Raw genomic sequence first — 53408 nt, forward strand, 5'->3', positions numbered from 1 at the left:
GACAGAGAGCTTCTAAACGCCCTCATGATCAAGTGCGCGGTCGAGGCTGAAGCCATCCTCTACAGACTGGACGACCTACGAGATAAGAACAGCGACTTGGTATTTGATCTGGAATGCAGCCATGACGATCTGGTCGACGCCAACTCAGCCATTCAGGAACGAGACCGCAAGATTGCCGAACTACAAAACATCATTACCCAACTTCAGAAGGACTTAGAGCAATGAAATACATGGACTACATGGAAAGACAAGAGATCAAAGAGCGCATTCTGGAGAGCACTGCTAAGTCTATCGCCGAGGATCTACTGGAAGGCAGGCGCGTCCATGTGAACGGCCAGAAGTGGGGCTTTCAAGATGTGCTAGACGAAGTAAAGCAAGGCGACGATATCGACTCCGTGTTGTCCCTGATCTACCAGACCCGCGACGACAAACAAGGCCGCCGCGCCGCGGTTAACTCCTGTAAGCAGATGATCGACAGCGCTGCCTACAGTATCGGGAAATACCTCGCTGATGCGGCATACAAACAAGAGCAGGAAGACATAGCGATTGATCGCTACGAGGAGCACCAAACGTATGCCCACCACTAACCAGCAACTATGGGAGGCGGTCGATAAGACCGCTCCCGAATACACCGAAGCCTACACCCTGCCCTCTGGCTTTGTTGGGACCAGCGTGAATGCCTCTTACCTGATCAAGCGAGCCACTGAACAATTCGGCCCGCTTGGGACTGGCTGGGGTTATGAAATATTAGAGGAGCGCATCGATGAAGGCGCGCCGCTTAACCTGGACGCAGACGGTCAGCCGATGATTATGGGGAAGACGCACACCATCAAGCTCCGCTTCTGGTATGCATACGAAAACGAGATCGCCGAGTTTATCCACTACGGACACACACCCTACGTCTACAAGGACGCCTTCGGCATTCAGTACGACGCAGACGCGCCCAAAAAGACGCTGACGGACGCCATCAAAAAGTGCCTGTACATGCTTGGCTTTGCCGGTGACGTTACAACGGGAATGCACAAACGCCTGCCGCCTGACCCTGGCCCCAACCACAGCGCAGAGCGGAAACGCCAAGAAGCCGCCGACAAAGCATGGCTGGACGATCAAGCGAGACTGATAGAGGAAGCGGAAACACTCAGCGACCTGGAAGCGCTTTATAAGGGTGCCGCTATTCGCCTGAAATCCAGATGGGACGACGCCGGATTACGCCGCCTGACCATCCTGTACGCCGCCAAGAAAAACACCCTGGAGCACGCGGAGCCAGCATAAGTGCCGAAGTTATACGAGATCACCGGCAAGCTTGCCGAACTACACAACATTGACGCCGAAGACGACAAAACCCTGCAGCAAGCCATCGCCGACACACTGGAAGCCGTAGAGGGAGAGTTTAAGGACAAGGCCGCGCAGATCGCCCGGCTACTTCAAAACCTTGAGGCCGATCGCTCCGCCATCAAGTCCGAAGTGGACCGACTAAACAAGCGCGAGAAAAGCATAGAGCGCAAAGAAGAATCCATAAGCGAATACCTGCGGAACCATATGGAGCTGACACGCATTAAAACCGTCAGCACCCCGCTACACACAATCTCATGCGTAGCAGGTCGAGAGGTGGCTCATATCGAAGACGAAGCCGCCCTCCCACAGGATTACGTCGCCGTAGACGTGACGATAAAACCCAACAAGCAGGCCATCACCCAGGACCTGAAAGCCGGTAAAGAAGTACCCGGAGCCCGCCTGGAGCTTGGCAAGAGTTACATCCGCATTAAGTAAGGAGACACATGTTTATCAAACTCTGCGCCCTCGGGCGTGACGCCGAACTGAGATACACCCCAAGCGGACAGGCAGTGGCTACGCTCGCCCTCGCCTACAGCATCGGACACGGCGACAACAGACGAACCCAGTGGATCGACGGCGCGCTCTGGGGGGACCGTGCGATCTCGCTGGAGCCACACCTGACCAAAGGCACAAAGCTGGTCGTGACAGCAGATGATTTGGAACTGGAGCAGTTCACCAAAGGCGACGGCACACCCAGCGCGAAGATTCGCTGCCGGATAGTAAAGGTCGACTTTGCAAGCCCGAAACAGACCCAGCCTGCACCACAATCATACAGGCCGGCGCCAATGGCGGCTCCACAACCTAAACAAATGCAGCCGCTAAACGCAGGCGAAGCATTTGACGATTTTGACGATATCCCATTTTAACCAGCCAGTTAATCAAGGATGTTAAATGAGCACACTATTTTTAAACAAAGACGAAATAAAACAGTTAACCGGCGCGCACAAGCCATCAATTCAAGCAAAACGCTTGCAAGCCATGGACATCCCCTACATCGAAAACAAAATCAGGGAAGTACTCGTAAGCCGCACTTACGTCGAGTCCAGGCTGGGCAATAAAACCAAAGAAGAGCCGCAAGTTAAAAGGCCGAATTTTGAGGCAATAATGTGAGCAGGAATTACAAAAAGAAAGACAGGGATATGCCCATGTATTGCCACTGGAAAAATGGCGCTTGGCGTTTCAAAACACCGAATCACTTGCTGGATTTTGTTCCAGGTCGCAAGACCTGGATCAAGCTCGGCATAGAGAAGCAGGAAGCCCGCTTAGCCTATAACAAGCTGTGGGCAAACTTGAGCAATGAATCGGGAATGAGCCAACTACTCAACCGCTATGCCGCCGAAATAATCCCTCAGAAAGCGGAGAGAACCCAAAGAGATCAACTTTATCAGATAGAAAGAATAAGAAAGGTATTTGGTGACTGCCACCCAACAAGCCTAATGACAGTAGATATTCAAAAGTATGTTGATATCAGATCAGGCAGCTCTCCAACTCAAGCAAGACAGGAAGCAAGCCTGCTATCAAGCATATTCAAATACGCCAAGCGTTGGGGAATCATTCAACACAACCCAGCAGATGGGATCATGCTGCCCAAGCTCAAACCAAGGGATAGGTATATCTCTGATCAGGAGCTTGACGCATTTTTAAAAACCGCCCCGCCCTTTATATGCGCCTATGTCGCAGTGAAGCTAGCGACAGGGCTCAGGCAGGGAGACATGCTAAATATGCGCCTGGATGATCTTACTGAAGAGGGAATATTGGTCACAACCAGAAAGACGGGAACAAAAGGAATTGTTGAATGGACGCCAGAGCTGCGCAAAGCCATCGACAACTTGATTGAAAGCAACCCGGCAAAGTCTGACACCTATGTAATTTGCAACCTTAAGGGGCAGAAGCTATCCAGCAATACATTCCAGCATCAATGGGGAGACGCAATGAAAGCAGCTCTAATTGCTGGTGAAAATGATCCTGATGGACTCAAATTGAAGTTTACAGAACATGACTTGAGAGCCAAGCACGCGACAGACATTGAGACTCTGGGGGGCAATGCAACAAACAACCTGCTGCATGAAAATCGAGCGACAACCAAGAGCTATTTACGGAACCGAAAAGCGATCAAAATTACGCCACTAACCCACCATTTAAAAGGGAAATAAGAGGGTTTTTGTGTATATTTTAGCTTTTTTCACCCTATATAAATCAATGGGTTAGATGCGCACCGGCTGAGATATAAATATACCCGACAAACAATAAACAACTGATTTATATAATTTTTTTAAGAAAACAACAACGGTCTGCTCCTCCGCCGCCTGAGAAATCTGATGACTCATATCCACAATGCTGGCGATAGCCGCCACAATGTGATCCAGAGCCGCCGCGACATCCTGGGACTGCGCCACAGTCGCGTCCGTCACTGAGCGGCTGCTTTGCATTGAGTTCACCGCCTCCTTAACGCCAGCCTGCAACTGCGAGACCATCGCCTCAATTTCCTCGGTGGACTTCTGCGTACGTTGCGACAACGTGCGCACCTCGTCCGCCACCACCGCGAAACCGCGCCCCTGCTCGCCGGCCCGCGCCGCTTCAATGGCCGCATTCAGAGCCAGCAGATTGGTTTGCTCCGCAATCGCCTTAATCTCCACCAGCATCTGGGAAATATTCTGCGAATCCCGCGCCACGCGATTAATGGTCTCTACCGACGCCGCGATTTCCCCCGATAAACGACTGATAGTCTGCAATGTCGCGTCCACCACCTGCTTGCCTTTGGTCGCTTCGGTGTCCGCCTGATGCGCCGCATCTTCAACGCTTTGCGAACTGCCCGCCACTTCCGCCACCGTATCCACCATCTGATGCATCGATTCGGATATCTGCCGGGTTTCCTGCATTTGCTTTTCCGAGGCTTCGCTGCTCGACACCGCCACCGCATTCACCCGGCGCGCCTGCTGATCCACGCTGCCCGCCGTCGCCACCAGATTGGTCATAAGAGTGTGCACTTTCTCCGTCATATGATTGAAAGCACGAGTCAGATCGCCCATTTCATCCCGGTTATCCAGCTTTAAACGCGCGGTCAGATCTCCATCGGATACTTTTCTGGCGCCAATGGAAAAACGCTCGATGGTGGATTTCACCGACACAAAAAAGCCCATGTACAAGTAAACGATGATCAGCAACAGAACGCCCAGCACCAGGAATATCCATAGCATGGCGGTCTCGCGTTCCTGTAAACGCTGATCCAGGATGGTTTCCGTCAGATTGTATATGCGGTCATTGAATTGCAGCAGCGCATCAATCTTCGCAGTCAGCGCCCTATCGAAGACAGGCCACTCAATTTCAGGCGCCACAGGCGTGACGATGTTCTGATCCAGATAATCCCGGGTCTCAATAATCACATTGCGGACGCTGTCCGCATCCGCCGCAAGCTCCTCACGGATCATCGGGCTGGCGTTGAGCGTGACCTCCAATTGATTGGTGAAGCTGTCGCCAAGGGCGGTTAAGTTATCGAAAATTTTGTTCAGGACGTCGCCTACGTCAAAGCCCACCTGCCCTTCCAGGGCGGCGTAAACGCCGCTGGCGCGAGCGCGCCCCATGACATTACTCGCGCGAATGATTTGTCCGTCTGACAACTTCATCAGAAACTGCACTTCACGAGACAGGTCCTGCGCCACGCCGGAAACCTGCGTTGCGCTGCTGAGAAAGCTCTCGACTTTGCTGACAAAAGCACTGAAGTAGGTTATCTGCGGATCAAGCGACATCTGGTTTTCATCCCCCTGAGTCAGGCTGCGCCAGGAGGCGGTGAGATCTTCCAGTTGCTTGCGCAAATCATGATTGACGTCGAAGTTTAGCTCTGCGGCGTCCAACTTGGCCAAAACGCCATCAATGGAGGAACGAATTTCCATAGTGCGCTGCTCCAGCTCAGGCGCCTGTCGCAGCTTCGCCACGCTGCGATAGTCCCTGTACTGTTGCGCCAACTTCAACAGCTCAGCAGACTGCTCAATGACCGCCATGCCTTCGACTTCATTTTCGATTTGTCTGACGTCATCGTAGAGCTGACTGACCAGGCTATAACCCAACGCGATTATCGGAAGTAAAAACAGAACGCTGATCAGCAAAAATTTGTAGACCAGTTTCAACTGGTTCATGAGCCTGATAGCAGGCCAGAGAATCTGCCTCACTCGATCACCTCTCCGCCTTCTTCTGCAAGGAAGGACTTATTATTGAACGCATTTCGACGCCCACTGCGCGCCGCTTAGTTATATCCGTATTTTTATCGTTGCTTCCTTTCTGCAAAGTTTAGCTTAAATATTGGGAGGAACTTGCAGGATCCCGGCTAGTCCTGCATTCTTTCGCAAGTTTTTTGTAATCTAACGCATCTTTAGAAAGGTTATATGGGCCAACATGAAGTTACTGCGCGCCTTGGCGAGCTGACCAATACGTTTATCGAGCGCCACCACTCTTCGTCGCGACAACGTCCCTGCATTCCACTCAATGAGGAGACTCGCTACATGCTGGACTCTCCCTGCGTGGAGCAAGTCGATGAAGAAGCCGGCGTATTCTACTGGACGCCCAAGCCGCACATGGACTTCACCCTTTTCGATGGGTTGGAGCAAGGCCTGGAAGTCGCCATTCACCCCTCCATCACGGCGTTTTACGGCAGCTATTGGAGCGATGGCCTTTGGTGCTCAAGTCCGTTTGGAGAAGTCAGTCTGATTCAACTGTGGAATGAAGAAGACATGGAAACTCTGCGAGAAAATCTATTAGGCCACGCCTTTCAAAAAAGCAAACGCCGTCAGGGATTAACCCTTTTCATCGGGCTGACGGCTGACGATCGCATCGTCACGGTGGACAATCATTCTGGAGAGGTCTATCTGGAAGAAGCCGGCCGGCCGCCGCAACGCACGCTAGCCGCGAGCCTCGGCGAATTGCTCAGAGAACTGGAGCCGACGCTTACGCCCTACACGGCGTAAGCCATTCACCTCGGCGGAACATCTAACCCATATGTCCGGCCACTGTCAGCAACGCGATGAGAATAAACCAGATAATCATGGCGCGATTGAGCAAATCTCTAATTGCGCACATTTGCTTCACTTCCAGATCGACGTCCTGAGTTCCGCCTGCGCTGGGCGCCGCCAGCGGATAGATCTCCACCGCGCCGCCCGCCGCCTTGCGCAAGACGGTAAATGCATCGGAATGGGGATCGATCATATCGTTGGCGGACTGTTTAATCGCTCCGCCAAAGTTGCCCGCCAGCGCAAAACTCAGCGCCAACAACCGGGAAGGTATCCATTCTAAAGCCTTGTACACGGTCGTCATCTGCTGCGGCACATAAACGGAGGGATCACGTCCGGCGACATGAGCCAGCCTTGCGAGCAGCGCCCCAACAGGTCCAATCGCCATATACCAGAAAATCACCATGAAATAGCGCACAAAGGTTTGATAGAGATACTGCGAGCAGGCGGCGTAATGGAGCTGCGCGGGACTCATATTCTGGGCCTCGTCAATGTGAATCTCCGCCTCTTCCAGAGTTCGAAAAGCCGACTGAAAACGCCCCTCTCGCCATTGCTGCAGGTAGATATCCACCGACTGTTTGAGAAAGCCGCATCCCAGACAAAGAAACAGCATGACAATGTGTACGAACAAAGTCAGAAAGCCGAAGAAGACGTCATCGGTCAGGCGCAGAACGATAAACAACGCCAGCGCCGGCGCCGCCAGTGCGATCAGCAGATAGAAAGGCGCACTGTTGCGGATCACCGGCAGGCGCAATTCGAAAAAGGTCAGGAAACTTTTCGCCCACTGGTCGTGCCGCCGGCTCAGAGTCAGGTTCAGCCTCTTCTGCATGATGTACGTCAGCAGCAAAACCAGAAATTTCATTTGATTATCCTTCTTCGTTCGACATCAGTTTTCTAAGTTTAGGCCAATCAAACGCAGGTCCGGGATCGGTTTTACGGTCCGGCGCGATATCGCTGTGGCCAACCACCCTATCCTCCGTTATCAGGGGAAAGGCCTTGCGTATGCTCTTCGCAATGCGGGCTAGTCGCCGATATTGGATCGCCTCATAGGGAATATCGTCCGCGCCTTCCAGCTCAACGCCAATGGAGTAGTCGTTACAGTTATCTCGCCCAAGCCAGGACGAGCGCCCCGCATGCCAGGCCCGGTCATGCAGAGACACAAACTGGATAACCTCGCCGTCCCGACGGATGAACAAGTGCGAGGAAACCTGCAAATGGCCAATCTCTCTGAAATAAGGATGAGCCTCACAATCCAGACGATTCAGGAAGAAATCACAGACATACTCGCCACGAAACTGAGCGGGCGGCAAACTGATATTGTGAACCACCAACAGGCTGATCTCCGCATCTGTCGGTCGTTGATTGAAATTAGGCGAAGGCATTCGCTTCACCAGACTCAACCATCCCTGAGCGTCTATTGTAAATTCAGAATTTTCCACAGGATTTGGCCCAGCTTAGGAAGCGCAGCGAAATCAGAACTTTAGATAGAGTTTAGGCGTGGATCAAGCCTGTCGAAAGAATTAGGCTGGGGAGAGTGAGTATGAGAGGGAATACAATGAGGGTAAATTGTCACTTTTATGCCGACACCGATCCCTTTTATGGGACCGGTGGGCGAATCAGGATTTCTTGGGGGTTTCCTTGCGCAGGGTGCCGATAACGGATTCCAGCGCACGGTCAAACAGCAGGCCGTCATCCAGCAGCGACATGCCTCCGCTCTTCAGGGCGATCGCCAAACCCATGCGGCTCTTCTCCGCCACTTTGACGCCCATGCGGTTTACGAAGATGTACTTGCCAGTTGTCTGAATAATCGCCACCAGCTTGCAGCGATACTTCTTGTCATCGCCTTCATTGATCTCAACCCAGGTGCCGATATTCAGGCGATCAACCAGCTTCAGACTGTCTTCATCCGCCTCAACTTCCACCGCCGGCTCTTCATTGTCCTCTTCAATCAGGACAATACGGGCGGGCGCTTGCGCCACTGGCTCAACCTGCTCAACGTCAGCAACTTCCGCTACCTGTTCAGGCGCCGCCTCTGGCTTCAGCTCCTGCTCTTTGCGCAACGCCACTGGCGGCTCTGGCGTTTTCAACACTCGCATGGCCGCCTGGATGTAGGCGTCTTCGTTCTTAACGGCGGGCGCGGACGCCACTTCCAGCGTCTCAACCTCTACCATGTCTTCGTCATCCAGCGTCATCTCTTTAGCCAGACGCTGCTGCGTGGTTTCCGACAATACCTTCTGCAACAGGCGCAGGGTCTTATCCAGCTCAAATGGCTTGTAAGCGGTTTGCTGCAGACCTGCGCGCAGCTCTTCCATCAATTTATCCACCGCCGCGACTTCCGGCGCTTCCGCGCTGGTGTCATCAGGATCGCATCCCTGAATCAATCTGGCCGCCACAGACTGAGCCTGCAGCCAATCGGGATGCTCTCTGCCGCTTTTCAGCTGCAGCAACACCATATAATTGCTCCAGCCTTCCTTTAATACTTCCATGACCAGAGCAGGAATATTCTTGCCAGCCAGCATATCGTTCAGGACATCCTGCACCACTTTCTTGGCGGCGTCGGATTTGGCGCGCCCGACTTCCGCGTCGCGCGTGCGCTGCTCCAACAGGTGGCGACGCTTTTTATCGCTCTCACGGAAACGAATGAAGTCTTCCAGCACTTCGTCAAAGATGGTGATGTCGTTGTCGAACTCCGTCACCAGACGCTGCACTACTTCCTCCAGCTTGGCGAGGAATGGGTCAGATTCACCTGGCGCTTTTTCCGTCCAGCCAATAGAGGCGGTGGCCATTTCATTCAGCAATCTACGCGCTGAGTGACCGCCCTGATTAAAGAAGGTGCGATCCAGCAACGCTACTTTCAGAATGGGAATCTGCAAGCGAGCAATCACTGCGCGAATCGCCGCAGGTATTTGACGGTCATCCAAAATAAATTCGAACAACATGGTGACCAGGTTCATCACATCCTGGTCCAAACGCCCCACGGAAGCGCGGGGCTGTCCTTCCTTACCAAGGACGGCGCGCTCCATCAGGCCCATGAAGTTGATCAGACCGTTTTCAGACAACGCGGCTGTCGGCGCCTTGTTGGTTGTTTGCAGGCGAGACAGTAAATTTAATAACGCAGTTTGCTGCACAACAGGTAAATTTACCGCCGCCCCCGCTGCGCTCGCCATCTGAGCGTCAGAAAATTGACGCATGTATTGCAGCGGATCAATTTGCGGGTCCCACCCGCCTTCATTGTATTCACCGACGGCGCCCGTGTTCTGATCAATCACAGAACCGCTGGCGTGGGGCAAATTAACCCCTGTGCGGCGCACGCTGCGACTGGCGCTGAGATCAGGCATTACGCCCTGCTCCGCCAGAAACTTGTTGGCGGCTTCCAGCACGGCTTTATTCTGCGTCAGCACGTGTTTTTCAAATAGTTTGAAGAACACCAGCTTGGCGCGAATCCCCATATCCAGTTCGGCGCAGGCAGTAACGAAATTGGTGACCATGCGCTGGGGGCCAAGCGGGTTGTTTTCCTCTTCCACGCTGACGTCAAACAACAGCGAGTCCAAACGAATGGTCAGGTGCTCAAGGTCACGGCCAATTTCGCTTTTAAAGCGGTTCACCATATTGTCGATGGCGACCTGCTCTTCCAGCTTATCTTCCTGCACCAGCGTCAGATTTTGAGGATCGAAGTTGGCTTTCAGCATCCCTGGCTTATGCGCGTCAGAAAACTGAAAGTCGCGGTTGTAATACTGCATGAAAAGCGCAGCGATGCGCTCTTTTTTCAGGCGGATTTCACGCATGGCGTCAAAGAACAACGCCTGCTCAGAGTTGGTCGCGGACTTATCCGCCAAGTCAAAAAACGAGTCGTCAACTTGCTCGAATAACCTGTCCAGGAGTTTACGGTTGTGCTCGCCACAACGGTCGCGTAACTTGATTAACAGTGCCGGTAACTTCACACCCTTGACAGCCTCTTGCTGACTCCTTGAAACGTCAAGACGGACAACTTTTGAACTCGTTGACATACTTTCTCCCAACTCGCACTTCCTGACAACAGCTAACCACATGCATTGCTTGACAAAATACGTCACAAAGCGACGTAATATTGTCCACGGTGCAAGTATATACCGTCACCATACCGTCTTTTGTCACAATTTGTTGCCGGGTGACGCTGATCACACATTAACCTATACCGCTTTGAAACCCTTGAATTAATTGCCTCTTGTGAGACTCCGTTTATAGGTTATTATGACCTGCCTTGAAGAATTATCCGGTATCCAAATCAAGCCCGCAGTTATGAGTCAAAATAATCCCTCACAGGTCCGCGGAATCGGAAAAGGAATGTTCATCGCCGCCTGGATCATCGGCATTCTCCTGCTCACCCAGTTTTTCGATTTTTGGGAAAAGAAGAGGCAGAATCCCAACCAATCTCCCGTGATCATCCAGTCCGCCAACGGAGCGCAGGAATTGGTCTTACAATCCAATTATCAGGGCCACTATCTGACCACCGGACTCATCAACGGAGAAGAAGTGGACTTTCTCCTGGATACCGGCGCCACTACCGTGGCGGTGCCCGCCGAACTGGCGGAGCGTCTGCAATTGCCAAAATTGAGCCGGGGCTACGTACAGACCGCCAATGGCGCCGTCGAGGCCACTCGCACTTATTTAAAAACGCTGACTATCGGCCCGTTTGAACTGCATAACGTCGAGGCCAGCATTCTCTCTTCCATGACGGAGGGGGATGAAATCCTGCTTGGCATGAGCGCATTGCAGAGACTGTCGTTCACCCAACGTAACGGCACGCTGATTTTATCGCCGAATACACACACTACACTTTGAGCCTTTATATATGTTGGAACAACTCATTCAACCCGCCATTCAAGAAGACGTAGAGAAAGCCCTTGCGGAAGACATCGGTTCCGGCGACATCACCGCCATGCTGATTCCTGCGGAACAGCGCGCCGAAGCAAGGGTCATTACTCGCGAGGACGCTATCGTCTGCGGCGTCGAGTGGGTTAACGCAGTTTTCGCCAAAGTCGATCCAGACTGCAAAGTGGACTGGAAATTCAAGGACGGCGATCAGGCCCGCGCCAATGACGTATTATTCACCGTTAGCGGACGCGCCCGATCGCTGTTGACAGCGGAACGCACTGCGCTGAACTTCCTCCAGACTCTGTCTGGCGTAGCGACCCAGGCGCGCCAGTACGCCGATATGGTCAGCCACACCAAAGCCCAAGTGCTGGACACGCGCAAAACACTGCCAGGCCTGCGGGTCGCGCAAAAATACGCTGTCTCCTGCGGCGGCTGCCGCAATCACCGTATCGGTCTGTGGGACGCCTTCCTGATTAAGGAAAACCACATTATGGCCTGCGGCTCCATCCAGAACGCCATAGAGGAAGCTCACCGCATCGCCCCCGGCAAGCCGGTGGAAGTGGAAGTGGAAACCATGGAACAGCTGCAGGAAGCCCTGAGCGCCGGCGCCGATATCGTCATGCTGGACAACTTCAGCATCGAACAGATGGCGCATGCTGTCGTCGTTAATCAGGGGCGCGCAAAACTTGAAGCGTCCGGCGGCGTCACCTCGGAAACCCTGGCCGCGATCGCTGAAACCGGCGTGGACTTCATCTCCATTGGCGGCGTCACCAAACACTGCCGCGCCATCGATCTTTCCATGCGCCTGATCTGAAGAGACAGCGCCAGCAAGCTTCCGACTGCGCACTGCAAATCCCTTTACGTTCAGTTACATGAGGATACATATCGTTGCAGTCGTGATATCGTCGGAAGCAGTCTGATTACACTATAGTTTCATTATACGGTCGCAAATTCGCGCTCAAACTGACTCAGGGACACAAGGAACAGCGGCTCCGGTTCCTAACAAAACATGCCAGAAGACAACGGCCTGATAAGCAACGACTCCCCTTCACCGTCGGGACGCGGCGAATGGCGAACTTTGCTTATTATTGGCGTTGCCGCTGTCGTCTGCGCACTTTCCGCCAGTTTATTCACCTCCGTTGAATCTCTTCCCTGGATCTGGCCTAGCGCCGCGGTTTGCGCCATCGCCTATTTCCGTTACGGGCTACGCGCTCTGCCGGTTATCATTATCGCCACATTCACCGGTGTGCTGGCGTTGTGGCGCCAGGAAACGTCTCACCCGCTGATTACAGCACTCCCCCTTACCGTCGCCATCAGCGCCCTGCTTTGCGCGCAACCCATTTTACTGAAGCGCCTGTATCTGCTGTTGCAGACGAACGTCGCTCCGCCCCACTCAGAAACCCGCTTATGGAATCTGCTGGCCAGTCTGTTTCTGAGCGCCTTGGCCGCGGGTCTGCCTATCGCACTACTGGTGAGGGGCGCTATGCCCGGAGAAGTGTTGCTGCAAACAACGCTTTATATTTTATACAGCATCGGCATGCCCATTCTGCTGACTGTCCCGGTCTACACCCAATGGCGTCGCAGGAACGAGTTCTACACACTCGCCGTCGCCCGGGTCTGGGAAGTGCTGGTCTGGATTGCCTTGCTCCTCATGACGGGAGGCCTGCTGATCAAAAACGGCGGCATGGCTTTGTTTTTACTTCTACCGCTGTTCGCCTGGTCGAGCTTGCGCTTTGGCCGTTTCGGCGGCGTGCTCGCAATCTGCCTGTCAGGACTGGCTGCGCTGCTGGCTTATGGCTACGGCGATACCGGATATGGCTCCCTCGCCCACTTCAATCTGTTCCACAGCGAAGTGGCGGTGATGACCATATTCAGTCTTTATCTGTCTGCGCTCGCCGCCGACCGCGCCCGAGTGGAAGACGCCATTGAGCAGCTGGTGCAGCGACGCACCCGCGAGCTTGAGGCCATCAATCAGGAGTTGCAGGACGAGGTGCATATTCGCAAGCAGGCGGAACGCTCATTTCGCACCTCAACCCGTCGCTACCGCGCCATTATTGAAACAGCGGGCAGCCCTATCATTGTCATGGATAAGAACTTCCGCATCGTTCAATGGAACGGCGCCGCCAGTCGATTGTTCGGCTATCACCGGGAAGATATTTACGGCAAGAATTACATCACCTGCTTCGTGCCGAAGGCGTTTCAGGATGAAACCGCCTGGAAAATCACCAAAGTGCTGGAAACCGGCGTCCCGGTGGAAAACCTGGAGAGCGAAATGACCGCAGCGGACGGCGGCTCCCACGTCATGCTCTGGAACATTAACCGCGTAGTGGACATAGATGAAGAGCTAACCCAGGCGATCATTATCGGCCAGGACATCTCCACCATCCGCGAAACCCAGAACCAACTGCACTTTCTCGCCCACTACGATGTGCTGACAGGCGCCGCCAATCGCCGCCTGTTCGAGGATCGCTGCCGCCAGGCTTTGAAGCAGGCCTCCCGTCGACAACATGACGTTGGCCTGATCAGCCTGGATATAGACCACTTCAAACGCATCAACGACACCCTGGGCCATGACGCCGGGGATGCGCTACTGCAGGAAATCTGCCGTCGCCTGGCGTCCTGCGTGCGAGAGGAAGACACTATCGCGCGGCTTGGCGGCGATGAATTCGCCATCCTTCTGAACCGGGTAAACGGAGCGGAAGACTGCGAGCTGGTAGGCCGCAATCTCTTGGAAGCCATTACCAAACCGGTCGAACTGCCGGGGCAGCAGCTGGTGATCACCACCAGTATCGGCGTCACCGTATCGCCCCGGGATGGCGTGGAATATTCAGTGTTGCTGAAAAACGCCGACATGGCCATGTACCGGGCCAAGAAAGCCGGCCGCAACAATATTCAGATGTATCAAAAGGAGATGAACGACGAGCTGACGCACCAGATCAACACGGAACAGGAGCTGCGCGCCGCCATCTCCGGTCACCAGTTCGATATCTACTATCAACCGCAGATCGACCTGGAAAACCAGCATATCGTCGGGCTGGAAGCTTTGCTGCGCTGGCGCCATCCCAAGCGGGGCGTGCTCGCGCCCCATGAATTCATCACCGTGGCCGAGCAAACCGGATTACTGCCGGCTCTGGGCGAGTGGATCTTCTACAACGCCTGCCTGCAATGCCGGGCGATACAGGCGATGAGCCGCTCCCATGTGCAAGTGGCGATCAATATTTCCGCACGCCAGCTGCATCATCCTCAGATGGTGGATACGCTGAAACGAGTCATCGCCGAGATACGCGTCAATCCCGCCTTCCTCAACCTGGAGATTGGCGAGCAGGTGTTGGTGAGCAACCCCGCTGAGGCGGCGGAAATCCTGGGCAGACTGAAGGAGATCGGCGTTAATATCACTATCGACAGCTTCGGCTCAGGCCTCTCTTCGCTATCCAACCTGGCCCGGCTACCAGTGGATGCAGTAAAAATCGATCGCGCCCTTACACGCAATGTGCCAGGGGACGACTACGACGCCGCTATTCTTGAGACCCTGCTCAGCATCGCCAGCCGCATGCATATGCGTGTCATCGTGGAAGGCATAGAAAGAACCGAACAGGAAACCTTTTTCCGCAATCACAACGTTCGTTACGTGCAGGGACATCTGTACTCCCTTCCCATGCCTTCCGATCAATTGCCCGAATTCTTTAACGCCCTCAAACAGGGCGTACTCAACCCGGAAGGTGGCCAAATCGGCCTCCCGCTGAATTAAGACGGACCGCCAAAGCGAGTCGCTTATGCCCAAACGCTGGCCCCCATCATCACCTCCGCAAGATTGGTGGAGCGGTGCGAGCAAAGCGCCCAGTCAAACCGACGCCAACGGCGAGCCCGCCAACCCTTGCGTCCGCAACTGCTGCCTGGACGAGAACGACGTCTGTTGCGGCTGTAAACGCACACTGCAGGAAATACTGGCTTGGAGCAGCTATTCTTCAGCGCAGAAGCGAGATCTGTTGAAGCAACTTAAACAACGCCAATGACCCTGCCAACACGATGAGATGCTTTTTCACCCTGGTTCCTCCCCCCTGCGTCAAAGAACGCCTGCTCATGGATATCGAGCGCCTGCGAACGCAGCATCCAGAGTTGTCGCGCCAGTATCGCTGGCAAACAAGGGAGCAACTGCATATCACTCTGCATTTCTTTGCCGACCTTCACCCGGAGGTCGCGCAGCGCCTTGTGGCAGACCTTCGTGAAAGTCTGCTGCATTTCCCATCATTTTCTGTCGCGTTCGAGGCCATTACCCCCTTTCCCAGCGTCCAGCGCGCGGGATACCTGACTGCGCAGATTACAGCCCACGATCGCTTGCTGGCGCTGCATGAACATATTAAGTCCCGCATAGCGCAGGCAGGGGAAGCTGTCGACGAACGTGTTTTTCGCCCTCACCTCACCCTGGCCAGAGGGCGCTCCCGACGTCAGCGCCTGGATTTTCGAGCCAACCTGATCGCTCCGCTCCATTTTGACGTAAAAGCCGTTGAGCTCTACCAGAGCACACAGGGAGAAAACGGCTCCATTTATCACAGTCTGGCGACCATGGACTTAAGTACCCGCTCCGGCGGTTGTGAGTTACAATAGCGGGCTGAAACCCTAAAAGTGGCTTCGATCCACACCATTTTTACCCGGAAATAACAGCGATGTTGTACCTGCTTTCAAAACTTCTTTTCAAATTCAGCGGCTGGACTTACGACGAGAAACCAGAGCTGTGGGAAGACAAGCAAGTGGTGATCGGCTTTCCTCATACCACAAACATGGATGGGGTGCGCATTCTGGCGTTGTTTTGCATCTACCGCCGCAAGCTGCACACACTGGTTAAAAAAGATTTGTTTGTGTGGCCTTTCTCCTGGTTCCTGTCCAAATTCGGCTGCATCCCCGTAGACAGAAGCTCCAAAACCAATCTTGTCGATCAGATGCACCAGGAGTTCGCCAAGCGCGCCACCTTTACACTGGCCATCGCGCCAGAGGCCACCCGCAACAAAATGAAGGAAGAACGCAAACCCATACGCACCGGATTCTGGCATATCGCCAAAGCAGCCGGCGCGCCAATCATCCTGATGATGTCGGACAGCAAACGTAAGCGCGGCCGCATTCTGGGCAAAATCTTCCCATCAGAATCTCTGGGGGACGACCTGCTGAAGATCAAGCAGATATACGCTGATCAAGGAGTGGAAGTTCTAATAGGATCAAGCTGAGTCTCCCAACGAGCCAATACGCGCGCCCTCCCAGGAAAAATCTTCGTTTTATGGATGAGTCGGGTTCGCTAACAACGAAGCCATATTTACCACAAGAAGATGACGCAAAGACGGGATGACTCAAAGAAGGATAGACACAACGGATAATGACAGCGAATTAAACCGACTGTTGCAGGAAGTTCGCGCATGCCGCCTGTGTGAGCGGCATTTGGAGCCCAACCCGGTAGTGAAAGCAGGCTCCAGCGCCCGCCTGATGATCATCGGCCAGGCGCCCGGGACGCGCGTGCACGCCACAGGCATTCCTTGGAACGACCCCAGCGGCGACAGATTGCGGACATGGCTGGGCCTGGACAAAGAGACTTTTTACGATACAAACCAAATCGCCATCATGCCGATGGGTTTTTGCTATCCCGGCAAAGGCCGCAGCGGCGATCTCCCTCCGCGAAAAGAGTGTTACGAGCACTGGCACCACAAAATTCTGGCGCGACTGCCTCGTCTGGAAATGTTTCTAATGGTGGGGCTATATGCGCAACAAGCTTACCTGCCAAACGCCTACAAGAGCCTGTCTGAAAACGTTAAGCACTGGCGCGACTGGTATCCCCGACTGATCCCGCTGCCGCATCCCTCGCCTCGTAATACCCTGTGGTTGAAGCAGCGCCCCTGGTTCGAAGAAGAGGTGATTCCACAAGTGCGGAATCACGTGCACGACTTGCTTAGTTTCGACTGAACCCCTGACCGCCCGCTAATGCGTCCCGCGCATTGTTGATGGCTTCGTCCACCTTGCGCAATGAAGCTAAAAGGCCAGTCACTTTACCCAGCTGCCCTTGATACGCCATTTCCGCCGCCGGCTCAATGCCACTGCGCATAGGCGGCATGGGCGCCCGGAACTCTACAATCACCTTCATGCGCTCAATGAATATAAATTGCAGCCACTCATGGAACTCCAGCGTGTCTGCGCAAAATGGCGTCACACTGGCGAGAGCGTCCTGATGAGGCGGGTCTGCCCGCCACAGGCCTAAATTTCGAAGCTCCATTTCCAGTCCCAACAGGACATCCGCCAACTCTACGTATACTTGATCTGTCACTACTGCTTACTCTTACAACGATTACGTACTCAAAAAATGAATGCCCTGAAACGCGCCGATCAGGCCTCGGACAATACAGACGCTCCCTGAAGCATCGTATGCAATTCCTGAAACTGCTGCGTCAGCGGATGCTTGGGCGCGAAATGTATCAGGGGCTCATGCGCCTGATGAGACTCTTTCATCTTCACGGAGGCGTTCAGGCGCACCGGTAGTACAGGCAAACCTTCTTCCTTCATGGACTCAATAATCTGCGTCGGCAGATTCGCTCGCGGTTGAAACTGATTCGCGACAATCCCTTCCACTTTCAGGTCTTTGTTGTGGTCCTCCTGCAAATCTTGGATCTCTCCAAGAATGGAGTACAGGGCCTGCCGGGAGAAGTCGTCGCAATCAAAGGGAATCAAGCACCGCTGGGCGGCGATTAACGCCGATCGGGTGTAAAAATTCAAGGCTGGAGCGGTATCAATATAAATTCGGTCGAAGACATCGCCCAACTTCACCAGCGCATCACGCAGCTTATAGATCTTGTGCCGCGCTTCCAGTTTACGCTCCAGAAACTCCAGCTCGGGACTGGCGGGCATGACGAATAGATTGGGATAACGGGTGGCGTGAATGAAATCGTCCACCTTCTTATTGAATAAGTTGAAGGCCATGGTCTGCTCAAAGAAGTCCGCCACCGTATCCTTCAATTCCATGACGTTGCGGCTCAGCAGATAAAGGCTCGAATTGCCTTGCGGGTCCAGATCCACGACCAAGGTCTTGGAGCCCTGCGCGGCGCTGATGGCGGCCAGATTACAGACAATGCTGGATTTACCCACTCCGCCTTTTTGATTAAAGACCACTCTGCGCATAATCCCCCCGCTTATTTTTATATCCTGAAAATTCTTACTGATCAGGGGGGATTTTGCCAGCCAAACAGGCAAAAAGTTAGACCTAAAGGATTAGAAGGGTCACCAATTCATCACAGATTTGACGAAAGGCACGGTTATGGGGCGCTTTTCCACCAGGGAGGCCTTGTCCAGACGCTCCAGAATCAGGGAAAGAGAACTTAAATCCCGTGGGGCGCGACGCATAATGTATTGCTTAACTTCATCTGAAAGACGAAAACCAATATTGGCCGCCTTGATATCCAGAACATTGATGCGCTGCACCTCGTCCAGCTCAGGAAGGCGCACGCACTCTCCCCAGGCCAGACGGGTCTTTAGGTCTGGCAGCAAAAATGGGGTCTGGGAAGGCGCTTCCGCCGACGTAATCAGCCACTTGCAACCGCGATCGCGACAACGATTGAACAAGTGGAACAGTGCCTCTTCCCACTCCGGCTGCCCGGCGATAGCGTCAATGTCATCGAAACACAGCACATCGAAAGACTCCAACCCGGCCAGCACATCCACGCCAAAGTCCGCGTATTCGCGCAAAGACAGATAAAAGCATTTCGCGTTGTGGAAGCCGTTGCAAGCCGCCATCAGAAGGTGGGTTTTACCTTGAGCGGAAGCGCCGCAGATGGAAAACACAGTATCTTCAGACACAGTGAGAAAGCGTTGAATGGACTGCACCACAACGCCGGAGGGAGGCTCGAAAAAGTTTTCCAGCGTAGCGCTTTCGCCATTCGACAGCCGCAGCGCCATTTGTGTGTTTTCTGATTTCCGCATCTTCTACGCAAAGTCTAATAAGCAGTTACAGCGCCGTCACTTGGCCAGTCCGTTGCGAGCGCGATAAAATCTGCCTCCCCACAGAATCACGTAGTGCGCGCCACTGATGCAACTGGTCAGCGCGACAACCCAGACTCCGCCCTCAAGAGCCCATGGAGGCATGGCTATTCCCGCGAGATTCAAAATCACCGCAAGGATAAAGGTAATCTGGCTCAGCGTACTGAGCTTGCCCCACAGCGAGGGCTGCATTTTATAGGCGCCGACCAATTTGTGGTAGGTCAACGCTCCCGCCACTATGATCACATCCCGCGCGAAGACCAACAAGGTCAACCAAAGTGGTAGAACCTCATTGTAAGTCAGCACGATAAACACCGTGACCAGCAGAGCTTTATCCGCCAATGGGTCGGTTACGGCGCCGAAACGACTCGACCATTTACAGGCCCGCGCCAGGAAACCATCCAAGGCATCGGAGACGCCTGCGACAAAAAACAGCCACATAGCTTCCCGATATAGCTCACGGGCCAGGCAATACGCGATCGGCCCAACCAGGAAAATGCGCAACACGGTTATGACATTAGGAATATGTCGCCACTCTAATCGCAAATCCTGCTTTCCTCCGGCCATGAAAAAATCTGAAGTTATCCGGAAACTTGTTGCGTCGTCATTCCGTGTGACGGCCCGGCGTACGGGCGTTGTATTAATTCAATACTGCTCTGGTTCAGACTTGGCCATAAGGACCGTGACAAGGAAAGCGCCACGATCTCTATTCGGCCTAGCGGTCGCCGGCCCACGAATAATAGAGTCTGCGTCCAACCTCTTGCTGAGTGGAAGAGCCTAACTCAGGACGCAGTCTTGGTTGTAGCGCCAGATGCTCAGCCAGCTGTTCAGGATAACCGTTCAGCTTCAACTGAAAACGCACGATGTCCTCGCCAACATACACAGGCTCCGCTTTCTTCACAGGAGCTAGTTGACGCATATACTTGAGAATATCCGCATAAGCGCGGAAATCCGTCACATTCGACACCTCTACGGTTACTTCATCGCCCTGGGCGTCCGCTCCCAGGTTAACCGCATACTTATGAGCCAGCGACAGCGCGACGGACTCCATCATCTTATCCGCCATGGCGCTGATGGTGTCCGCTTCGACACTTTCTTCCGCGATCTTCTGGCCGCTGACGCGCAACTGCCACAAGCCGCTCCAGCGGCCGCTCCTCGGATAGGCGCGCACCATCAGGATTGAGTCATGACTGTAACGCGTGGAGGACGCCTCAACAGGCTCCGCGAAAAAGCCCCACAAATCCGACGTATTCAGACTGGACGCATCCTGCAGATCCATCAGCGGCAACAATAGAGGCACGCCCCAACGCTGCGCGGAATATTTCACCGCAGCCACCAAGTGATGCGAAGCGCCTTCGCCCAGGATTTCACGCCCGCGATCGCCTTCCACCGCCATCCATACCAATACTTGCGGCCGATTGCGACCCCATACAGGGACTTTGTACTGACTGAGCAGATTCTCAAACCCCTGTGCGGAGTAGTGCGCTTTTAATACAAGCAGACGACGCGGACCGGAACCTGAATCCACCACCGCGTACCCATAACTGTATTCTTCCAACAGACGCGGCGCCTGCTCCGCCAGCACCGCCGCATCCAGCACATTGCGCCACCTACTGTTACCTGCGACGCGATCCATAACCATGCCTGCGCCTTTCTCAACAGCCTCGGCGCGCTCTTTCGGGTCCTGCCCGGAAACCGGCACTTCCACGTCATAGATGTCGCTGATCGCGACAGCATGGACATAACCGCACAGAAAGAATAAAGATAAAAACGACAGTATCCGGCGTTTCAGGACGATCGCCCGGAACAACAATCTAGCGGCCTGTTTCAAGCCATCCTCCCGTATTTTTCAAACTACGGACGACCCGACGATATGACCCGGGAGCGCCCTTTTCGCCCCTTCCGCCACAGTATCGCCAGACGGGTGATTTACGGAGCCTAAGCACGACAGGCAAGGATACACCATTTAACTTTTCTCCACTATTAAAGCCGATTAACTTCAATACGGGCCACGTCTCGCTCGAATAGCCGCTACGACTTATTGTTTACTGCATTGGCGCTGGGGGAACTGGGCTGTTAAAATACGCCTCCTTTCCGTGGACCTACGCTATAGGGCAGACACCTATTATGACCGCTTCCAATGACAAGCCTTCTTTAAGTTATCGTGACGCTGGGGTTGATATCGACGCTGGCAATGCGCTGGTGCAGCGCATCAAGGGCGCCGCACAGGCGACTCGCCGTCCGGAAGTGATGGCCGGACTCGGCGGATTCGGCGCCCTGTTCGAACTGCCGAAAGGCTATCAGGAGCCGGTTCTGGTTTCCGGCACCGACGGCGTGGGCACCAAGCTGCGGCTGGCCATGCAAATGAACAAGCACGACACCATCGGCATCGACCTGGTGGCTATGTGCGTCAACGACCTGATCGTACAAGGCGCAGAACCTTTGTTCTTCTTGGACTACTACGCCACCGGCAAATTGTCCGTTGACGTAGCGGCGACCGTCGTCACTGGCATCGGCGAAGGCTGTCGTCAAGCAGGCTGCTCCCTGGTCGGCGGCGAAACCGCAGAAATGCCCGGCATGTACGAAGGCGACGACTATGATTTGGCGGGCTTCTGCGTTGGCATCGTGGAAAAATCCAAAATTATCGACGGCAGTCTGGTCAAACCCGGCGACGTGCTGCTTGGACTGGCCTCTTCCGGCGTTCACTCTAATGGCTACTCCCTGGTGCGTAAAATCGTGGAAGTCAGTGGCGCTGATTTGAACCAGCCGTTTGGCGACGCCACCCTGGGCGAAACACTGCTTGCGCCTACTCGCATCTACGTTAAACCATTGCTGGAGCTCATCCGTCAGACTCCTGTCCACGCGCTTTCCCATATCACTGGCGGCGGCCTGCTGGAAAACCTGCCCCGCGTACTGCCTGCGCACTCAAAGGCTGTGGTCGACGTCAGCGCCTTCGAAATCCCCGCCCTGTTCAACTGGTTGCAGGAAAACGGCAACGTCGCCTGGAACGAAATGTTCCGCACCTTCAACTGCGGCATCGGCATGGTGGTCTGCGTACCCGCGGACAGCGCCGAAAAAGCGCAGGAATTGCTGAGCGCAGCGGGAGAAACTGTGTTCCGTCTGGGAACCATTGAAGCCCACACGGAAGAAGAACCTGTCGTCGAAATGAAAGGCCTGGTTGACTGAGCGTGACTATTGCAACTGAATCCGCGCCGCGGCGAATCGTCGTTTTAATTTCCGGTTCCGGCAGCAATTTGCAAGCGCTGCTGGACGCCGTCATCGCAGATACCGTTCACGGCGAGATTGTCAGTGTCATCAGCAACAAAGGGGACGCCTACGGCCTTGAGCGCGCCGCCAAGGCGGGCGTTCCCACGACAGTGATCGACCATAAACAGTTTGCAACCCGCACTGATTTTGACCAGGCGCTGATGGCGGAGATAGATCGTCACACTCCTGATCTGGTGGTGCTGGCGGGCTTCATGCGCATTCTCACAGTCGAGTTTGTGCGCCACTATCATGGTCGCATGCTCAACATACACCCTTCATTGCTGCCCAAATATCAAGGGCTCAACACGCACCAAAGAGCGCTTGAAGCCGGCGACTCCGCACACGGCGCCACCGTGCACTTTGTCACGGAGGAGCTGGACGGCGGCCCCAACATTATCCAGGCGGTCGTTCCCGTTCTGCCCGGCGACGACCCCAAACGCCTTGCGGATCGCGTGCAGTTGCAGGAGCACCTTATCTACCCGCAAGCCGTGCGCTGGTTCTGCGAAGGCAGGCTGGTCATGCGCGACGAGCGCGCCTATCTGGATGACGCCGAACTTCCTCCCGCCGGATTACAAATCAGCAATGCGATAACGCCTGGGGACGCTTGATCCCAGGCGCCTGAGCGCTTAATGTTGACCTGTCAGTTAAACAACGGAGAACCATATATGCGGGGACACCTCAGGGCGCTCGCAGATACACTAAGGCTTCCTGTTGCATGTTCGTTATTTTTGGTAGCGGCCTCTGCAGTAACAGCGCCGAGTCAGGCCTACGCAAATCAGGAGTTAATCCCCACCAAGGCGGAATATAAGGCTTCCTACAAGAAAGGCATTCCCATTCGCGGCACCGCCGTTAGGGAGTTGAAACAGCTTGAGGATGGCTCCTGGTCGTACAATTTCGATGTTAACTCGTTTATCGTGGATATTAACGAACGCGTTAATTTCCAATGGGTTAACGACTACATCCGCCCCACCAACTACTCCTATGAACGGAGCGGCTGGGTCAAGGACAAGAAAGCTACCGTGGACTTCGACTGGACTAAGATGTCCGTTCGCAACAATGTTGAGAACAAGCCATGGAGCATGACCATTCCAGAGCAGACACTGGACAAGCTCAGCTACCAGTTACAGCTACGTCTGGACTTGGCGAAAGGAATAACCGACCTGACTTATAAGGTCGCAGATGGCGGACATCTCAAGGAATTCGTCTTCAGTGTGGTCGGCGAAGAAAAGCTGGATACCCGCCTGGGGAAAATTGACTGCATCGTCGTGGAAAAAGTTCGCAAGCCGGACAGCGACCGCCAAACCCGCCTCTGGTTCGCTAAGGACTGGAATTACCTGCTGGTGCAAATGGTGCAGATTGAACCGGATGGAGAGAAGTACGAAATCTATCTGGAAAAGGCCAAAGTGGGCGACCGGGTAATCAAACCTTAAGCATCACTCTTTATTACTCATCCGTGCCGGGCGAAAGCACTCGCCCAGCATGGATTTCATCAATCAGGACTTTTCAGCGTAAAGGCGCCGGATCTCTTCCGCCATAATCTTCAAGCCCTTCTCCACTAACTCTTCGTCCTGCGAATAAGTAATACGCAGACACTCATGAGTATGCTCCCACTCTTCCTGCAATCCCGGGAAGAAATAGTGGCCAGACACCACCAACACGCCTTTTTGTTTCAGGCGCTGGTAAAGCTCATGGCTGGAAAGCGGGAAATCGCGCAACCATAGCCACAGGAACATAGCCCCTTCCGCTTTGTGCAATGCAAATGGCAATCCATCCAACTCGCGATGCAGCGTCGCCACCGCCTTCTCCGCCTTGGCCTGATAGCATGGCTTAACCACTTCACGACTGATTCGCAGAATTTCGCCGCTACGGACAAAGTCTTTGGTCAACATGGCGCCGAAGCTGCCCGGAGCCAGATTAACGATCGCATTAACCGACGCCACAGCTTTGATGATTTCCGGCTGGGCGATCACGATACCCGTTCTTACCGCTGGCAAGCCCAGCTTGGACAGGCTCAAACACAGAATCAAATGCTCATCCCAAACGGGTTTGGCGTCGATGTACACCAAGTCAGGGAATGGCAGGCCGTAGGCGCCGTCGACAATAAGCGGCACGTCATGCTCTTTCGCCATCGCGATCAAGCGCGCCATTTCATTGTCGGTCAGTACATTGCCCGTAGGGTTGGTCGGACGGGATACGCACATCGCGCCGACGTTCTCATCAATATTGAGATGGTCAAAGTCAACGTGGTATTTAAAAGTATGCTCATCCAGCATTTCGATGGTCGGCTTGGATGAGATAAAGAAATCTTCGCTGAGCCCAGCGTCCGCATAGCCAATGTATTCTGGCGTCATCGGCAGCATGATGCGCTTATGTCCGCCATCGGGATAGCGACCAGCAAACATGTTGAAGAGAATAAAAAAGGCGGACTGACTGCCATTGGTAAGGGCGATGTTTTCCGGCTTGATCGGCCAGCCGTACTCCCGGCTCAGCAACTCGGCCAGCGCGGAGATAAATTGCTTCTCACCCTGAGGCGGATCATAGATGCCTGTCAACTTACGGAATTCGTCTGCATCAGCGCTAATGCGCGCCAACTGGTCTTGAAACGCGGCTTGCACTTCGGGGATGTTGCCTGGGTTGCCACCCCCCATCATGATCATGTCGCCTCCGGCAAGGGCGTTCCCCAAATCCTCCATTAACGAATTGATGCCAGCTTCCCTGGTAAACTTGGTTCCAAATTCCGATAACAACATGACACTCCCCTTACGCTCGACTCATTATTTTAATGGCGTCCGACGACCGGAAAACTTCGCCGGCCAGATTTAGTTTAAGGCTTTTTCCCGCAGAGAACCTCCACGGGGAGCGTCAGAGACTACAATTTTTAGCTGAATGCAGACAATTGTATTTTTACGGATGCGCCTGCTGACCGCGCTTATCCATCCAGAGAGATGCCGATATTACTCACGCCCCCCTGGCGACTCAACTTACGTATCTCCGCCAACCCCTCGGCAGTAGGCGCGCGCAGCTCCTGCAGTTTGGCGTATAGCTCATCGTGAAATGCTAATTCATCCTTCACCAAGGGATGCTTATCCCACAAGGCCACCAGATCGTCGTCGGAAAGCCCCTCGCCTTCGGAAAACTCAACAAAATCCGTCACCGTGCGGAAAGAGATTTCAGAAGCTTCACGCGCCTTTTTGCTTTTCTCATCATCCCACAACTGCAGTCCCAGCAGGAGCAGTTGCGCCCAGTCAGACGCTGGGCGCGCGCCATAGGAGTCAATATCTCCAAGTTGATCGAGGAACTCTTCCAGCTTTTCCACGTAGGGCAAAGTTTTTAGCTTGGCGTTTTCCTGCACCGTTTTCCACAATGCGCCCAGAACCCCTTTCACTTCGCGGGACAGCGTCAACTCCTGAGACTCGACGAACAACTTCAGGTTCGGGGTCGCCCGCTCCGCCAGAGATAAGACAAATACCACTTGCCGCCAGCCGCGCAGACTTTCGAGTTTTTTAAAATGCTTTAAAGACGCCACCAGGAGTCTCCTTACCGGGAATAGTTAGTCAGAGTTAAATGAATGAGCCGAATACTTCGGCTCCAGTATAAGGGAAATCAAAGACGGCGGTTGCCGCCGGGTGAGGTTGGAACGCCAAATATAGCCTGATGATGGGCGTTCAAAATAATGCCGGTCGCCGCTCTCAACGAGGACCCGAACGCCACCACGCCATCCTGATGTCCCAACATGACAAAAACGCCGGGCGTCTTCAGCTTGCCGTCACGCCACAATGACTTAATGGCGTTGACCAGATCCATACTGCCGTACTCCGCACTCTCCGGCGTGGTCGTCAGACCAAGAGCCGCTGCGTTATGCCAGATTTCCGGCGAATGCACATGCGCCACCGCCTTGATCTCGGGGTCAAGCGCATACAACAACGCATGGGTCAGGGATTCTGAGGAAGGTTTGATTTCACCGAGGGAGGTCAGGCGATTGGCGTCCACCTCAGCTTCCGTCACCAGCGCATACTGGTTCGCCTCAAGATGAGAGACGCCTCCCGTCTGGCTTCCCGTGACGATAAAGGCGCTCTCTGGACCGGTTCTCATACTGATGTTGCCGTAACCCAGGCCGTCATAACGAAATGGGTCTTGCCCAATCAGGCCATGCTCAAATAGCACGCCTCGCCAGGCTTCCAGCTCGCTAAGATCCAATTGCTCAGGCAGCGGTTGCTGCGTGTGCCGCAGATCAAATTTAATGACACCCTCTTGCGCCATGTTGCGAACCAATTCGTCAGAGAGACACCAACACCGCAGGCGGCGAACCGACCCATCGTCGGCGCAGCGCCTGCATCATAGAAAGGAATCAGGCTTTCGGCAGAGTAACGCCGACTTGTCCCTGATACTTGCCGCCGCGGTCTTTGTAGCTGACGTCGCACACTTCATCAGATTCAAAAAACAGCATCTGCGCCACACCTTCGTTGGCGTAGATTTTCGCGGGCAGATTGGTCGTGTTGGAGAACTCCAATGTCACGTGCCCTTCCCACTCCGGCTCAAGCGGAGTGACGTTGACGATAATGCCGCAACGGGCGTAAGTTGATTTGCCCAGACAGACGGTCAGCACATTGCGGGGAATACGGAAATATTCCACTGTGCGCGCCAGGGCGAAAGAATTGGGAGGAATAATGCACACGTCCCCGACGAAATCCACAAAACTCTTCGAATCAAAGGCCTTGGGATCAACGGTGACAGAATGGACATTGGTGAAAATTTTAAATTCGTTACTGCAGCGGACATCGTAGCCATAACTGGAAACGCCGTAAGAGATGATCTTGCCATTCTCCGACTCGCGCACTTGGTTCCCTTCGTACGGCTCGATCATGCCATGCTCCAGGGACATTCTACGAATCCACTTATCCGACTTAATCGCCATAACTCTTACTCATTCTGCACAGGTTGATCGATAAGCGCGCAATCATACATGGATAGCCGGTTTTAGACAAAGGTCCCATGCCGGAACAGCGCGCTATATCAACTATATAACGGGACATCAGTCCGATTTGATAATGATTTCAGGAAACATTTGCGCCTGATTTTTGGCCCGCTGCGACAATATCGCTCCCAGCTTGCGCGCAATATCCCGATAAATCAGGCCGACCTCGGAATCCGGCTCTGCCGCTACCGTTGGCGACCCTGAATCTGTTTGCTCCCGGATGGTCATGTGCAAAGGCAATTGTCCCAGCAGTTCCGTATCGTACTCTTCCGAGACGCGTTCGCCGCCGCCAGCGCCAAACAGGGGCTCGTGATGGCCGCAGTTGCTGCAGATATGAATACTCATGTTTTCCACGACGCCCAGCACTGGAATATCCACTTTACGGAACATTTCTATGCCCTTCTTGCAATCCAGCAGCGCAATATCCTGCGGCGTGGTGACAATCACTGCGCCGGTCACCGGCACTTTTTGCGCCAGCGTGAGCTGAATGTCGCCAGTGCCGGGAGGCATATCCACGATCAGATAATCCAGATCTTCCCACAGGCTTTGCGTCAGCAATTGCAGAAGCGCGCCGCTGACCATGGGTCCGCGCCACACCATCGGCGTTTTCTCCGTCACCAGAAACGCCATGGACATCACCTGCATGCCATGGGCGCGAATCGGGATGAAGAACTGACCGTCCTGCACATCCGGACGGGAGCCGTCGGCCACGCCCAGCATCATGCCCTGGCTGGGACCGTATATATCGGCGTCCAGCACGCCCACCCTGGCGCCTTCTTTCTGCAGCGCCAACGCCAGATTCACGGCGGTGGTGGATTTCCCCACGCCGCCCTTGCCGGAGGCGACCGCAATGATGTTTTTCACGCTTTTGATATTTTGCAGATTGCGCTGCGCCTGATGCGGCAGGATTTTCCAGCCGACGTTCACCTCTGAGCGCTCCACGCCATCCACATCCTCAATCGCCAAACCGACGATCTGCTTCAGCCCGCCGGCGACGCCCGCCGCCGGGTAGCCCAGCTCCACTTCCAGCTTGACGGTATCCCCTTGAATATCCAGTGACTTTACCGCTTCGATAGCGAAAAGATCTTCCTTCAGATAGGGGTCCTTATAGCCCTTTATGGCGGCTTCCACTGCAGATCTGTCAATGCTGCTCATTCTGTTCTCCGGAAAAGGTGGGATATATAGAGGAAAGATGGGGCAATACTATACTGAATCAGTATGGTTTTATTCAATTTAATCGCGCCCGGCAGGATGAAAATCAGGCTTCCAAACGGTATCATATGCGCCCCTCGCGGGAATCCTGATGACGACATCCGTCCCGCGTTTTGTCACCATCGCCGACGCACCAGCGTCGACGGCTATTGTCCATGGCTTGGCGACAAGCCTTATATGAGTAATAACGGAAAGAATTATGTCCGGAGAGCCTAGAAAAATTCTCGTCACAAGCGCTTTACCGTACGCGAACGGCCCTATTCACCTGGGGCATCTGTTGGAATACATCCAGACCGATATCTGGGTGCGCTTCCAGAAGCTTCGCGGCAATCAATGCACCTATGTCTGCGCGGACGACGCGCACGGCACAGCGATCATGCTTAAAGCCGAGCAGATGGGCATTACTCCGGAGCAACTGATCGATCAGGTCAACGCCGACCACCGTCGCGATTTCGCAGAATTTCTGATCGAGTTCGACAATTATTACTCCACGCACTCGGAAGAAAACCGGGAGCTGTCATCCTATATTTACAAGGCCTGTCTGGACGCGGGTAAGATCGCCACGCGCACTATCACCCAGGCTTACGACCCGGAAAAAAACCTGTTCCTGGCCGACCGTTTCATTAAAGGGACCTGCCCCAAATGTAAAGCGGAAGACCAGTACGGCGATAACTGTGAGGTCTGCAGCAGCACTTACACGCCCGCCGAGCTGATCAATCCCCGTTCCGCCATTTCTGGCGCGACGCCCATTGAAAAAGAGTCCACCCACTTCTTCTTCAAACTGCCTGACTTCCAGGAATTCCTGCAGAAGTGGACACGCAGCGGAACCCTGCAACCGCAGATCGCCAACAAGCTGGCGGAGTGGCTGGACGCTGGCCTGCAGGAGTGGGACATCTCTCGCGACGCGCCCTATTTCGGCTTCGAGATTCCAGATCAACCCGGCAAGTTCTTCTACGTCTGGCTGGACGCGCCGATTGGCTACATGGCGAGCTTCAAGAATCTGTGCGCGCGTCGCGCGGATCTGGACTTCGACGAATACTGGAAGAAAGACTCCACCGCCGAGCTGTATCACTTCATCGGCAAGGACATCATCAACTTCCACGCGCTGTTCTGGCCATCCATGCTGAGCTGCGCCGACTTCAGAACGCCCAGCGCCGTTTATGCGCATGGTTTTGTGACGGTGGACGGGGCCAAAATGTCCAAATCCCGCGGCACCTTCATCATGGCGCGGACTTATCTGGAGCACCTGAATCCGGAGTACCTGCGTTATTACTTCGCCGCCAAGTTGACCTCCAACGTGGACGATCTGGATTTGAACCTGCAGGACTTCACGCTGAAAGTGAATGCTGACCTGGTTGGTAAGCTGGTCAATATCGCCAGCCGTTGCGCCAAGTTCATCACCAAAGCAGGAGGCAAACTGTCGTCTCAGATCAGCGAGCCTGAATTGGTTGAACAGTTCCTGTCCAAATCCGACTTTATCGCCCAGGCGTACGAAGATCGCGAATTTGGCAAAGCGGTGAGAGAAATCATGGCGCTGGCCGACCTGGCCAACAAGTACATCGATGAAAAAGCGCCCTGGAAACTGGCGAAGGAAGAAGGCAAAGAACAGGAAGTGTTGGACGTCTGCTCTGTCGGCGTGAACCTGTTCCGCATCCTGATCACCTATTTGGCCCCAGTGCTGCCAGGCGTCGCTGCGGCTTCCGCAGAATTCCTGAACGCGCCCATCGTCTGGAACAAACCGTTGCAGCCGCTGACCGACCATGCCGTCAATGAGTTCAAGGCAATGATCTCCCGGGTTGATCCAAAGGCTGTGGACGCCATGGTGGAAGCCTCTAAAGACAACATGGCGCAGGCGCCAAAAGACAACGGCAAAGCGAAAAAGGATAAGAAAGAGGCGAAATCCGAAGAGGAGATTGCGCCAACGATCAAGTTCGACGACTTCGCCAAGATCGACCTGCGCATTGCTAAAATCGTCTCCGCAGAGCATGTAGAAGGCGCAGACAAACTGTTGCGCCTGCAACTGGATATCGGCAGTGAACAACGTCAGGTATTCGCTGGCATCAAATCCGCCTACGCGCCGGAAGATCTGGTGGGCCGCTTGACGGTCATGGTCGCCAACCTGGAGCCGCGCAAGATGAAGTTCGGCATGTCCGAAGGCATGGTGCTGGCGGCGGGCCCTGGCGGCAAAGACATCTGGTTGTTGCAGCCGGACAGCGGCGCGCAGCCGGGCATGCAGGTTAAATAACCGACACAACGGCGCTTTCAGGCGCCGTTTTGCTGCGCTGGCTCAAATTTGCGCTAAATCCGCGCAAGAGCGACTGGCGCAGCCTTGAACGCACTGCAACACAACCAGATAATAACCGCCAGAGCCAGGGAATTCCGGGAGCTGGCGAGCTGTTGCGCGGCGGGCTTCCATAAGCGACGCTTTGGATAGCATTAGGATAAAGCTGGTGAAGATCCTGAATAAGAGGCGCTGATGACTGAATACCTGTTGATACTGGTGAGCACCATACTGGTCAACAACTTCGTACTGGTCCAATTCCTGGGCTTGTGCCCTTTCATGGGCGTGTCCAACAAACTGGAAACCGCCATGGGCATGTCCCTGGCCACCACCTTCGTGTTGACGCTGTCCTCGTTGTGCAGTTATCTGGCACACGAATACCTGCTGGCGCCTCTCGGCATGGAATTCCTGAAAACCATTACGTTTATTCTGGTGATCGCAGTCGTCGTCCAGCTCACGGAAATGGTGATCAAAAAAACCAGTCCCCTGCTGTATCGCGTCCTGGGTATTTTTCTACCGCTGATCACCACTAACTGCGCCGTGCTTGGCGTCGCGCTGTTAAACATCAAAAAGCAGAATGATTTCATGGAGTCGATCCTGTACGGGTTCGGCGCCGCTGTCGGTTTCTCCCTGGTGCTGACGCTGTTTTCCGCCATGCGTGAACGCATCGCCGCCGCCGATGTGCCTGAACCGTTCAAGGGCGGAGCCATCGGGATGATCACCGCCGGCCTGATGTCGCTGGCGTTCCTGGGCTTCACCGGCCTGGTTAATATCTAGAGGCCTTCCGCAGATGAGTATTGTCGTCATAGCCGTATTGGCGCTCTCCGCGCTGGCGCTTACCTTCGGAGCCGTGCTTGGCTTCGCCTCCGTTAAATTCAAAGTGGAAGGCAATCCCATCGTCGACCAGATCGACAGCCTGTTGCCGCAAACCCAATGCGGACAGTGCGGTTACCCCGGCTGCCGCCCTTATGCGGAAGCTATCGCCAACGGCGACGCCATCAATAAATGCCCTCCCGGCGGCGAAGCCACCATCACCGCCCTGGCGGACCTGTTGGATGTGGAAGTGGTACCGCTGGATTCCGAACACGGTGAAAGCAAAGGCAAACAGGTGGCCTATATTCGCGAAGATGAGTGCATCGGCTGCACCAAATGCATCCAGGCCTGTCCGGTGGACGCCATTCTCGGCGCGGCCAAACAGATGCATACAGTGATCGTCAGCGAATGCACGGGGTGCGACCTGTGCGTCGATCCCTGTCCTGTGGACTGCATAGATATGATTCCCGCCCCCAGCGGCATCCGCGATTGGGCCTGGGATATGCCCAAGCCGCCGACGAATAACGGCGCGATCATCGCGACAGATCAGAATAACGGTATGGCGGCGTGAGGAAGTAAGGCCTGAGCATGAGACAAATCTGGGATTTCCACGGCGGCGTACACCCTCCGGAAAATAAAAGCCAATCCACCAGCCGACCGATTCGCAAGGCGACGCTGCCGAGAACGCTGATACTCCCCCTGAGCCAGCATATTGGTCAGCCCGCCAAAGCCCTGGTGGCGCCAGGCCAAAAAGTGTTGAAGGGCGAAGTCGTCGCCGCAGCGGAAGGACCGGTCAGCGTAGCGGTTCATGCATCTTCTTCCGGCACCGTGACAGCCGTTGAAAGACGTCCCGTACCCCACCCTTCCGGCCTCAGCGATATCTGCATAGTAATTGAGACGGATGGAGAAGACGCCTGGACGCACCTGACGCCATGCGAAGACTATCGGTCACTTAGCCCAGAGCAGCTGCTGGAGCGTGTTCGTCAGGGCGGTATCGCCGGTATGGGCGGCGCAGGGTTTCCCACAGCGATCAAGCTGCACCCGCCTCGTAACGACAAGGTCAATGCGCTGATATTAAATGCGGCGGAATGCGAACCTTACATCACCGCCGATGACATGTTGATGCGGGAACGCGCCGACGAAGTCATACGCGGCATGGAAATCATGGCTCAGCTTTTGGAGCCTGAAGAGTGCCTGATCGGCATCGAAGACAATAAGCCGGCCGCCATCGCCGCACTGAAGCAAGCCGCCTCCGGCACTCATATCGAAGTAGTTGTGATTCCCACCAAATATCCCTCCGGCGGAGAAAAGCAACTGATCAAAATCCTGACTGGCCTGGAAGTGCCCCACGGCAAGATCCCCGCTGATATCGGCGTGATGTGCCAAAACGCAGGCACCGCTGCGGCAGTGTACCGCGCGGTCCGTTTCGGCGAGCCGCTGATTTCTCGCATCACCACAGTGACAGGCGACGGCGTCGCTACGCCCGGTAATTTTGAAGTTTTATTAGGCTCGCCCATGTCCGACCTGTTGCAACAGGCGGGATTCGACGCGAGCAAAACGGATCGCCTGATCATGGGCGGCCCTATGATGGGGTTCACCTTAACGGATCCAAACTTGCCGCTGGTGAAAACCAGCAATTGCATTATGGCGGTGTCGGCCAAGGAGTTTCCCAGACCCGATCCCGCTCAGGCCTGTATTCGTTGCGGCCTTTGCGCCGAAGCTTGTCCCGCTGAACTGCTGCCACAACAGCTCTACTGGTTTGCCAAAGCACAGGAATTCGACAAGGCGGAGAACTATAACCTGTTCGACTGCATCGAGTGCGGCGCCTGCTCTTACGTCTGCCCCAGCAGCATTCCGCTGGTGCAATATTACCGCTACGCCAAGAATCAAATTCGGGTGACAGCGCAGGAGCAGCAGAAATCCGACAAGGCGCGTGAGCGTTTCGAATTCCGACAAGCCCGCCTTGAACGCGAGAAAGAAGAGAAAGAAGCCAAGCGCAAGGCCCGTGCGGAAGCCGCAGCTAAAGCGCAGGCGGAAAAGGTGGCCCAGCAACAGGATGCGCCGGCGGAAGTAGATCCGAAGAAAGCGGCGATAGAAGCCGCTATCAAGCGCGCCCAAGCCAAGCGCGCACCGGCTCCCGCCCAGGCCCAGGCCCAGGCCCAGGTCAATATCGCGGAATTGCAGACCAATGTGGACAAGGCCAGGGAGAAGCTGGAAAAAGTGCGCGAGACGCTGGCGGAATCCGATGGGGCCAATGCCGCCATGCAGGAAAAGCTAAGCAACGCGATCGCAAAAAACGAAGAACGCCTGGCGGCGGCGGAAAAAGCCCTTCACGACGCCCAGAACTCTGCGCAAGGGACGCCAGCCGCTTCAAACGCAACGCCAGCGACACAGGCGGACCCAGAGCAACAGGCGCGCGCTATCGCCCGCACCCGGGACAAGATAAAGACTCTGACGCAAGCGATAGAAGCCTGTCGCGAGACGGACCCGCAGCGTGCGGCGCAATTGACCGAAACCGTGGAGAAAACCAAGGCGAAGCTGGCGGAGTTGGAAGCAGAGTCAGCCCCAACGGATAAAGCAATCGATAAACCGCCGGAGCCCAACCTGGAAGAACTGACGTCGCAGGTTGAAAAAGCCCGCGACAAGTTGAGCATGATGCAGGGCATGCTGGACGACGCCAGAGCGGAGCAGCCGGCGGACGAAGCCAAAATCGCCAAATTGCAGCGCGCAGTGGAAAAGAACCAGGACCGTTTGGCCGCAGCGCAAAAAACGCTGGAAGAAGCCCGGACACAGGCTAGCGGCGCTGGCGTCAAAGCAGCCTCGCCAGAGGAAATCGAGGCTCTGACCTCTGCGCTGGAGAAAGCGCAGGATAAACTCGCCATGATGCAGAACATGCTCAGCGAAGCCCAACAGGAGTCCCCTATGGACGAGGCGAAAGTGGCGAAGTTATCCAGAGCGGTGGAGAAAAATCAAGATCGGGTCGCCGCCGCCCGCGCCACACTTAACGAAGCTCGCGGCGACGCGGCGGAAAATCAGACCAGCACTGACGGAGCGGGCGCTTAATCCATGGCATTTCTTCACATCACATCCCCTCACCTGAAAGGACCTGCGCGCACGACCGCCATCATGCAGTGGGTGATCCTGGCCACCGTGCCCGGATTGCTGACCATGACCTGGTTCTTTGGCTGGGGAACCCTGATCAACGTCATTCTGGCGTCGTTAACCGCCGTGGCGGCGGAAGCCTTTGTGCTGACGCTGCGCAAACGGCCACTGGCCTTTTATCTGCAGGACTACAGCGCCGTTCTCACCGGAGTATTGCTGGGTCTTGCGCTGCCGCCTTACGCCCCTTGGTGGGTGACATTTGTTGGAACGGCGTTCGCCATCATTTTCGCCAAACAGATTTACGGCGGTCTGGGCAATAATCCATTCAACCCCGCCATGGTGGGGTACGCACTGCTGCTGGTGTCCTTCCCTGTCGCGATGACCACTAACTGGGCGACGCCGCGTCCCTTGGCGGAAATCCCAGGACTCGTGGACGCTTTCGCCCACATCTTCTGGGGAGCGGAAATCGGCGTGGATGGCTACACCATGGCCACGCCTCTGGACACCTATAAACACGAAATCGTCGCCGGCACTTCGGAAGCAGTCTTCGCCATGCCTGTCTTCGGCGCGCACACCGCGCTGGGCTGGGAGTGGGTCAATCTGGCCTTCCTCGCCGGGGGACTCCTGCTTATCTGGCGCAAGATTATTACCTGGCATATTCCAGTCAGCATGCTCTCCGCGATGGCGTTGTGCTCTTTGCTACTGGGCTGGGATGAAGATAAATATGCGCCGCTGCAGCTGCACCTGCTCGCTGGCGCAACTATGCTGGGCGCCTTCTTCATCGCCACCGACCCGGTTTCCGCCGCCACCAGCAAACTCGGCAAACTCTACTATGGCGCTGGCGTCGGCATTCTGGTTTACCTGATTCGCACCTGGGGCAACTACCCTGACGCCGTGGCGTTCGCCGTGTTGTTGATGAACTTCGCCGCGCCGTTCCTGGACTACTACACCCAGCCCCGCACTTACGGACACCGCAAAGCCCGTCGCGGCGTGAAACAGGATTAGGAGACGCCCATGAACGCATTACAGGCATCCATTATTCGGGGCGGCATTGGACTTGCGATATTCGCCGTGGTGACCGCCGGTTTGATCGCGGTAACTCAAGTCAGCACCGCAGATCGTATCGCAGATGCGGAAAAGCACGCCCGCGCCAAGGCGCTGTATGAAGTCGTTCCACGTAAGGAGCACGATAACGACATGCTGGCGACCCCCATTCTGTTGCACCCAGACCCTCTGCTCGGCGCCAAAGACACAGCGGAAGCCTATCTGGCCACCCTTCACGGCTCGCCAGTGGCGGTGATTCTGCCCTTTGTCGCGCCGGATGGTTACACCGGCGAAATCCAGGGCATCGTCGGCGTGCAACCTGATGGAACGATTAAAGGCGTCCGTATTACCGCCCACAAGGAAACCCCCGGGCTGGGCGACAAAATTGAAGCGCGGAAGTCTCCCTGGGTGGAGCAGTTTCCCGGCCGCTCACTCAGCTCTCCCGCGGAAGACCGCTGGAAGGTGAAAAAGGACGGCGGCGATTTTGATCAAATGACCGGCGCCACCATCACGCCCAGAGCGGTAGTGAAGGCGGTGCGTAATGCGCTAACCTATTTTCAAAGCCATCGCGATCAACTCTTGCGTAGCAATAGCGGCGTCAATACCGCAACTGCGACACAGGAATAGCCAGACGGCGAGCGTATCGAACATGAATGACCGAATGAATCCAGGATCTGCATAATGGCGAAAAGCTATCAAGAAATAGTTCGGGACGGATTGTGGAAAAACAACCCGGCGCTGGTGCAACTGCTGGGCCTCTGCCCCCTGCTGGCGGTGACAGGCACCGTAGTCAACGCCATCGGCCTGGGATTGGCCACGACTTTAGTGCTGACCGGCTCCAACGCCGCGGTTTCCATGATCCGCAACTACGTGCCTGAATCCGTACGCCTGCCCGCATTCGTCATGATCATCGCCTCTTTCGTAACCTGCGCCGAGCTGTTGATGCAGGCCTTCGCCTATGAGCTGTATGAAATTCTCGGCATCTTCATTCCCCTGATCGTCACCAACTGCGCCATTCTTGGACGCGCAGACGCTTTCGCTTCCAAGAATCCGATTCTCCCTTCCATGCTCGACGGCTTTATGATGGGTCTGGGTTTCAGTCTGGTGCTGATGGTGCTGGGCGGCATGCGTGAAGTAATAGGACAAGGCTCGCTGTTTTCAGGCATGGATCTGCTGTTTGGCGAATCCGCGCGGAGCTGGAAGCTTGCGTTGTTCGCCGACTACCCTGACTTTCTGTTTGCCGTGCTGCCCCCCGGCGCCTTTGTCGGCATGGGCTTGTTGATTGCGCTAAAAAATGTGATCGATAAACGCATGAAGGAAGCCGCTGCGGTGAAACTGGAGAAGCCTGTCTCCGGCGGCAAACGCGTGCGAGTAACAGGAAAGATATCCTGACGCGCGCGGCTGTCTCTCTCGCTGCCCGCCACATTACAAATGGGGCGGCGCATTCGACTGTGAATACAAGCCATAAGAAGACTGATGAATAAGCAAAAACGAGCGGAGATATTCGCCCGCTTAAAAGCGGAAAATCCCAACCCGACCACGGAGTTGGAGTACAACACCCCCTTTGAACTGCTGATTGCGGTGGTTCTGTCCGCTCAGGCCACCGATGTGAGCGTTAATAAAGCCACCCGCAAGCTTTACCCCGTGGCGAATACGCCGGAAGCCATTTACGCGTTGGGTGTGGAGGGTCTTAAGGAATACATCAAGACCATCGGCCTGTTCAACAGCAAAGCGGAAAACGTCATCAAGACCTGCAAAATCCTGATCGACCAGCACGACTCAGAAGTGCCGCAGACCCGGGAAGCCCTTGAAGCGTTGCCAGGCGTCGGCCGCAAGACCGCCAATGTCGTGCTCAACACTGCTTTCCGCCAGCCAGCCATGGCGGTGGATACACATATATTCCGGGTCTCCAACCGCACCAACATCGCCCCCGGCAAAAACGTGCTGGAAGTGGAGCACAAACTGATGAAGCACGTCCCCAAGGAATACCTGATGGACGCTCATCACTGGCTGATCCTACACGGCCGCTATATCTGCACCGCCCGTAAACCTCGATGCGGCGCCTGCGTCATCTCCGATCTGTGCGAATTCAAAGAAAAAGTGCTGGATTGATGACGTTCGACTTCCACCACGATGGTTTTGAATGGCTGCGGGACGCACTGCCTGCGTCATTGATCAACGCCATCCTGCAGGAAGTTGCCCGTGATGATGAGGTTAACTCCGGCTCCGGCGTGCGTAACGCTGAGCGCAAGTATGCAACGCTGAAGGAGTGGCTGGCCGGCGGCGACCTCAAGCGGCTGGCCTGCCGGTATTTAGAGGGCGCTCCACAGCAGGTCCGGACAATCCTGTTCAATAAGTCGCCGCGAAAAAACTGGCTGGTGACCTGGCATCAGGATAGAACCGTTTGCGTCAAAGCACGGTTTGATGCGCCAGATTGGGGGCCATGGTCTGAGAAAGATGGCGTTATGCACGTGCAGCCTCCTATTGCGACGCTGGAGCGCATGCTGGCGTTTCGCATTCATCTGGACCCAACTGACGAGAGCAACGGCTGCTTGAAAGTCATCCCTGGTTCTCACCGCGAGGGACTGTTATCCCATGAACGTATCCAGCAAGTCGCCGCATCGTCGAAGCCCTTGTCCTGCGCCGCCCGGGCAGGCGACATCCTGGTCATGAAACCTCACTTGCTGCACGCCTCCAGCAAGGGAACGGCGCCTAACCAGCGTCGTATTCTCCACGTAGAGTTCAGCGACTATCCGCTGCCAGCCGGCGCGCAGTGGGTGAGTTAATATCTACTGCCCTGTAGTCAGGTGTCGCAGGTAATCCGGCATTCTGGCGTCACTGCGGGTTTCCGGGTCCACCTCCGGCATTCCATACACCGTGCGCATGGGCACCACGCCCGCCCAGACCGGCTGATCCATATCCTCTTCTTTGTCTCTGGGTGGGCCGCTGCGAACTTTAGCGCTCGCTTCCACTATCGGCATGGCCAGCACCGCCGTCGCCGCCACTTCGTTGCGCGTGTTGGGGATGATATTGTCCGAACAGCGACCGGGAATAATGTGGTCCACCAAAGCATTCAGCACTTCATTCTTCATATCCGGGTCTTCAATCGCCTCGAACTGTCCAAACAAGACAACACTGCGATAGTTCATGGAGTGATGGAACGCCCGCCGGGACAGCACCAGACCATCCAGTAACGTGACGCAGACGGACGCCTCACGCCCGTCTGCAAGGCTTTTAAACAGACGACCATTTACCGCGCCATGCACAATCAAATTATCGCCGTAGCGACAGTAGGCGGTTGGCAACACAAAGGGCGCGCCGTCAAACATAAACGCCACATGGCACAGAACAGACGCATCCAAGATACTGTAGATATCGCGGCGATCGTAACCCGCCCGGTCCCGTTTGCGGGTGAAGGCGGTCTTAGGGGTTATGGGCAGTACATCGTCAGTCATCGAACTTACTCCTTCCAATCACATCAAGCTATTGATGCGGGCAGATTAGCTTGAAATTGGACATCTATTAATGTCCACTTTAAACATTTATAAAGAGTCCACTTTAGAGAAAGAAGATGACCGCTCCGACGCAAAATGCGAAGTCTCGCTATCTATCGCTGTATGAAGAGTTAAAGCAGTCCATTCTGGCGGGCCTGCTGCCGGAAGGAGAACGCCTGCCGTCCTCCCGAAGCATGGCGGACGCGCGAGGCCTGTCCCGCACCACCGTCACCAGCGCTTACGACCAGTTGCTGAGCGAAGGTTATATCGTCAGTCGTCGTGGATCGGGCTGTTATGTCGCCTCACCGTTGCCTGGCGTGGATTTTCCCACCGCCTCGCCGCCACAGACACATCACTCTGGTCCAGCACCAAGTCTGTCGTTCTGGGGTGAGGCCCTGATGCGCCAGCGTCCCGTCAAAGCCATCCCGCCGCCGACGGTAATTGATTTCCAGTATGGCAATGTGGATCTTGACGAGAAAAGCCAACATATCTGGAGAAAGTCCGCTCGTCACTGGGCGTACCGGCAAGGCCGCCATTATGGCGACACGCTGGGATTACCGGCCTTGCGGGAGGCGATATCCGCTTACCTGCAACTCAATCGCGCATGCCGCAGCCATCCCGACAGAGTCGCCATTACCTCCGGCGGACAACAGGCGTTCGATCTGATTACGCGATTGGCGATCAATCCGGGCGACAAGGTTGCGATGGAGAACCCGGGGTATCCCCGAGTCAAACAGTTGCTCACCGCTCTCGGCGCCAAGTTGATTCCCATTGCTGTCGACGAGGAAGGGTTAAAAGTAGAGGATTTGCCGCAAGGCGCGGAAGCGCCCAAGCTGGTCTATGTCACGCCATCGCATCAATTTCCCAGTGGCTGCGTGATGTCCCTGCGCAGGCGGCTGGCGTTGCTGGAATGGGCGCAGGCGAACGACGCCTGGATTATCGAAGACGATTATGACAGTGAGTTTCGGTACTGCGGCAAGCCGATTGAGTCTTTACAGGGACTCGATCATCACGATCGGGTGATCTACGCCTGCACCTTTTCCAAAGTCCTGTTCCCCGCCATCAAACTGGGCTATCTGCTGCTCCCCAAAAGCTGGCTGGAGCCGCTCACTTACGCCAAACAAGTGACGGATCGCCACTCCCCCTGGTTAGAGCAACATATCCTCGCCGAGTTTATGCAAACGGGTGAATTCGAGCGCCATCTGCGCAGAATGCGTAAACGCTACGCTATTCGCCAACAGACTTTGGCGACGGCGTTACAACGCCAAGAGGGCGACAGAGAGATTCTGGTGGAGGGCGATAACGCCGGCCTGCATCTGGTGTGTTGGATGCCCAGCCTTCCGCTGAGCGCCGTTTCCGCGTTCATAGAGCAAGTGCAAACGCAAGGCGTACGCGTTTATCCGATACATCCGTTCTATCACGGAGAGCCTCCCGCAGCAGGTCTGCTACTGGGATTCGCGACCCTGACGCCAACGGATATCACACAGGGAGTCGGGATAATCAAACGGACATTGCGAGAGTTCTAAATAGCCCCGTATACAATTCGAAACAGCGAGCCAATCCGATTACAGGCATGATGAAGTCGTTGTGGAAGCAACGGTTTCCTTAACAAAAACAATAACCAATAGGGATATTCGCATGACAGTTCAAGCTAATAACGGAAATAACCAAGATTACTCCGTCGGGTTGGTCGCCGTCTCCAGTTGGCAAGGTTGGCTGCGGCATACGCCTCGCCGGCTGAATGTTCAGCAGGAAGGCGCCGGCGCCAGCAACCTGTATCGCTTATGGTCCACCTTTTCCTGGCAATCACCGAAAGGCTGCGTCGGCTACTTCAAGAATGGCCATACCGCTCTGGTCGTTCGCCAGGGAGGCGTCGTCACCCATGTGGTGGGATTTAATCCTGAGTCCTACCTGCTCGCCGGATTGTTACAAACAACCCGCGGCAACAACATCACCGTCAGAGGATTATGGTACGACGACTTCGCCATGATCCAGGACCCAACGGCGATCAGTTACGAAATCAACGTCACTCAGAATCAGGCCCAGGATTTCGATGGGTTGATCACATCGCTTATCGGCAGATCCGACCTGGGACCGCACTCTCCTTCCGACACGCCTTACTTCTACAGCTTCCGGCCAGCGGACATGGAAGCCCGAGTCAGCGGCCTGACCGGCAACTGCGGCAATATGGCGTTAGTGATTCTCTGCCAGTTTCTGTATGACTGGCGCAAAGGGGAATATGTGGAGATGTTTCGCTCCTGGGTGAATCAAAACCGCAACACCCGCAACTTTGGCCAGGGCCCATTAATGGGCGCCATCACCCAAAGCTTCGCCTAAGCGAAACGCGCTGTTCATAGCAAAGAGTTTCAAGTGACAGTTAGATGACAGTAAATTGAATCTTTTATGAACAGCGTGCTCTTATACAGCATCAATATTACAATTTGATGGTGATTTAGTTTCAACCCCGCCCAAGTTGTACAAAAAATGACTGTTGAATATGCTGCTATCGGCGATATCCAGCTCGCCTATGAAACCTTTGGCTCACAAAAAGATCCCTGCATTCTGCTGATCATGGGCCTTGGCGCTCAGATGCTGGTGTGGCCGGACGCTCTGTGCGAACGCCTGGCTGCAAACGGGTATTTCGTCGTGCGTTTCGACAATCGGGATATTGGCCTCTCCAGCAAAAGCAATGGCGCGGGACATGCCCGTCCAGTCACCAACTTTCTCCGCAAGCAGTTCGGTTTGCGGGTGAAAAGCGCTTACACACTGAGCGACTTGGCCAACGACGCCATAGGTCTGCTGAATCACTTGCGGGTCGCCAGCGCTCATCTTGTCGGCGCATCCATGGGCGGCATGATCGCGCAAATCGCCGCCGCCAAATATCCTGAACGGGCGCTCAGTCTGACTTCCATCATGTCCGCTCCTGGCTTTAGCCGCCTCCCAGCCTTAAATCCGGCCAATCTGCTGGCGCTAATAAAGCCAACGCGCCCCAAGTTGCGGGCGGAGGTTATTGAAAGCAAAATCAGTCAGATACGGCGTATTGGCAGTCGCAGCTATCCATCCTCCCGGTCAGAGTTATTACAGCGAGTAGGTAAAGTACTCGACAGAAGCAGCATCGACCACGAGGGACTGCAGAGACAAGCCAGCGCCATTCTTGCCGAAGGCTCTTTGGTTGAGCTGCAAAAGCGCATCATCACGCCAACGCTGGTCATCCATGGCGATGAGGATTCGCTCATCCCTCTTTCTGAGGGCGTCGCCTGCGCCCGCAACATCCGTGACGCGCAACTTGAAGTCATCGCCGGCATGGGCCACGACTTCCCTTCCCCGCTGATAGCCCGCGTCGCCAAAGTCGTGTTGCAGCACGTTGGACAAACCGCCGCTCGTCCTGGGAACGCCTGCGAGCAAGCCTGATATTCACCCGCCAGCCTCATGTGTTTAGGGTGAATAGACAGCTTGCCAGCGTCCCTACTGCGCCTCTACCATGAGCTGGCGCGTCAGCGCATTAGCGCCCTCAGCTAGAACAGGAGAGTCAAGCCATGAGTAGAATCCAAAGCGTTAAGGACCGACTGCAGGACACCACCGAGAAGTCCCTGATCCGACTTGAAAGCATTCACACATCTATAGCGGAAAAGCCGCTACTGGCGCTGGGTAAGATCCAGCCTTTTGAAGGCGTCGCCCATCAAGCCAGGGTATTGCAGCAGAATATGATTCATAAAACCTACCGGGGCATTCGGGATCTGACCGAAATGCAAGGCCAAATCGCCGACCAGATTATTCGTCTGATCCCCTGAACTACACCAACGTCGCCTGATGTATTAAAACCCCTTAGTTGTATTCCTGGCGACAGACGCAAAAAGGCGGTAATACCGCCTTTTTCATTTCACTAAACAGTGATCGCTTATGCGCCAGGGTGCAGGGTCAGTAATGCGTTGATATCCAGCTCCCCGCCTCTTCCCAGCTCCAGCTCAAGGTACTGACGCATTTTGTCCGCCAGGAAGCCATCTACCCCGGGCGAGCCGGATACGCCATGGGCCACCCAGGCGTCGAAACGGTCATCATTACCCACTACCTGCGCCGCTTCCAGCAACAGCGACTGTTTATAGTCCGACACCAAGGCTTTGAGTCTGTTTTGGGCAGCGATACGCACCTCAGTATTGAGACGGCTTTCCATATCCAGATCAGACTCCACCATCGCCGATTTACGCGCCAAGCCAATCGTGTAGTGATCATCGTAATAATCGTCTTCGGAGACGACATTCACCGGGGTGTCGCTACGGCGACCATCTACTTCCATCACCAATGCGGAGCTGGCGGTCTTGGTTAAAATGTATCTCTCGTAGTGGTAGTCGGAGTAAACATCCTCCATCACGGTTGGCGGAACCATCGAGAACTCGGTCAGCAATGAGTCCAGCTTGTGATCTGCTCGATCCAGTTTGCGGCCTCTCTTGTCGACTTCATCATCAGCTCTACGCACCTCCTCCCTTTGACGGGAGACCTTGTCCTTCAGACGGTCGACTTCTCTCTTCTGTGTGTCATATTGCGGGTCTGTGAGGTTAAGTTTGTTCAGCGCGCTTTCTTCTTTCGCCAGATCCCGCTCCGTCGATTCCAGCTCCCGCCGCTCCCGTTTAAAATCGCGGCGAGCGTCCCGCATATTGTCTTTAGCGCGATCCAACTGATATCGCTGGTCAGACACATCTCCCTGCAGACGAATAAAGTCAGGGTTGCTCACCATCACCTGCCCGCTGACATACTGCTGCACTTCCGGCACAACGGACTCGCTCAGATTATAGTGAACCGGCGCCCGAGACATGCTCACGCGCGCCTCATTGCCAAGTTTGCTGTTTACTTTATTGACCAATTGCAATCCGGCTACGCCATACCCCAAATCATCGCCAAAAACGCGCCGGTCGCTGTCCAACTTAATGCGAAACTGATGCTGCGTCGCTATCGTCTGATAAGCAGAGTTATATCTATCCCAGGCGGACTGCTCATGTGTCGCCTGCGCCACTTTGCCGTAAAGCAGCATGGCCTTGCCCAGATTATTGCGGTCATAAGCTGTGTTAGCGGCGCTTCTTACCTGGTTCAACCACGCGGTAAAGTCTCTGCGCGCCTGTTGCAGCCTATTCTGGGTGTCCTTATCGTTGGGCTTTAACTTCAAGGCTTCTTCATACCTCTCAACCGCCAGTTCATAACGGCCTTGAGCGTAATACTCTTCCCCATCCTTGATCAGGTTACGGTGCGCGCATCCTGTTACAGCCAAAGCCACCAACGCCACTCCCGCAAGCCTTTTGAAGCGATTAGACAACATTATCTTCCTACACCATTCTCATATTTTTCGAATATTACGACAGGACCTGATTTCACTACCCGATCCCATCGCCACTGCCTTTATGTGAGTCTATTTATACCCTGCGCCAGCTTAACCCTAACTGAATAAAAAGGGCGAAATCGCCAATAGCGCTCATCAGCGACGGTAAATTGAGGCATCAGCGGGAAACGTTGGAAATGAAAAAGGCGGGATTCCCCGCCTTTAACCAAAAAAGCCAGCCGCCTTCGGCTGTGAAGTGTGATTAGGAAGAAATTGCCGCGACTATTTTGCGCCCAGCATCGCCTTCTTGAGTTCTTCCTGAGCCGGATTGTCGGATAACCAGATACCAAACAAAGCTTCTTTAAAAGCAACGCCGCCATCAATAGTGGCCGCAAGCGCGTCGTTTTTATACACCTCTACGCCTTTGCCTGGGAGATACACCAGGTCGAATTCGTCATTTTCCTGGATCTCTTCATCGAAGACGCCAATAAACTTATCGATATTTGCTTTAATGGGAGCCGTATTGCCATTAGTCGCGTTCTCAAAGCCCTCTGTAGTGGCTTTCTGCATCTTTTCACTGGTCACCATACCGGAAACCATATGCAGTTTGATCGCCATAGGCTCGTCCGCTTTCACAATCGCAGAAGCGTCCTTATTCGCCTGCGGCAGGTATAAGCCACCCACATAAACGTCAATGAACCATTTGGAGCGCACGCCAGCGCCATTGAGCTTTAATTCAGAACCCGCTGCGCTAAGCGTGTCGGGAATGTCGACGCCGGCTACTTTAGCGGCCTGCGAGGAAGGGGATAGAACCAGCAAGAGCACAAGTGCAGAAATTAGTTGTTTCATATTTCATCCCTAGTTGCATTGATTGTTATTTAAATTATTTGCTGTTTATTGTTTGTAAGCGCTCAACGGTGCGGGGTAATTCCGAATCGGCGAGCGGACTCCATTATAGGCAGCCCGCAAAAGCGGTAGATAGGGTAAAACAGGTAGTTATACCGGGTTATGCGAGCTGGTTCGCAACTATAGGCGCAAGACATTCCTGACAGCAAGTCTAACCGGTCCATTAAAAAAGGGCGCTGGATGCGCCCTTTTTACTGTTACGACAGTGTAACCAAAAGTTACTTAAACAGTGTGTCTCCGGTCAAACCTTCTTTCTCCAGCAGTTCGCGCATGCGCTTGAGCGCTTCTACTTGAATCTGGCGCACTCTTTCCCGAGTCAGGCCAATTTCCTGCCCTACTTCTTCCAATGTGCTCATGGGATAACCGCGCAATCCAAAACGACGGGCGATTACTTCCTGTTGCTTGTCAGACAATTGGTCAAGCCAACGGTCCAGACAGCCTTTAAGATCGCTATCCTGCAACAGCTCAGCAGGATCATTGCTCGCCTCATCGGCGACGGTATCAAGAAGGGATTTTTCCGCGTTGCCGCCAATCGGCGAGTCGACGGAAGTGATGCGCTCGTTCAAACCGAGCATACGTTTAACATCCTTCACCGGCTTTTCCAGCAAGTCGGCGATTTCTTCAGCGCTGGGCTCATGATCCAGTTTCTGGGTCAGTTCGCGGGACGCGCGAAGATACACATTTAATTCCTTAACTACGTGAATCGGCAAACGGATCGTCCTTGTCTGATTCATGATGGCGCGCTCAATCGTCTGGCGAATCCACCAAGTCGCGTAAGTTGAAAATCTGAAGCCGCGTTCGGGATCAAACTTTTCAACGGCGCGAATCAGACCCAGGTTGCCTTCTTCAATGAGATCAAGCAGGCTCAGGCCTCTGTTCACATATCTGCGGGCGATTTTCACAACCAAGCGCAAATTGCTCTCAATCATGCGCTTACGGCCTTTCTCATCGCCACGACGCGCCATGCGCGCAAAATGAACTTCTTCTTCCGGGGTTAATAATGGGGAGAAACCGATTTCGTTCAGATAAATCTGAGTGGCGTCGAGGTTTCTGTAGGATTGGCCTTCGCCTAGGGAGAAACGACCGGTACGTCCTTGATCAATCGAGACAACAACATCACTTTCATCGTCTTCAAACTCTTCAGCCTCAATTTCGGCCAAATCGATATCAACATCGTAAGCCAAATCTTCTGCGTAAGATTCACGTTCTGCTGCCATGATGATGCCCTGCTCTCGTTAACCCCTTGCGGGGTATTGATGACGTTTTGCACTTGCTCAGGCGCAAGTTTTATCGTTTTGGTAGGTACTTGAGAGGGTCAACCGGATTGCCGTTTTTTCTTATTTCGAAGTGCAACATCGGTCGGTTGGTCCCTGTCTCACCTATCTCGGCTATCTTCTGCCCGCGGTTTATGAGGTCACCCTCCTTGACCAGTATCTTGCTGTTGTGCGCGTAAGCGCTGATGTATTCATCGCCGTGGCTCAGAATCACCAGCTTGCCGTAACCTAGCAAACCATTACCCGCATACACTACTTCGCCACTGGCCGCTGCTAAAACCGGGTCGCCGATTTTGCCGGCGATATCAACACCTTTATTGATGTCGCCTGCAATAGAAAAAGTATCAATAATCGGGCCATGATGGGGCCACCCCCATCCGGTAACAATTCGATCGGTTTTGCTGGTTACAGGAGCTTTTTTCTTTTGTGTATTTTTGTAAACTGGAGCCTGGGCAGTTTTAGGCTGAGTAGTTTTCTTGGGCTTAACAGATGAAGTTTTCTTGGTTTTGACAGTCGTCTTTTTGGTTTTCCTGGATGGCTGCGCGCTCGCAGTCTGGTAACCATCCGGCACAACCAGAGAAATCCGCTGCCCCGGCTTAATCATGTAGGGAGCGGGTATCCGGTTGATACGAGCCAACTCTTTATAATCCCGACCATATCTCCAGGCGATAGAATAGAGTGTGTCGCCTTTCTCTACGACATGGCTTCCCCAGTACACCGGAGGGTTAAATGCAGGGTCTCTATATATAGAAGGAGAGGTGCAGGCGCACAAGAATAGCGTGATCGACAAAGCGACCGATCTCAAAGCATAAAAAATGCCATTACCAGTATACAGTCTGTTACAAAACCTGTGTTTTTGGGATTTTAGACAATGCACTTTTTAGCTTTTTTTAAAACAAAAAGGAATTAATACAGCCTAGATTATTCTCATTATTTACAAAAGTTTCTAAATTGAACTCCTAAGTAGTTAAATTACAACTATATTCTATAGAGTTATAGATTCAATGCCGTCGGGTTCGCTCGTTATACCTGATACCTGAGGTAACACCACCAAGGAAAATAAGTAACACTAACGTGATTTAATTTCCTAAAAGTGTTCTCTCATTTTTGATAACCAAGTCTCACTTTTTCCAGCGCAACCACCATCAGTGCGCCGATAGCGAACAACGCCGCCACCATTAACACTTGCGCCGGCTCGCCTGTGATCACCTCGTAACGAGAGGGGAAAACATTCGCCTGCACAAGGGGGACCTGAGCCCCATGAGAATCAATACGATATTCCAGCGTATACTTCCATGGCCAGACTTTGTTGAGAGCGCCCAGCATAAAGCCGGTCAGAACTGCGAGGGTGTAGTCGTGGTAACGTCTTAATAACCAGCTTAGCAGGTGGGTGAAAGACAGCAAGCCAATCAGACATCCTGAGGCGAAGATGGACAAAGGCAGAATTTCAAAGCCTTTCACCGCCGCGAGGACCGGACCATAAATGCCAAGAAGTAACAGCAGGAAACTGCCTGAAACGCCAGGCAGAATCATGGCGCAAATGGCGATGGCGCCGCTTATGAACAAGTTCAGGTAGGTCGGCTCCAGGCTGGTAGGGCTCAAAGCCGTCAGCGCATAGGCCACCGCAGCGCCCAACCCGATCAACAATGCAGTTAGCGCATTCTTCTCTCTGATCGCCTTACCTACAAACCAGACGGAACCAAGAATCAATCCAAAGAAAAAGGCCCATATCAGATTGGGGTGGCTCTGCAATAGAGAGCTGATGATCCTGGACAACGAAAAAACGCTAGTGAGAATGCCGGCGAACAATGTCGCCAGAAAGGTTCCATCAATGTCTTTCCAAACCGCTGCGAATCCCTGCGTGCGCCAGATGCTAATCAGTCCCGGGCGAATTCGCCCAAGAGCTGAAATAAGCCGCTCGTAAATACCGGAAATAAATGCAATCGTACCGCCGGATACACCAGGAACAATATCCGCAGCTCCCATGGCCACGCCTTTCAGATAAGTCTTCCACATGTTATCGAACAACGCCTCCTAACAAAGGCACAAATCGAACCTGCTCCAAACTGCTCTCCTCTATTTCCGCGCCTTGTCTCTTATAGACCTTCAGCATCTGTTCGTTGCCGCCGCCAACCGGAATGACAAGACGTCCGCCATCCGCAAGTTGCTCCAGCAACTCCGATGGCGTCTGCTCCGGGGCCGCAGTCACCATAATCGCGTCGAAAGGCCCCTGTTCAGGCCATCCCCAACGCCCATCGGATAATTTCGCGCTAACGTTATTTAACTTTAGCGCCTTAAACCTCAGTTTCGCTTTTTCCAGCAGCGGCGCAATCCGCTCAACGGTATAAACCTGTGTGGATAACCGGGCCAGAATCGCGGTTTGATAACCCGATCCGGCGCCAACCTCCAACACTCGTTTCGGTTTCCAGCCACTGCACAGCAGCTCAGTCATACGAGCCACGATATAAGGCTGCGAGATCGTCTGGGAGTGTCCTATCGGCAGAGCAGTATCTTCATAGGCGCGATGCGCGAGAGCCTCGTCGACAAAAATATGCCGGGGAACCTCAGTCATCGCCTCCAACACCGCTTCATTCTGAATTCCGTTTTTCCGCAAGCGCTCAATCAAACGCAGACGCGTGCGCCGCGATGTCATGCCTATGCCTTGCAAATCGAAGTTCACTCAGTATCTCCCAGCCAGTCCTGTAGTTGGTTAAAGGCGTCGTAGCGAGTCATATCAACATGAATAGGCGTAATGGAGACGTAGTTGTGCTCCACCGCGTAAAAATCCGTACCAGGTCCGGCGTCGTCCCCTTCTCCCGCCGCTGCTATCCAGTAACGCTTGCGACCTCTGGGGTCCACAATTTCGTGTGGCTCGCCGCCTTTCAAACGATGTCCCAAACGGGTTAGCTGAATCCCGCGGATATCGTCTAAAGGCACGTCAGGGACATTCACATTCAACACCGTACGCGGAGCAATCGGCGACTTTAACTGTCTGAGCAGTAAGTTGGCGACCACTTTCGCTGCAGTCGCGTAGTTTTCTTGCCCTCGATTTACCAATGACACAGCAATTGCGGGTTGCGCCAAAAAACGACCCTCCATCGCTGCAGCGACGGTTCCTGAATACAACACGTCATCACCCAGATTGGCGTGGGAGTTAATGCCGGATACAACACGCTCTGCGTCATAACCGAACATCTCGCTCAACCCCATATGCACGCAGTCTGTCGGCGTACCATCAACAGCGAAGAAGCCTTGTGAGGTTTTCTGCAGAATCAAAGGGCGCGTCAGCGTCAGTGAGTTACTCGCTCCGCTATGATCTCTATCTGGCGCAATTACTCGAATCTCAGCAATATTTTTTAGCTCATCCGCCAGAGCCGACAAACCTGGCGCATGCACGCCATCGTCATTGGACAATAATAATTTCACTACCGCTTTTCCTTTTTTCGCTACTCCCTCATCACCAGCCTTTTGCAGTCAATTGCTTTAATGATAGTGACAATGGGAGAAGCTATTAGTAAACAGGTTTGGCTGGAATCAGTTTAATCTAAATACTTGGTCCAGCAATACAGAGGCGAAACAGCCGGAGCCAAGAGAGAATGTCAGCTCAATATCGTCATTGAGCCACTGCCAACTCATATCTACAGGCATAGCGACAAAAGGTCTCCGCGCTGTACGCGCGCCGTCTTTGTGAATAGCGGTCAGCCATTCTGATAAAGATGCCGTTCTCAGTTGCTCAATCTCTCCGGCCGCCCCTGACAAAAACTCTGGGCCGCCCAGCATAGGGCCAGTGGGAACGGTGTATTCAGATACGACAGAGCTGGCGGCAGGAGCGCCTTCATCTCCATCGATCATGGCTGACCAGTCCCCTCGACGAACGCGTTCAGCCAGAATTTCATTAAACAAATAAGAGCGCGCCGCAGACAAATACATCCCCAGATGGGCCTTCTTTTTCGGTTTTTGGCCTTCTACGAACCATGCATTCGCACGTTGTAAATTATAGCCATCGTGGCCAAAGCGCTGGTCTCCGAAATAGTTAGGAAAACCATTCGCCTGAATGAATGAAAGCTTTTCATCGATTTGCTCGTGAACTCCTTCCACCTGTCTGACCCAGATCTTAAAAGCATTTCCTGAGTGATCGCCTCGGCGTAATTTTTTTTGCGTACGAGTAACGCTGAGAACTTCTACACCTTCAATCTCTAACTGACTCCAATCCGGCTCAGGACGTTTCCCCAAATATACTGAAAACCATTGTCTGGTCACGGCATGACGATCCTTCAATCCCATTAACCCGATATCAAAATCACGCACACCACAAAAACGCGCGAGGTTACGAGATACCCACTCGGTATTCTGCCCGCGCTTTTCAATATGTAGTAAAATATGCTCGCCTCCTGAGTCTGGTGGCGTCCATAATTCATCCACACCGAAATCTTCCGGAGTTTGACGCCATATCCCAGGGGCCGTGTCAGTCCAAATTCCAGGAAAGTTAAGATCAAAATTCATATCAGTTCTTTTGCGCCTCTAGCAATGCTACCGCATGACAGGCAATGCCTTCTTTACGGCCGGTATAACCCAGTCTTTCTGTGGTAGTGGCTTTTACGTTTATACAATCAATAGAAACATTGCAGTCAGCGGCAATATTGATTCGCATGTTTTCTATATGTGGAGCCATCTTAGGAGCTTGTGCAACGATAGTCCCATCAACATTCCCTACCTTGTAACCCTTCTCATGCAGTTTACTAACCACAGAGCGAAGCAGGTTTCGGCTATCTGCACCAGAAAAAGAAGGATCGGTATCAGGAAAATGTTTACCAATATCACCTAAGGCTGCTGCGCCAAGTAAAGCATCACATATCGCATGTAGTAAGACGTCGCCATCTGAATGCGCTTGCAAGCCACGATCATATGGAATCTTCACTCCACCAATGACAATAAAGTCGCCACTCTCAGAAAACGCATGGACATCGAAGCCATGACCGACTCGAAACAAACTCATTCTTCTTCCTGCATAATGCGGCGTAAGAATATCTCCGCCAGAGGTAAATCTTGAGGATGGGTAATTTTGATATTATCGCTATGCCCTTCTACCATTACTGGCCTCAAGCCCAGAGCTTCGATCGCTGAGGCTTCATCGGTAATGTTGATGCCCTTTTCTAGCCCTTGCCTTAAAGCCGCCAATAAAATGCCAAACCGAAACATCTGTGGGGTGTACGCCCGCCAGAGATTAGTCCGGGGCACAGTATCTAACACTTCACCTGTCGCACTGGTCCTTTTCACCGTGTCGGCTACAGGCACGCCTAAAAGCCCGCCAGGTTGAGTATTCCATAACGACTGCATCAGATTGGAAATGTCATTGATGCGAAAACAAGGACGAGCCACATCATGCACAAGCACCCAGTCTTCAGTAGAGGCGTGAGGCTCTATCTTCTCTAAAGCATTGAGCACTGAAGTCGACCGCTCCGCCCCGCCAGCTACTGGTATTGTTTTTCCAATATACTTGCCAGCAATCTCAGGCCACCATTTATCTTGTGGATGAAGAGGCAAATAGATCTGTGATATTCCAGGCGCTGATAATAGCCGATCCAGCGTATGCTCAAGAACGCTTCGATCAAGCAATTTCAAATACTGCTTAGGGCATTCGCCCCCCATGCGAGAGCCAACACCTGCGGCGGGCACTATCACCCAAAGCTTATGCTCTTCCATACTGCCTACTAATACTAATCAAGCTCGATTTCTGCAAAAACCGGGCTAGTATCAGTGAAGCGAATAAGGAAAATCAAGAAAGGTTCAGTTTTCGATGAGCAAATAAAATTGCTCGTCAGGATACACCATTCCCAACTGGCTGCGAGCTCTCTCTTCTATCGCGCTCTGTGCGAGTTTTAGCTCCATGACTTCAGCCTCAAGCCTGCGATTCCTCTCCGCCAATTGCTCGTTCTCTTCTTTCTGACTCTCAACCTGACGATCAAGCACCCAAGCCTGAGCGAAAGAACCTTCGCCTACCCAAAGACGGAATTGAAGGACGCCAATAATCAACGCCAAAACTGTCCACAACCAATTTACACGCATAGCAGAACGACAATGAGGTTATATTTTCGTCGTCAATGACATTTTGCGTCCCTGCTGCTTCAAGCAAATTCCGCCGTGATAATTTACTTTTTAGTAGGGCGGAATCGCTTATTTTATAGACTCTATTATTTATAGTCGATAAGTGTTGATAATTTCCAGTAGAAAACACTTATAACTACATAAATTTAATAGTATTTCTTTTTCAAAGTTTAACTCTGTCGAAAGAAACTAGAGCAACTAGAGGTAGATGTAGAGGCGTACAGTAATGGTAAGAGAGACTCAGGCGCTACTGTGGAAGGGGTAAGGCACCTTTAGTTTTCTGGCCCGACGTTAAATTTCAGGCAAAAAAAACCCGTCACGAGGACGGGTTCTTCGTATTAAGAGCCTGACGACGACCTACTCTTGCATGGGTAATCCACACTACCATCGGCGCTGGACTGTTTCACTTCTGAGTTCGGAATGGGATCAGG

At 53.9% G+C, this 53408-nt stretch carries 57 protein-coding genes and 1 rRNA gene; 31 read left to right on the forward strand and 27 right to left on the reverse strand.

What is annotated here, in order from left to right; translation table 11 throughout:
• From KP814_RS27360 to KP814_RS33510, 7 genes are all read left to right on the forward strand, one after another.
• A partial coding sequence (locus KP814_RS27360) for a hypothetical protein (RefSeq protein WP_216739765.1) occupies positions 1-225 on the forward strand: 225 nt, incomplete at its 5' end.
• On the forward strand, positions 222-587 hold the full coding sequence (locus KP814_RS27365; RefSeq protein WP_216739766.1) for a hypothetical protein: 366 nt from the start codon (positions 222-224) through the stop codon (positions 585-587). The genes KP814_RS27360 and KP814_RS27365, both read left to right, overlap by 4 nt.
• Complete coding sequence (locus KP814_RS27370) at positions 574-1272, forward strand: hypothetical protein (RefSeq protein ID WP_216739767.1); 699 nt, start codon at positions 574-576, stop codon at positions 1270-1272. Before KP814_RS27365 ends, KP814_RS27370 begins: the two co-directional genes overlap by 14 nt.
• A complete protein-coding gene (locus KP814_RS27375) occupies positions 1273-1770 on the forward strand; it encodes a siphovirus Gp157 family protein (RefSeq protein ID WP_216739768.1) in 498 nt (165 codons plus the stop codon).
• Between the two features lie 8 nt (positions 1771-1778).
• Positions 1779-2201, forward strand: coding sequence for a single-stranded DNA-binding protein (locus tag KP814_RS27380; RefSeq protein ID WP_216739769.1), 423 nt, complete (start codon positions 1779-1781; stop codon positions 2199-2201).
• A 25-nt stretch (positions 2202-2226) separates the two neighbouring features.
• The gene (locus tag KP814_RS27385) at positions 2227-2445 is read left to right on the forward strand and encodes a DUF4224 domain-containing protein (RefSeq protein WP_216739770.1); all 219 of its coding nucleotides are present in this window, start codon (positions 2227-2229) and stop codon (positions 2443-2445) included.
• The gene (locus KP814_RS33510; RefSeq protein WP_216739771.1) at positions 2442-3488 is read left to right on the forward strand and encodes a tyrosine-type recombinase/integrase; all 1047 of its coding nucleotides are present in this window, start codon (positions 2442-2444) and stop codon (positions 3486-3488) included. The genes KP814_RS27385 and KP814_RS33510 overlap by 4 nt, the downstream gene beginning before the upstream one ends.
• Before the next feature lie 51 nt (positions 3489-3539).
• Here KP814_RS33510 and KP814_RS33515 read toward each other — a convergent pair whose 3' ends face one another.
• Positions 3540-5501: a methyl-accepting chemotaxis protein gene (locus KP814_RS33515; protein ID WP_216739772.1), complete on the reverse strand. Its 1962-nt coding sequence runs from the start codon at positions 5499-5501 to the stop codon at positions 3540-3542.
• A 213-nt stretch (positions 5502-5714) separates the two neighbouring features.
• Here KP814_RS33515 and syd point away from each other — a divergent pair, with 213 nt between their 5' ends.
• The gene (gene syd, locus KP814_RS27400) at positions 5715-6293 is read left to right on the forward strand and encodes a SecY-interacting protein (RefSeq protein ID WP_216739773.1); all 579 of its coding nucleotides are present in this window, start codon (positions 5715-5717) and stop codon (positions 6291-6293) included.
• A 22-nt stretch (positions 6294-6315) separates the two neighbouring features.
• On the opposite strand, the gene ampE is transcribed toward syd, so the two are convergent.
• The 3 genes from ampE to KP814_RS27415 all read right to left on the reverse strand — a co-directional run bounded on the left by ampE (position 6316) and on the right by KP814_RS27415 (position 10276).
• Positions 6316-7197: a regulatory signaling modulator protein AmpE gene (gene ampE, locus KP814_RS27405; RefSeq protein ID WP_216739774.1), complete on the reverse strand. Its 882-nt coding sequence runs from the start codon at positions 7195-7197 to the stop codon at positions 6316-6318.
• A gap of 4 nt (positions 7198-7201) precedes the next feature.
• Positions 7202-7774, reverse strand: coding sequence for a 1,6-anhydro-N-acetylmuramyl-L-alanine amidase AmpD (gene ampD, locus KP814_RS27410; protein ID WP_216739775.1), 573 nt, complete (start codon positions 7772-7774; stop codon positions 7202-7204).
• A 177-nt stretch (positions 7775-7951) separates the two neighbouring features.
• Positions 7952-10276 (reverse strand): DUF1631 domain-containing protein, encoded by a 2325-nt coding sequence (locus KP814_RS27415; protein WP_216739776.1) that lies wholly within the window; start codon positions 10274-10276, stop codon positions 7952-7954.
• Positions 10277-10658: 382 nt separating this feature from the next.
• Here KP814_RS27415 and KP814_RS27420 point away from each other — a divergent pair, with 382 nt between their 5' ends.
• The 7 genes from KP814_RS27420 to KP814_RS27450 all read left to right on the forward strand — a co-directional run bounded on the left by KP814_RS27420 (position 10659) and on the right by KP814_RS27450 (position 17135).
• On the forward strand, positions 10659-11156 hold the full coding sequence (locus tag KP814_RS27420) for a TIGR02281 family clan AA aspartic protease (RefSeq protein ID WP_253938676.1): 498 nt from the start codon (positions 10659-10661) through the stop codon (positions 11154-11156).
• A 10-nt stretch (positions 11157-11166) separates the two neighbouring features.
• Positions 11167-12003 (forward strand): carboxylating nicotinate-nucleotide diphosphorylase, encoded by an 837-nt coding sequence (gene nadC, locus KP814_RS27425; protein WP_216739778.1) that lies wholly within the window; start codon positions 11167-11169, stop codon positions 12001-12003.
• Positions 12004-12198: 195 nt separating this feature from the next.
• Positions 12199-14937, forward strand: coding sequence for an EAL domain-containing protein (locus KP814_RS27430; RefSeq protein WP_216739779.1), 2739 nt, complete (start codon positions 12199-12201; stop codon positions 14935-14937).
• Between the two features lie 25 nt (positions 14938-14962).
• On the forward strand, positions 14963-15202 hold the full coding sequence (locus KP814_RS27435) for a DUF1289 domain-containing protein (RefSeq protein WP_216739780.1): 240 nt from the start codon (positions 14963-14965) through the stop codon (positions 15200-15202).
• Positions 15203-15215: 13 nt separating this feature from the next.
• Positions 15216-15794, forward strand: coding sequence for an RNA 2',3'-cyclic phosphodiesterase (gene thpR / locus KP814_RS27440; protein WP_216739781.1), 579 nt, complete (start codon positions 15216-15218; stop codon positions 15792-15794).
• Positions 15795-15853: 59 nt separating this feature from the next.
• The gene (locus tag KP814_RS27445) at positions 15854-16408 is read left to right on the forward strand and encodes a 1-acyl-sn-glycerol-3-phosphate acyltransferase (RefSeq protein WP_216739782.1); all 555 of its coding nucleotides are present in this window, start codon (positions 15854-15856) and stop codon (positions 16406-16408) included.
• Between the two features lie 115 nt (positions 16409-16523).
• Positions 16524-17135, forward strand: coding sequence for a uracil-DNA glycosylase family protein (locus tag KP814_RS27450; protein WP_216739783.1), 612 nt, complete (start codon positions 16524-16526; stop codon positions 17133-17135).
• Here the strand turns inward: KP814_RS27450 and KP814_RS27455 are convergent.
• The 5 genes from KP814_RS27455 to KP814_RS27475 form a co-directional block, all read right to left on the reverse strand.
• Entirely contained in the window at positions 17122-17493 is a 372-nt protein-coding gene (locus tag KP814_RS27455; RefSeq protein ID WP_371824097.1) for a YqcC family protein, read from the reverse strand. The genes KP814_RS27450 and KP814_RS27455 overlap by 14 nt on opposite strands.
• A 59-nt stretch (positions 17494-17552) precedes the next feature.
• Positions 17553-18341 carry a ParA family protein gene (locus KP814_RS27460; RefSeq protein ID WP_011395816.1) on the reverse strand — a complete coding sequence of 263 codons (789 nt, stop codon included), beginning with the start codon at positions 18339-18341 and terminating at the stop codon, positions 17553-17555.
• A 99-nt stretch (positions 18342-18440) separates the two neighbouring features.
• Positions 18441-19139 (reverse strand): DnaA regulatory inactivator Hda, encoded by a 699-nt coding sequence (gene hda / locus KP814_RS27465; RefSeq protein ID WP_216739784.1) that lies wholly within the window; start codon positions 19137-19139, stop codon positions 18441-18443.
• A gap of 36 nt (positions 19140-19175) precedes the next feature.
• Entirely contained in the window at positions 19176-19763 is a 588-nt protein-coding gene (locus KP814_RS27470; RefSeq protein ID WP_253938678.1) for a CDP-alcohol phosphatidyltransferase family protein, read from the reverse strand.
• 148 nt (positions 19764-19911) lie between these two features.
• Positions 19912-21027, reverse strand: a complete 1116-nt coding sequence (locus tag KP814_RS27475; protein WP_216739785.1) for a DUF2066 domain-containing protein — start codon at positions 21025-21027, stop codon at positions 19912-19914.
• A gap of 296 nt (positions 21028-21323) precedes the next feature.
• Here KP814_RS27475 and purM point away from each other — a divergent pair, with 296 nt between their 5' ends.
• From purM to KP814_RS27490, 3 genes are read left to right on the forward strand one after another with little or no spacing between them, the layout of a single operon-like run.
• Complete coding sequence (gene purM / locus KP814_RS27480; protein ID WP_216739786.1) at positions 21324-22382, forward strand: phosphoribosylformylglycinamidine cyclo-ligase; 1059 nt, start codon at positions 21324-21326, stop codon at positions 22380-22382.
• 2 nt (positions 22383-22384) lie between these two features.
• Positions 22385-23071 carry a phosphoribosylglycinamide formyltransferase gene (gene purN, locus KP814_RS27485; RefSeq protein WP_216739787.1) on the forward strand — a complete coding sequence of 229 codons (687 nt, stop codon included), beginning with the start codon at positions 22385-22387 and terminating at the stop codon, positions 23069-23071.
• A gap of 57 nt (positions 23072-23128) precedes the next feature.
• Complete coding sequence (locus KP814_RS27490) at positions 23129-23893, forward strand: DUF3108 domain-containing protein (RefSeq protein ID WP_216739788.1); 765 nt, start codon at positions 23129-23131, stop codon at positions 23891-23893.
• A gap of 63 nt (positions 23894-23956) precedes the next feature.
• On the opposite strand, the gene KP814_RS27495 is transcribed toward KP814_RS27490, so the two are convergent.
• The 5 genes from KP814_RS27495 to apbC all read right to left on the reverse strand — a co-directional run bounded on the left by KP814_RS27495 (position 23957) and on the right by apbC (position 28593).
• Positions 23957-25213: a valine--pyruvate transaminase gene (locus tag KP814_RS27495; RefSeq protein WP_127972648.1), complete on the reverse strand. Its 1257-nt coding sequence runs from the start codon at positions 25211-25213 to the stop codon at positions 23957-23959.
• 179 nt (positions 25214-25392) lie between these two features.
• Positions 25393-25989 carry a YjaG family protein gene (locus tag KP814_RS27500; protein ID WP_216739789.1) on the reverse strand — a complete coding sequence of 199 codons (597 nt, stop codon included), beginning with the start codon at positions 25987-25989 and terminating at the stop codon, positions 25393-25395.
• Between the two features lie 77 nt (positions 25990-26066).
• Entirely contained in the window at positions 26067-26723 is a 657-nt protein-coding gene (locus KP814_RS27505; RefSeq protein ID WP_216739790.1) for a class II aldolase/adducin family protein, read from the reverse strand.
• Positions 26724-26811: 88 nt separating this feature from the next.
• Positions 26812-27378, reverse strand: a complete 567-nt coding sequence (gene dcd, locus KP814_RS27510) for a dCTP deaminase (RefSeq protein ID WP_216739791.1) — start codon at positions 27376-27378, stop codon at positions 26812-26814.
• Positions 27379-27495: 117 nt separating this feature from the next.
• Complete coding sequence (gene apbC / locus KP814_RS27515) at positions 27496-28593, reverse strand: iron-sulfur cluster carrier protein ApbC (protein WP_216739792.1); 1098 nt, start codon at positions 28591-28593, stop codon at positions 27496-27498.
• A gap of 256 nt (positions 28594-28849) precedes the next feature.
• On the opposite strand from apbC, the gene metG reads away from it, so the two are divergent.
• The 9 genes from metG to KP814_RS27560 all read left to right on the forward strand — a co-directional run bounded on the left by metG (position 28850) and on the right by KP814_RS27560 (position 38676).
• Positions 28850-30895, forward strand: a complete 2046-nt coding sequence (metG, locus tag KP814_RS27520; protein ID WP_216739793.1) for a methionine--tRNA ligase — start codon at positions 28850-28852, stop codon at positions 30893-30895.
• Between the two features lie 231 nt (positions 30896-31126).
• Positions 31127-31708, forward strand: a complete 582-nt coding sequence (gene rsxA, locus KP814_RS27525; RefSeq protein WP_216739794.1) for an electron transport complex subunit RsxA — start codon at positions 31127-31129, stop codon at positions 31706-31708.
• A 13-nt stretch (positions 31709-31721) separates the two neighbouring features.
• Positions 31722-32315: an electron transport complex subunit RsxB gene (gene rsxB / locus KP814_RS27530; RefSeq protein ID WP_216739795.1), complete on the forward strand. Its 594-nt coding sequence runs from the start codon at positions 31722-31724 to the stop codon at positions 32313-32315.
• A gap of 17 nt (positions 32316-32332) precedes the next feature.
• The gene (rsxC, locus tag KP814_RS27535) at positions 32333-34807 is read left to right on the forward strand and encodes an electron transport complex subunit RsxC (RefSeq protein WP_216739796.1); all 2475 of its coding nucleotides are present in this window, start codon (positions 32333-32335) and stop codon (positions 34805-34807) included.
• 3 nt (positions 34808-34810) lie between these two features.
• Positions 34811-35851 (forward strand): electron transport complex subunit RsxD, encoded by a 1041-nt coding sequence (rsxD, locus tag KP814_RS27540; protein ID WP_216739797.1) that lies wholly within the window; start codon positions 34811-34813, stop codon positions 35849-35851.
• Positions 35852-35860: 9 nt separating this feature from the next.
• Positions 35861-36517, forward strand: coding sequence for an electron transport complex subunit RsxG (rsxG, locus tag KP814_RS27545; protein ID WP_216739798.1), 657 nt, complete (start codon positions 35861-35863; stop codon positions 36515-36517).
• A 54-nt stretch (positions 36518-36571) separates the two neighbouring features.
• Entirely contained in the window at positions 36572-37282 is a 711-nt protein-coding gene (locus tag KP814_RS27550; protein WP_216739799.1) for an electron transport complex subunit E, read from the forward strand.
• A gap of 84 nt (positions 37283-37366) precedes the next feature.
• Positions 37367-38002 carry an endonuclease III gene (gene nth, locus KP814_RS27555; protein ID WP_216739800.1) on the forward strand — a complete coding sequence of 212 codons (636 nt, stop codon included), beginning with the start codon at positions 37367-37369 and terminating at the stop codon, positions 38000-38002.
• On the forward strand, positions 38002-38676 hold the full coding sequence (locus KP814_RS27560; protein WP_216739801.1) for a phytanoyl-CoA dioxygenase family protein: 675 nt from the start codon (positions 38002-38004) through the stop codon (positions 38674-38676). The genes nth and KP814_RS27560 overlap by 1 nt, the downstream gene beginning before the upstream one ends.
• Before the next feature lie 3 nt (positions 38677-38679).
• Here KP814_RS27560 and KP814_RS27565 read toward each other — a convergent pair whose 3' ends face one another.
• Positions 38680-39345, reverse strand: coding sequence for a pyridoxamine 5'-phosphate oxidase family protein (locus KP814_RS27565; protein WP_216739802.1), 666 nt, complete (start codon positions 39343-39345; stop codon positions 38680-38682).
• A gap of 116 nt (positions 39346-39461) precedes the next feature.
• Between KP814_RS27565 and KP814_RS27570 the strand changes: the two genes are divergently transcribed.
• The 4 genes from KP814_RS27570 (at position 39462) to KP814_RS27585 (ending at position 43175) form a co-directional block, all read left to right on the forward strand.
• A complete protein-coding gene (locus KP814_RS27570; protein WP_216739803.1) occupies positions 39462-40910 on the forward strand; it encodes a PLP-dependent aminotransferase family protein in 1449 nt (482 codons plus the stop codon).
• A 112-nt stretch (positions 40911-41022) separates the two neighbouring features.
• Positions 41023-41721: a hypothetical protein gene (locus KP814_RS27575; protein WP_216739804.1), complete on the forward strand. Its 699-nt coding sequence runs from the start codon at positions 41023-41025 to the stop codon at positions 41719-41721.
• 147 nt (positions 41722-41868) lie between these two features.
• The gene (locus KP814_RS27580) at positions 41869-42795 is read left to right on the forward strand and encodes an alpha/beta fold hydrolase (protein WP_216739805.1); all 927 of its coding nucleotides are present in this window, start codon (positions 41869-41871) and stop codon (positions 42793-42795) included.
• 125 nt (positions 42796-42920) lie between these two features.
• The gene (locus KP814_RS27585; protein WP_127972680.1) at positions 42921-43175 is read left to right on the forward strand and encodes a hypothetical protein; all 255 of its coding nucleotides are present in this window, start codon (positions 42921-42923) and stop codon (positions 43173-43175) included.
• Positions 43176-43282: 107 nt separating this feature from the next.
• Here KP814_RS27585 and KP814_RS27590 read toward each other — a convergent pair whose 3' ends face one another.
• From KP814_RS27590 to rrf, 12 genes are all read right to left on the reverse strand, one after another.
• Positions 43283-44692, reverse strand: a complete 1410-nt coding sequence (locus tag KP814_RS27590; RefSeq protein ID WP_216739806.1) for a tetratricopeptide repeat protein — start codon at positions 44690-44692, stop codon at positions 43283-43285.
• A gap of 282 nt (positions 44693-44974) precedes the next feature.
• Entirely contained in the window at positions 44975-45541 is a 567-nt protein-coding gene (locus tag KP814_RS27595) for a chalcone isomerase family protein (RefSeq protein WP_216739807.1), read from the reverse strand.
• 275 nt (positions 45542-45816) lie between these two features.
• Positions 45817-46815, reverse strand: a complete 999-nt coding sequence (rpoS, locus tag KP814_RS27600; RefSeq protein ID WP_011395785.1) for an RNA polymerase sigma factor RpoS — start codon at positions 46813-46815, stop codon at positions 45817-45819.
• Between the two features lie 70 nt (positions 46816-46885).
• On the reverse strand, positions 46886-47749 hold the full coding sequence (locus KP814_RS27605) for a peptidoglycan DD-metalloendopeptidase family protein (protein ID WP_216739808.1): 864 nt from the start codon (positions 47747-47749) through the stop codon (positions 46886-46888).
• 224 nt (positions 47750-47973) lie between these two features.
• Positions 47974-48888 (reverse strand): DUF368 domain-containing protein, encoded by a 915-nt coding sequence (locus tag KP814_RS27610; RefSeq protein ID WP_216739809.1) that lies wholly within the window; start codon positions 48886-48888, stop codon positions 47974-47976.
• A gap of 1 nt (position 48889) precedes the next feature.
• On the reverse strand, positions 48890-49552 hold the full coding sequence (locus KP814_RS27615; protein WP_127972689.1) for a protein-L-isoaspartate(D-aspartate) O-methyltransferase: 663 nt from the start codon (positions 49550-49552) through the stop codon (positions 48890-48892).
• Positions 49549-50298 (reverse strand): 5'/3'-nucleotidase SurE, encoded by a 750-nt coding sequence (gene surE / locus KP814_RS27620; RefSeq protein ID WP_127972691.1) that lies wholly within the window; start codon positions 50296-50298, stop codon positions 49549-49551. The genes KP814_RS27615 and surE overlap by 4 nt, the downstream gene beginning before the upstream one ends.
• 108 nt (positions 50299-50406) lie before the next feature.
• Positions 50407-51375 carry a tRNA pseudouridine(13) synthase TruD gene (gene truD / locus KP814_RS27625; protein WP_216739810.1) on the reverse strand — a complete coding sequence of 323 codons (969 nt, stop codon included), beginning with the start codon at positions 51373-51375 and terminating at the stop codon, positions 50407-50409.
• Between the two features lies 1 nt (position 51376).
• Complete coding sequence (gene ispF / locus KP814_RS27630; protein WP_305858282.1) at positions 51377-51868, reverse strand: 2-C-methyl-D-erythritol 2,4-cyclodiphosphate synthase; 492 nt, start codon at positions 51866-51868, stop codon at positions 51377-51379.
• On the reverse strand, positions 51865-52575 hold the full coding sequence (gene ispD / locus KP814_RS27635; protein ID WP_216739811.1) for a 2-C-methyl-D-erythritol 4-phosphate cytidylyltransferase: 711 nt from the start codon (positions 52573-52575) through the stop codon (positions 51865-51867). Before ispD ends, ispF begins: the two co-directional genes overlap by 4 nt.
• Positions 52576-52659: 84 nt before the next feature.
• On the reverse strand, positions 52660-52938 hold the full coding sequence (locus KP814_RS27640) for a septum formation initiator family protein (protein ID WP_127972699.1): 279 nt from the start codon (positions 52936-52938) through the stop codon (positions 52660-52662).
• 383 nt (positions 52939-53321) lie between these two features.
• A 5S ribosomal RNA gene (gene rrf / locus KP814_RS27645) occupies positions 53322-53408 on the reverse strand; the annotation flags it as partial.

The sequence above is a fragment of the Hahella sp. HN01 genome (assembly GCF_018986435.1).
GTDB lineage: Bacteria > Pseudomonadota > Gammaproteobacteria > Pseudomonadales > Oleiphilaceae > Hahella.

What these genes read in the sequence shown, in the direction of transcription:
- ampE (WP_216739774.1), bottom strand. Translation starts at nt 7,197, where the DNA reads ATGAAATTTCTGGTTTTGCTGCTGACGTACATCATGCAGAAGAGGCTG.
- truD (WP_216739810.1), bottom strand. Translation starts at nt 51,375, where the DNA reads ATGAATTTTGATCTTAACTTTCCTGGAATTTGGACTGACACGGCCCCT.
- rsxD (WP_216739797.1), top strand. Translation starts at nt 34,811, where the DNA reads ATGGCATTTCTTCACATCACATCCCCTCACCTGAAAGGACCTGCGCGC.
- KP814_RS27565 (WP_216739802.1), bottom strand. Translation starts at nt 39,345, where the DNA reads ATGACTGACGATGTACTGCCCATAACCCCTAAGACCGCCTTCACCCGC.
- KP814_RS27380 (WP_216739769.1), top strand. Translation starts at nt 1,779, where the DNA reads ATGTTTATCAAACTCTGCGCCCTCGGGCGTGACGCCGAACTGAGATAC.
- KP814_RS27490 (WP_216739788.1), top strand. Translation starts at nt 23,129, where the DNA reads ATGCGGGGACACCTCAGGGCGCTCGCAGATACACTAAGGCTTCCTGTT.
- apbC (WP_216739792.1), bottom strand. Translation starts at nt 28,593, where the DNA reads ATGAGCAGCATTGACAGATCTGCAGTGGAAGCCGCCATAAAGGGCTAT.
- KP814_RS27420 (WP_253938676.1), top strand. Translation starts at nt 10,659, where the DNA reads ATGTTCATCGCCGCCTGGATCATCGGCATTCTCCTGCTCACCCAGTTT.
- rsxA (WP_216739794.1), top strand. Translation starts at nt 31,127, where the DNA reads ATGACTGAATACCTGTTGATACTGGTGAGCACCATACTGGTCAACAAC.
- KP814_RS27560 (WP_216739801.1), top strand. Translation starts at nt 38,002, where the DNA reads ATGACGTTCGACTTCCACCACGATGGTTTTGAATGGCTGCGGGACGCA.
- KP814_RS27435 (WP_216739780.1), top strand. Translation starts at nt 14,963, where the DNA reads ATGCCCAAACGCTGGCCCCCATCATCACCTCCGCAAGATTGGTGGAGC.
- KP814_RS27470 (WP_253938678.1), bottom strand. Translation starts at nt 19,763, where the DNA reads ATGGCCGGAGGAAAGCAGGATTTGCGATTAGAGTGGCGACATATTCCT.
- hda (WP_216739784.1), bottom strand. Translation starts at nt 19,139, where the DNA reads ATGCGGAAATCAGAAAACACACAAATGGCGCTGCGGCTGTCGAATGGC.
- KP814_RS27370 (WP_216739767.1), top strand. Translation starts at nt 574, where the DNA reads ATGCCCACCACTAACCAGCAACTATGGGAGGCGGTCGATAAGACCGCT.
- KP814_RS27590 (WP_216739806.1), bottom strand. Translation starts at nt 44,692, where the DNA reads ATGTTGTCTAATCGCTTCAAAAGGCTTGCGGGAGTGGCGTTGGTGGCT.
- nadC (WP_216739778.1), top strand. Translation starts at nt 11,167, where the DNA reads ATGTTGGAACAACTCATTCAACCCGCCATTCAAGAAGACGTAGAGAAA.
- KP814_RS27445 (WP_216739782.1), top strand. Translation starts at nt 15,854, where the DNA reads ATGTTGTACCTGCTTTCAAAACTTCTTTTCAAATTCAGCGGCTGGACT.
- KP814_RS27550 (WP_216739799.1), top strand. Translation starts at nt 36,572, where the DNA reads ATGGCGAAAAGCTATCAAGAAATAGTTCGGGACGGATTGTGGAAAAAC.
- KP814_RS27640 (WP_127972699.1), bottom strand. Translation starts at nt 52,938, where the DNA reads ATGCGTGTAAATTGGTTGTGGACAGTTTTGGCGTTGATTATTGGCGTC.
- KP814_RS27610 (WP_216739809.1), bottom strand. Translation starts at nt 48,888, where the DNA reads ATGTGGAAGACTTATCTGAAAGGCGTGGCCATGGGAGCTGCGGATATT.
- KP814_RS27595 (WP_216739807.1), bottom strand. Translation starts at nt 45,541, where the DNA reads ATGAAACAACTAATTTCTGCACTTGTGCTCTTGCTGGTTCTATCCCCT.
- metG (WP_216739793.1), top strand. Translation starts at nt 28,850, where the DNA reads ATGTCCGGAGAGCCTAGAAAAATTCTCGTCACAAGCGCTTTACCGTAC.
- KP814_RS27580 (WP_216739805.1), top strand. Translation starts at nt 41,869, where the DNA reads ATGACTGTTGAATATGCTGCTATCGGCGATATCCAGCTCGCCTATGAA.
- KP814_RS27385 (WP_216739770.1), top strand. Translation starts at nt 2,227, where the DNA reads ATGAGCACACTATTTTTAAACAAAGACGAAATAAAACAGTTAACCGGC.
- KP814_RS27460 (WP_011395816.1), bottom strand. Translation starts at nt 18,341, where the DNA reads ATGCGCAGAGTGGTCTTTAATCAAAAAGGCGGAGTGGGTAAATCCAGC.
- KP814_RS27365 (WP_216739766.1), top strand. Translation starts at nt 222, where the DNA reads ATGAAATACATGGACTACATGGAAAGACAAGAGATCAAAGAGCGCATT.
- KP814_RS27430 (WP_216739779.1), top strand. Translation starts at nt 12,199, where the DNA reads ATGCCAGAAGACAACGGCCTGATAAGCAACGACTCCCCTTCACCGTCG.
- thpR (WP_216739781.1), top strand. Translation starts at nt 15,216, where the DNA reads ATGAGATGCTTTTTCACCCTGGTTCCTCCCCCCTGCGTCAAAGAACGC.
- syd (WP_216739773.1), top strand. Translation starts at nt 5,715, where the DNA reads ATGGGCCAACATGAAGTTACTGCGCGCCTTGGCGAGCTGACCAATACG.
- KP814_RS27505 (WP_216739790.1), bottom strand. Translation starts at nt 26,723, where the DNA reads ATGGCGCAAGAGGGTGTCATTAAATTTGATCTGCGGCACACGCAGCAA.
- rsxC (WP_216739796.1), top strand. Translation starts at nt 32,333, where the DNA reads ATGAGACAAATCTGGGATTTCCACGGCGGCGTACACCCTCCGGAAAAT.
- KP814_RS27450 (WP_216739783.1), top strand. Translation starts at nt 16,524, where the DNA reads ATGACTCAAAGAAGGATAGACACAACGGATAATGACAGCGAATTAAAC.
- rsxG (WP_216739798.1), top strand. Translation starts at nt 35,861, where the DNA reads ATGAACGCATTACAGGCATCCATTATTCGGGGCGGCATTGGACTTGCG.
- ispF (WP_305858282.1), bottom strand. Translation starts at nt 51,868, where the DNA reads ATGAGTTTGTTTCGAGTCGGTCATGGCTTCGATGTCCATGCGTTTTCT.
- nth (WP_216739800.1), top strand. Translation starts at nt 37,367, where the DNA reads ATGAATAAGCAAAAACGAGCGGAGATATTCGCCCGCTTAAAAGCGGAA.
- KP814_RS27570 (WP_216739803.1), top strand. Translation starts at nt 39,462, where the DNA reads ATGACCGCTCCGACGCAAAATGCGAAGTCTCGCTATCTATCGCTGTAT.
- rsxB (WP_216739795.1), top strand. Translation starts at nt 31,722, where the DNA reads ATGAGTATTGTCGTCATAGCCGTATTGGCGCTCTCCGCGCTGGCGCTT.
- KP814_RS27575 (WP_216739804.1), top strand. Translation starts at nt 41,023, where the DNA reads ATGACAGTTCAAGCTAATAACGGAAATAACCAAGATTACTCCGTCGGG.
- KP814_RS27495 (WP_127972648.1), bottom strand. Translation starts at nt 25,213, where the DNA reads ATGTTGTTATCGGAATTTGGAACCAAGTTTACCAGGGAAGCTGGCATC.
- ispD (WP_216739811.1), bottom strand. Translation starts at nt 52,575, where the DNA reads ATGGAAGAGCATAAGCTTTGGGTGATAGTGCCCGCCGCAGGTGTTGGC.
- KP814_RS27585 (WP_127972680.1), top strand. Translation starts at nt 42,921, where the DNA reads ATGAGTAGAATCCAAAGCGTTAAGGACCGACTGCAGGACACCACCGAG.
- rpoS (WP_011395785.1), bottom strand. Translation starts at nt 46,815, where the DNA reads ATGGCAGCAGAACGTGAATCTTACGCAGAAGATTTGGCTTACGATGTT.
- purM (WP_216739786.1), top strand. Translation starts at nt 21,324, where the DNA reads ATGACCGCTTCCAATGACAAGCCTTCTTTAAGTTATCGTGACGCTGGG.
- dcd (WP_216739791.1), bottom strand. Translation starts at nt 27,378, where the DNA reads ATGGCGATTAAGTCGGATAAGTGGATTCGTAGAATGTCCCTGGAGCAT.